Origin of the sequence: Streptomyces sp. AC512_CC834 (genome assembly GCF_019049325.1) — a bacterium.
Taxonomy (GTDB): domain Bacteria; phylum Actinomycetota; class Actinomycetes; order Streptomycetales; family Streptomycetaceae; genus Streptomyces.
In genome coordinates this window covers 64,930-118,830 of the sequence record NZ_JAGMUO010000051.1, presented here as the reverse complement: position 1 = coordinate 118,830, position 53,901 = coordinate 64,930, and the positions used below count along the sequence as shown (strand labels likewise).

The 53,901-nt window shown below is 71.3% G+C and carries 63 protein-coding genes; 36 read left to right on the top strand and 27 right to left on the bottom strand.

The genetic code is table 11. The features are described 5' to 3' along the window. Positions 1-68: 68 nt before the first annotated feature. The 9 genes from KUM40_RS19615 to KUM40_RS19570 all read right to left on the bottom strand — a co-directional run bounded on the left by KUM40_RS19615 (position 69) and on the right by KUM40_RS19570 (position 7,158). Complete coding sequence (locus KUM40_RS19615) at positions 69-701, bottom strand: Uma2 family endonuclease (protein WP_254395332.1); 633 nt, start codon at positions 699-701, stop codon at positions 69-71. Positions 702-875: 174 nt separating this feature from the next. After that, positions 876-1,115, bottom strand: coding sequence for a hypothetical protein (locus KUM40_RS19610; RefSeq protein WP_217167292.1), 240 nt, complete (start codon positions 1,113-1,115; stop codon positions 876-878). Further along, positions 1,112-1,408 carry a DUF6247 family protein gene (locus tag KUM40_RS19605; protein WP_217167291.1) on the bottom strand — a complete coding sequence of 99 codons (297 nt, stop codon included), beginning with the start codon at positions 1,406-1,408 and terminating at the stop codon, positions 1,112-1,114. The genes KUM40_RS19610 and KUM40_RS19605 overlap by 4 nt, the downstream gene beginning before the upstream one ends. Beyond that, positions 1,380-1,532 (bottom strand): hypothetical protein, encoded by a 153-nt coding sequence (locus tag KUM40_RS19600; protein WP_217167311.1) that lies wholly within the window; start codon positions 1,530-1,532, stop codon positions 1,380-1,382. Before KUM40_RS19600 ends, KUM40_RS19605 begins: the two co-directional genes overlap by 29 nt. A gap of 284 nt (positions 1,533-1,816) precedes the next feature. Beyond that, entirely contained in the window at positions 1,817-3,265 is a 1,449-nt protein-coding gene (locus KUM40_RS19590) for a cell wall metabolism sensor histidine kinase WalK (protein WP_217167290.1), read from the bottom strand. Beyond that, the gene (locus tag KUM40_RS19585; protein WP_217167289.1) at positions 3,262-4,002 is read right to left on the bottom strand and encodes a response regulator transcription factor; all 741 of its coding nucleotides are present in this window, start codon (positions 4,000-4,002) and stop codon (positions 3,262-3,264) included. Before KUM40_RS19585 ends, KUM40_RS19590 begins: the two co-directional genes overlap by 4 nt. Before the next feature lie 88 nt (positions 4,003-4,090). Beyond that, entirely contained in the window at positions 4,091-5,137 is a 1,047-nt protein-coding gene (locus KUM40_RS19580) for a S1C family serine protease (RefSeq protein ID WP_374227397.1), read from the bottom strand. A gap of 131 nt (positions 5,138-5,268) precedes the next feature. Beyond that, complete coding sequence (locus KUM40_RS19575; protein ID WP_217167287.1) at positions 5,269-6,291, bottom strand: LacI family DNA-binding transcriptional regulator; 1,023 nt, start codon at positions 6,289-6,291, stop codon at positions 5,269-5,271. A gap of 42 nt (positions 6,292-6,333) precedes the next feature. Continuing rightward, the gene (locus tag KUM40_RS19570) at positions 6,334-7,158 is read right to left on the bottom strand and encodes a response regulator transcription factor (RefSeq protein WP_254395331.1); all 825 of its coding nucleotides are present in this window, start codon (positions 7,156-7,158) and stop codon (positions 6,334-6,336) included. Positions 7,159-7,413: 255 nt separating this feature from the next. Between KUM40_RS19570 and KUM40_RS19565 the strand changes: the two genes are divergently transcribed. The 11 genes from KUM40_RS19565 (at position 7,414) to KUM40_RS19515 (ending at position 15,936) form a co-directional block, all read left to right on the top strand. Beyond that, entirely contained in the window at positions 7,414-8,262 is an 849-nt protein-coding gene (locus KUM40_RS19565) for an alpha/beta hydrolase (RefSeq protein WP_217167286.1), read from the top strand. Positions 8,263-8,324: 62 nt separating this feature from the next. Further along, positions 8,325-8,579 carry a MoaD/ThiS family protein gene (locus tag KUM40_RS19560; RefSeq protein WP_087808578.1) on the top strand — a complete coding sequence of 85 codons (255 nt, stop codon included), beginning with the start codon at positions 8,325-8,327 and terminating at the stop codon, positions 8,577-8,579. Between the two features lie 3 nt (positions 8,580-8,582). Then, a complete protein-coding gene (locus KUM40_RS19555; RefSeq protein WP_217167285.1) occupies positions 8,583-9,833 on the top strand; it encodes a hypothetical protein in 1,251 nt (416 codons plus the stop codon). A 143-nt stretch (positions 9,834-9,976) separates the two neighbouring features. Continuing rightward, a complete protein-coding gene (locus tag KUM40_RS19550) occupies positions 9,977-10,714 on the top strand; it encodes a DUF2993 domain-containing protein (RefSeq protein ID WP_217167284.1) in 738 nt (245 codons plus the stop codon). Between the two features lie 445 nt (positions 10,715-11,159). Continuing rightward, the gene (locus KUM40_RS19545) at positions 11,160-12,005 is read left to right on the top strand and encodes a sulfurtransferase (RefSeq protein ID WP_217167283.1); all 846 of its coding nucleotides are present in this window, start codon (positions 11,160-11,162) and stop codon (positions 12,003-12,005) included. Positions 12,006-12,045: 40 nt separating this feature from the next. Continuing rightward, positions 12,046-12,333, top strand: a complete 288-nt coding sequence (locus KUM40_RS19540; protein WP_217167282.1) for a DUF1416 domain-containing protein — start codon at positions 12,046-12,048, stop codon at positions 12,331-12,333. Positions 12,334-12,437: 104 nt separating this feature from the next. Next, entirely contained in the window at positions 12,438-12,698 is a 261-nt protein-coding gene (locus KUM40_RS19535) for a DUF3099 domain-containing protein (protein WP_217167281.1), read from the top strand. Between the two features lie 53 nt (positions 12,699-12,751). Continuing rightward, positions 12,752-13,138 (top strand): VOC family protein, encoded by a 387-nt coding sequence (locus tag KUM40_RS19530; RefSeq protein ID WP_217167280.1) that lies wholly within the window; start codon positions 12,752-12,754, stop codon positions 13,136-13,138. Between the two features lie 244 nt (positions 13,139-13,382). Next, on the top strand, positions 13,383-14,171 hold the full coding sequence (locus tag KUM40_RS19525; RefSeq protein WP_308401191.1) for a hypothetical protein: 789 nt from the start codon (positions 13,383-13,385) through the stop codon (positions 14,169-14,171). Beyond that, entirely contained in the window at positions 14,168-15,082 is a 915-nt protein-coding gene (locus KUM40_RS19520) for a hypothetical protein (RefSeq protein ID WP_308401190.1), read from the top strand. Before KUM40_RS19525 ends, KUM40_RS19520 begins: the two co-directional genes overlap by 4 nt. Further along, a complete protein-coding gene (locus KUM40_RS19515; RefSeq protein ID WP_217167278.1) occupies positions 15,079-15,936 on the top strand; it encodes a hypothetical protein in 858 nt (285 codons plus the stop codon). Before KUM40_RS19520 ends, KUM40_RS19515 begins: the two co-directional genes overlap by 4 nt. Positions 15,937-16,055: 119 nt before the next feature. On the opposite strand, the gene KUM40_RS19510 is transcribed toward KUM40_RS19515, so the two are convergent. From KUM40_RS19510 to KUM40_RS19500, 3 genes are read right to left on the bottom strand one after another with little or no spacing between them, the layout of a single operon-like run. Further along, positions 16,056-16,418, bottom strand: coding sequence for a DsrE family protein (locus tag KUM40_RS19510; RefSeq protein ID WP_217167277.1), 363 nt, complete (start codon positions 16,416-16,418; stop codon positions 16,056-16,058). 28 nt (positions 16,419-16,446) lie between these two features. Then, positions 16,447-16,698, bottom strand: coding sequence for a hypothetical protein (locus KUM40_RS19505; protein WP_217167276.1), 252 nt, complete (start codon positions 16,696-16,698; stop codon positions 16,447-16,449). After that, on the bottom strand, positions 16,695-17,096 hold the full coding sequence (locus tag KUM40_RS19500) for a hypothetical protein (protein WP_217167275.1): 402 nt from the start codon (positions 17,094-17,096) through the stop codon (positions 16,695-16,697). Before KUM40_RS19500 ends, KUM40_RS19505 begins: the two co-directional genes overlap by 4 nt. Before the next feature lie 174 nt (positions 17,097-17,270). Here KUM40_RS19500 and KUM40_RS19495 point away from each other — a divergent pair, with 174 nt between their 5' ends. From KUM40_RS19495 to KUM40_RS19485, 3 genes are all read left to right on the top strand, one after another. After that, a complete protein-coding gene (locus tag KUM40_RS19495) occupies positions 17,271-18,113 on the top strand; it encodes a helix-turn-helix transcriptional regulator (protein WP_217167274.1) in 843 nt (280 codons plus the stop codon). After that, entirely contained in the window at positions 18,095-18,388 is a 294-nt protein-coding gene (locus tag KUM40_RS19490) for a DUF397 domain-containing protein (RefSeq protein ID WP_217167273.1), read from the top strand. Before KUM40_RS19495 ends, KUM40_RS19490 begins: the two co-directional genes overlap by 19 nt. A 169-nt stretch (positions 18,389-18,557) precedes the next feature. Further along, complete coding sequence (locus KUM40_RS19485) at positions 18,558-19,133, top strand: FABP family protein (RefSeq protein WP_217167272.1); 576 nt, start codon at positions 18,558-18,560, stop codon at positions 19,131-19,133. Here KUM40_RS19485 and KUM40_RS19480 read toward each other — a convergent pair whose 3' ends face one another. Then, a complete protein-coding gene (locus KUM40_RS19480) occupies positions 19,134-19,397 on the bottom strand; it encodes a hypothetical protein (RefSeq protein ID WP_217167271.1) in 264 nt (87 codons plus the stop codon). It abuts the gene before it with no gap. Then, on the bottom strand, positions 19,394-19,744 hold the full coding sequence (locus KUM40_RS19475; protein WP_217167270.1) for a DUF6247 family protein: 351 nt from the start codon (positions 19,742-19,744) through the stop codon (positions 19,394-19,396). The genes KUM40_RS19480 and KUM40_RS19475 overlap by 4 nt, the downstream gene beginning before the upstream one ends. 116 nt (positions 19,745-19,860) lie before the next feature. Between KUM40_RS19475 and KUM40_RS19470 the strand changes: the two genes are divergently transcribed. Next, entirely contained in the window at positions 19,861-20,298 is a 438-nt protein-coding gene (locus KUM40_RS19470) for a Fur family transcriptional regulator (protein ID WP_217167269.1), read from the top strand. Positions 20,299-20,330: 32 nt separating this feature from the next. After that, complete coding sequence (locus KUM40_RS19465; protein ID WP_217167268.1) at positions 20,331-21,296, top strand: folate-binding protein YgfZ; 966 nt, start codon at positions 20,331-20,333, stop codon at positions 21,294-21,296. A 9-nt stretch (positions 21,297-21,305) separates the two neighbouring features. Here KUM40_RS19465 and dtd read toward each other — a convergent pair whose 3' ends face one another. Beyond that, complete coding sequence (dtd, locus tag KUM40_RS19460; protein ID WP_217167267.1) at positions 21,306-21,731, bottom strand: D-aminoacyl-tRNA deacylase; 426 nt, start codon at positions 21,729-21,731, stop codon at positions 21,306-21,308. A 180-nt stretch (positions 21,732-21,911) separates the two neighbouring features. Between dtd and KUM40_RS19455 the strand changes: the two genes are divergently transcribed. The 3 genes from KUM40_RS19455 to KUM40_RS19445 all read left to right on the top strand — a co-directional run bounded on the left by KUM40_RS19455 (position 21,912) and on the right by KUM40_RS19445 (position 25,094). Then, on the top strand, positions 21,912-22,565 hold the full coding sequence (locus KUM40_RS19455; protein ID WP_217167266.1) for an aerial mycelium formation protein: 654 nt from the start codon (positions 21,912-21,914) through the stop codon (positions 22,563-22,565). Between the two features lie 88 nt (positions 22,566-22,653). After that, positions 22,654-23,766, top strand: a complete 1,113-nt coding sequence (locus KUM40_RS19450) for an asparaginase (RefSeq protein WP_254395330.1) — start codon at positions 22,654-22,656, stop codon at positions 23,764-23,766. A gap of 71 nt (positions 23,767-23,837) precedes the next feature. After that, positions 23,838-25,094, top strand: a complete 1,257-nt coding sequence (locus KUM40_RS19445; RefSeq protein ID WP_217167265.1) for a GNAT family N-acetyltransferase — start codon at positions 23,838-23,840, stop codon at positions 25,092-25,094. Between the two features lie 171 nt (positions 25,095-25,265). Here KUM40_RS19445 and KUM40_RS19440 read toward each other — a convergent pair whose 3' ends face one another. Next, on the bottom strand, positions 25,266-25,451 hold the full coding sequence (locus KUM40_RS19440; RefSeq protein ID WP_217167264.1) for a hypothetical protein: 186 nt from the start codon (positions 25,449-25,451) through the stop codon (positions 25,266-25,268). A gap of 153 nt (positions 25,452-25,604) precedes the next feature. Here KUM40_RS19440 and KUM40_RS19435 point away from each other — a divergent pair, with 153 nt between their 5' ends. Beyond that, entirely contained in the window at positions 25,605-26,516 is a 912-nt protein-coding gene (locus tag KUM40_RS19435) for a GntR family transcriptional regulator (RefSeq protein WP_217167263.1), read from the top strand. 24 nt (positions 26,517-26,540) lie between these two features. Here KUM40_RS19435 and KUM40_RS19430 read toward each other — a convergent pair whose 3' ends face one another. Beyond that, positions 26,541-26,729, bottom strand: coding sequence for a hypothetical protein (locus KUM40_RS19430; RefSeq protein ID WP_052842940.1), 189 nt, complete (start codon positions 26,727-26,729; stop codon positions 26,541-26,543). 149 nt (positions 26,730-26,878) lie between these two features. Between KUM40_RS19430 and KUM40_RS19425 the strand changes: the two genes are divergently transcribed. The 5 genes from KUM40_RS19425 (at position 26,879) to KUM40_RS19405 (ending at position 31,484) form a co-directional block, all read left to right on the top strand. Further along, a complete protein-coding gene (locus tag KUM40_RS19425) occupies positions 26,879-27,754 on the top strand; it encodes a winged helix-turn-helix domain-containing protein (protein WP_254395329.1) in 876 nt (291 codons plus the stop codon). Next, positions 27,754-28,521, top strand: coding sequence for an HAD family hydrolase (locus KUM40_RS19420; RefSeq protein WP_308401189.1), 768 nt, complete (start codon positions 27,754-27,756; stop codon positions 28,519-28,521). Before KUM40_RS19425 ends, KUM40_RS19420 begins: the two co-directional genes overlap by 1 nt. Positions 28,522-28,712: 191 nt before the next feature. Next, entirely contained in the window at positions 28,713-29,717 is a 1,005-nt protein-coding gene (locus KUM40_RS19415; RefSeq protein WP_308401188.1) for a phosphotransferase, read from the top strand. Between the two features lie 48 nt (positions 29,718-29,765). Continuing rightward, on the top strand, positions 29,766-30,803 hold the full coding sequence (locus KUM40_RS19410; RefSeq protein ID WP_254395328.1) for an ATP/GTP-binding protein: 1,038 nt from the start codon (positions 29,766-29,768) through the stop codon (positions 30,801-30,803). A gap of 9 nt (positions 30,804-30,812) precedes the next feature. Next, positions 30,813-31,484 carry a TetR/AcrR family transcriptional regulator gene (locus KUM40_RS19405; protein WP_254395327.1) on the top strand — a complete coding sequence of 224 codons (672 nt, stop codon included), beginning with the start codon at positions 30,813-30,815 and terminating at the stop codon, positions 31,482-31,484. Positions 31,485-31,811: 327 nt separating this feature from the next. Here KUM40_RS19405 and KUM40_RS19400 read toward each other — a convergent pair whose 3' ends face one another. Beyond that, positions 31,812-32,861 carry an SDR family NAD(P)-dependent oxidoreductase gene (locus KUM40_RS19400; protein WP_217167260.1) on the bottom strand — a complete coding sequence of 350 codons (1,050 nt, stop codon included), beginning with the start codon at positions 32,859-32,861 and terminating at the stop codon, positions 31,812-31,814. Positions 32,862-32,934: 73 nt separating this feature from the next. Between KUM40_RS19400 and KUM40_RS19395 the strand changes: the two genes are divergently transcribed. Continuing rightward, positions 32,935-33,879 (top strand): AraC family transcriptional regulator, encoded by a 945-nt coding sequence (locus tag KUM40_RS19395; RefSeq protein WP_217167304.1) that lies wholly within the window; start codon positions 32,935-32,937, stop codon positions 33,877-33,879. Here KUM40_RS19395 and KUM40_RS19390 read toward each other — a convergent pair. Next, complete coding sequence (locus KUM40_RS19390) at positions 33,791-34,714, bottom strand: helix-turn-helix domain-containing protein (RefSeq protein WP_217167259.1); 924 nt, start codon at positions 34,712-34,714, stop codon at positions 33,791-33,793. The genes KUM40_RS19395 and KUM40_RS19390 overlap by 89 nt on opposite strands. Before the next feature lie 89 nt (positions 34,715-34,803). Between KUM40_RS19390 and KUM40_RS19385 the strand changes: the two genes are divergently transcribed. Further along, positions 34,804-35,781: an alpha/beta hydrolase gene (locus tag KUM40_RS19385; RefSeq protein WP_217167258.1), complete on the top strand. Its 978-nt coding sequence runs from the start codon at positions 34,804-34,806 to the stop codon at positions 35,779-35,781. Positions 35,782-35,843: 62 nt separating this feature from the next. Next, on the top strand, positions 35,844-37,976 hold the full coding sequence (locus KUM40_RS19380) for an AAA family ATPase (protein ID WP_217167257.1): 2,133 nt from the start codon (positions 35,844-35,846) through the stop codon (positions 37,974-37,976). Positions 37,977-38,003: 27 nt separating this feature from the next. Here KUM40_RS19380 and KUM40_RS19375 read toward each other — a convergent pair whose 3' ends face one another. After that, on the bottom strand, positions 38,004-38,669 hold the full coding sequence (locus tag KUM40_RS19375; protein ID WP_217167256.1) for a TetR/AcrR family transcriptional regulator: 666 nt from the start codon (positions 38,667-38,669) through the stop codon (positions 38,004-38,006). Positions 38,670-38,778: 109 nt separating this feature from the next. Between KUM40_RS19375 and KUM40_RS19370 the strand changes: the two genes are divergently transcribed. Further along, entirely contained in the window at positions 38,779-39,705 is a 927-nt protein-coding gene (locus KUM40_RS19370) for an SDR family NAD(P)-dependent oxidoreductase (protein WP_217167255.1), read from the top strand. Positions 39,706-39,837: 132 nt separating this feature from the next. Here KUM40_RS19370 and KUM40_RS19365 read toward each other — a convergent pair whose 3' ends face one another. Beyond that, the gene (locus tag KUM40_RS19365; RefSeq protein ID WP_217167254.1) at positions 39,838-40,491 is read right to left on the bottom strand and encodes a M15 family metallopeptidase; all 654 of its coding nucleotides are present in this window, start codon (positions 40,489-40,491) and stop codon (positions 39,838-39,840) included. A gap of 217 nt (positions 40,492-40,708) precedes the next feature. Between KUM40_RS19365 and KUM40_RS19360 the strand changes: the two genes are divergently transcribed. The 3 genes from KUM40_RS19360 (at position 40,709) to KUM40_RS19350 (ending at position 42,404) form a co-directional block, all read left to right on the top strand. Next, positions 40,709-41,191, top strand: coding sequence for a helix-turn-helix domain-containing protein (locus KUM40_RS19360; RefSeq protein ID WP_217167253.1), 483 nt, complete (start codon positions 40,709-40,711; stop codon positions 41,189-41,191). 96 nt (positions 41,192-41,287) lie between these two features. Continuing rightward, on the top strand, positions 41,288-41,944 hold the full coding sequence (locus KUM40_RS19355) for a hypothetical protein (RefSeq protein WP_217167252.1): 657 nt from the start codon (positions 41,288-41,290) through the stop codon (positions 41,942-41,944). A 124-nt stretch (positions 41,945-42,068) separates the two neighbouring features. Beyond that, a complete protein-coding gene (locus tag KUM40_RS19350; RefSeq protein WP_217167251.1) occupies positions 42,069-42,404 on the top strand; it encodes a DUF2516 family protein in 336 nt (111 codons plus the stop codon). A 24-nt stretch (positions 42,405-42,428) separates the two neighbouring features. Here the strand turns inward: KUM40_RS19350 and KUM40_RS19345 are convergent, their stop codons facing one another. From KUM40_RS19345 to KUM40_RS19335, 3 genes are all read right to left on the bottom strand, one after another. Then, the gene (locus KUM40_RS19345; RefSeq protein ID WP_217167250.1) at positions 42,429-43,880 is read right to left on the bottom strand and encodes a PP2C family protein-serine/threonine phosphatase; all 1,452 of its coding nucleotides are present in this window, start codon (positions 43,878-43,880) and stop codon (positions 42,429-42,431) included. 270 nt (positions 43,881-44,150) lie between these two features. Beyond that, a complete protein-coding gene (locus KUM40_RS19340; RefSeq protein ID WP_217167249.1) occupies positions 44,151-45,329 on the bottom strand; it encodes a C40 family peptidase in 1,179 nt (392 codons plus the stop codon). 174 nt (positions 45,330-45,503) lie between these two features. After that, the gene (locus KUM40_RS19335) at positions 45,504-46,394 is read right to left on the bottom strand and encodes a class I SAM-dependent methyltransferase (RefSeq protein WP_217167248.1); all 891 of its coding nucleotides are present in this window, start codon (positions 46,392-46,394) and stop codon (positions 45,504-45,506) included. A 419-nt stretch (positions 46,395-46,813) separates the two neighbouring features. Between KUM40_RS19335 and mshA the strand changes: the two genes are divergently transcribed. Continuing rightward, positions 46,814-48,187, top strand: a complete 1,374-nt coding sequence (mshA, locus tag KUM40_RS19330; RefSeq protein WP_217167247.1) for a D-inositol-3-phosphate glycosyltransferase — start codon at positions 46,814-46,816, stop codon at positions 48,185-48,187. Next, a complete protein-coding gene (locus tag KUM40_RS19325) occupies positions 48,180-48,692 on the top strand; it encodes a YbjN domain-containing protein (protein WP_217167246.1) in 513 nt (170 codons plus the stop codon). Before mshA ends, KUM40_RS19325 begins: the two co-directional genes overlap by 8 nt. Positions 48,693-48,698: 6 nt before the next feature. Here KUM40_RS19325 and KUM40_RS19320 read toward each other — a convergent pair whose 3' ends face one another. After that, the gene (locus tag KUM40_RS19320) at positions 48,699-49,520 is read right to left on the bottom strand and encodes an AraC family transcriptional regulator (RefSeq protein WP_217167245.1); all 822 of its coding nucleotides are present in this window, start codon (positions 49,518-49,520) and stop codon (positions 48,699-48,701) included. A gap of 49 nt (positions 49,521-49,569) precedes the next feature. Between KUM40_RS19320 and KUM40_RS19315 the strand changes: the two genes are divergently transcribed. Continuing rightward, positions 49,570-50,028: a DUF2000 domain-containing protein gene (locus KUM40_RS19315; RefSeq protein WP_217167244.1), complete on the top strand. Its 459-nt coding sequence runs from the start codon at positions 49,570-49,572 to the stop codon at positions 50,026-50,028. 21 nt (positions 50,029-50,049) lie between these two features. On the opposite strand, the gene KUM40_RS19310 is transcribed toward KUM40_RS19315, so the two are convergent. After that, complete coding sequence (locus KUM40_RS19310) at positions 50,050-51,342, bottom strand: MFS transporter (RefSeq protein ID WP_217167243.1); 1,293 nt, start codon at positions 51,340-51,342, stop codon at positions 50,050-50,052. A 173-nt stretch (positions 51,343-51,515) separates the two neighbouring features. On the opposite strand from KUM40_RS19310, the gene KUM40_RS19305 reads away from it, so the two are divergent. Then, positions 51,516-52,277 (top strand): phosphoglyceromutase, encoded by a 762-nt coding sequence (locus KUM40_RS19305; protein ID WP_217167242.1) that lies wholly within the window; start codon positions 51,516-51,518, stop codon positions 52,275-52,277. 78 nt (positions 52,278-52,355) lie between these two features. Here the strand turns inward: KUM40_RS19305 and KUM40_RS19300 are convergent, their stop codons facing one another. Next, the gene (locus KUM40_RS19300; protein ID WP_217167241.1) at positions 52,356-53,591 is read right to left on the bottom strand and encodes a tyrosine-type recombinase/integrase; all 1,236 of its coding nucleotides are present in this window, start codon (positions 53,589-53,591) and stop codon (positions 52,356-52,358) included. Positions 53,592-53,901 lie beyond the last annotated feature (310 nt).

Below are 53,901 nucleotides of genomic sequence, written 5' to 3'. Positions count from 1 at the left end.
GAAGGGGCCCGGTACCCGATAGGCCGTACGAGCCCTGTGGGTGCCGGCTCCTTCCTTCCTGCGCCGTTTCAGGTTCGCTTGGGGCCGGTGATCGTCTCTCCGATCACAAAGCCCGTGGCGGGGCCCTTCGGGATGTCGACATCGGTTCCGTAGGGGACCCGCACGACGCCCAGCCAGTCGGCCTTGTCGGGCCGAGGCTCGGTCAGGACGGTGACGGTGCCCTGCGCGTCGTAGTCGTCGATGATCACGTACACGGGAATGCCGGCGCGGGCGTATTCACGGCGCTTCCTGACCCGGTCGCGGTCCTCGTGGCGCTTTCCGGGCGAGACCACCTCGACCACCAGTCGCACCGCCGCCGCATCGACACCGAGCCCGTCCTCGTCCGCGTACGGTTCCAGGTCCTCCGGCGCGACGAAGACATCGGGGATCCATCCCCTGCGCCGGAAGATGACATTGGCGTCCTGGTACGCCGAGTACTCGCCCTCTCCCAGGAACCGCACCAGTGCGTTGCGCAGCCGGTTGGCGATCTGGGCATGGGACAGGCGGCCGGTGGGCGACACCTCGATGGCTCCCTCGATGATCTCGACGCGGTAGCCCTCCGGGAGTTCCACGGCCTTCCATGCCTGCCACACGACCTCGTCAAGGCCGGGCCCGTTCTCGGTACCCGTCTCCGGCCCGGTCGTGGTCCTGATCTCAGACATGGTCTCGGGCCTCTCGTGTGTAAGAGCGGTCATGGTGACGTCACCTCCTCAAGTGTGGGCTGAGCGTGCTCGGGGCACAAGCAATGTGATCACGGTAAGTACCGGGATATGTCTGACCTGGTGAAACAGCTCCTCCTCACTCGATCGTGTGAGGAGGGGAGAGGTGCGCCGATGTCAGAGGGCCACGAGGTCGATGACGTTGACGACGACGTGGCGACTGGACACGACGTAAGTGATGAAGCCGTTCCGGATCCCTGCCGACCGGTTATCGTCCCGGTTGCTGACCGCCGGTGGGCCGAACGGGTTGGCGATCAGCAGCTTCTCCAGATCGTCCAGTGACGTCCGCTGGGGCGCCGGTAACGCCGCCTTGCGCTCCGACGCCCGGTCCACGTACCGGATGACGTAGGAACTCACCGGCGCCTGCCCGCACCCGTGTCGAGGCGGCGGCCGTCCGCGTCGCGGAACACCAGGCCTTCGGTGTCGTCCTCCGTCATCCGCTTGACGGTCTGCTCGACCTCGTCGAGGTAGCCCGGCGTGGCGCAGGCGCAGGCGAAGGGGAACCACTTGTCGATCACGGCGTCCAGTGCCGAGTGGTCGAAGTCGGCGGCCGCGCTCAGCCACTCCTGTTCGAACGCCTGCAGCCAGTCGGGGCGCCGTTGCAGGGCCGCCCGAATCGCCTCACCGGCCACCCGCCTCGACCCGTGCACCGGCCTTCCGGTCGTCGAGCACGGCCCTGGCTCCGGCGAGCACCTGCTCACCCGAGTCCAACTGGGCTTCCTCGATGTCGTCGGCGAGCCGGGACAGAAGGCTGTCGTCGCTGTCGGTGCTCAAGAAGCAGGGTTTGCCTTCGGGGGTGGTCCAGGGGAGGAGGTGGGGGCGGGTGAACGGGTTCTGGCGTTCTCGTCGGTGGTCGTCGACGACCTGGACACGGCCGGGTCGGTCACCGTCGCCACCATGATCCGCGACGGATAGGGAGACGCGGCCACCTGCCACGCCCTGTACTGCGCGCTGCCACGCCTCGAGTTCACGGTTGTGCCCATTCTCCTCACGGACCGTGAGGACGCCTACCCGCCCGGCGTCGCCACCGTCGACATCGACGCCCCCGGCATGCTCGGCTACCACTGACCTCCGTCTGCCGTCGCCGTCTCCGGTGGCGGCACCGGCGCCCCCGGCAGCCGTATGGTCGCCGTTGTTCCGTCGCCACCGTCCCCGGCCGGAGTCAGGCTCACGGTGCCGCCCGCCTGCTGCACCGTCCGGGCCACGATCGACAGGCCGAGGCCCGAGCCGGGGAGGGCACGGGCGCCGGGGGAGCGCCAGAAGCGGTCGAAGACGTGGGGGAGTTCGTCGGCGGGGATGCCGGGGCCGTGGTCGCGGACGGTGAGGACGCCGTCGGTGAGGCGTACGTCGACGGTGCCGGAGTCGGGGCTGAACTTCACCGCGTTGTCCAGGATGTTGACCACCGCGCGTTCCAGGGACGCCGGTTCCGCCCGTACGTACCAGGGGTGGACGTCCGCGGTGATCGTCAGCTCGGGGCCGCGCAGGCGGGCGCGGCGCAGGGCGGACTCGACGACGTCGTGCCAGGCGAGGATGCGGGTGCGGCCCTCGTGCTGGCCGGTGTCGGGGCGGGAGAGTTCCTGGAGGTCGCCGATCAGGGCGGCAAGTTCCGTCATCTGGGCCTTGACCGAGGCGAGGAGCGCCTTGCGGTCGGCCTCCGGGATCGGGCGGCCGGTCTCCTCGCTGCGGGTGAGGAGTTCGATGTTGGTGCGCAGCGAGGTCAGGGGGGTGCGCAGTTCGTGGCCCGCGTCGGCGATGAGCTGCTGTTGCAGGTCGCGGGAGCTGGCCAGGGACGAGGTCATGCTGTTGAAGGAGCGGGAGAGGCGGGCGATCTCGTCGTCGCTGTCGTCCTCGACGGGGATGCGGACGGTGAGGTCCTCGGTGCGGGCCACGTGTTCGACGGCCTGGGTGAGTTCGTCGACGGGGCGCAGTGCCGTGCGGGCCACCCAGAGGCCGGCGGCCCCCGCGCCCACGACCCCGGCGCCCGCGACGAAGAGCAGCACCAGCGCGAGGTTGTTGAGTGAGCTGTTCACCTCGCTCAGCGGACGCGCGGCGGAGACCGCCACGCCCTGCAGGTCGGGCACGCTGTAGGTGAAGACGCGGTACTGGGTGCCGTCGGAGCCGGTGGCGTCGTGCAGCGCGTTCGCGGACGTGCCCTCGGCCACGGCGCGGTCGGCGTCCGTGAGCGGGATCTCCTCCGTGCCGATGATGAGGCAGTTCGAGTTCTGCCGGGCCACGAGCTGCACGGACGAGCCGTAGGGGTTCTGTTCGTGCGTGACGGGGTCGTGGACGCACAGGCCGGTGCGCAGGTTGACGTACTCGCTCACCTGCGCCCGGTCCATGCGGTTCGCCTTCAGGGCCTCGTCCAGGGAACTCACCAGCACGCTCTTCACCACGAACCAGCACGCCACCGCCGCCGCCGCCACCGCGAACGCCACCGCCGCCGCGACCAGCAGCGACAGCCGCGCCCGGATGGGCAGTGCCCGGACGCGGCGGGCGAGGCTGCTCACTCCGCGCCGCCCTGCCGCAGGACGTAGCCGACGCCGCGGACGGTGTGGACCAGGCGCGGTTCGCCGCCCGCCTCGGTCTTGCGGCGCAGGTACATGACGTACACGTCGAGGGAGTTCGACGACGGCTCGAAGTCGAAGCCCCAGACCGCCTTGAGGATCTGCTCCCGGGTGAGGACCTGGCGCGGGTGCGCCATGAACATCTCCAGGAGGGTGAACTCCGTGCGGGTCAGCTCCACCGGCCGCCCGCCCCGCCGGACCTCCCGCGTCGACAGGTCCATGGACAGGTCGGCGAAGGACAGTACGTCGTTGTCCTCGGCGGCGGCCAGGGCGGCCGGCGCGTAGGAGCTGCGGCGCAGCAGCGCGCGGATGCGGGCGAACAGCTCGTCCAGCTCGAAGGGCTTGACCAGGTAGTCGTCGGCGCCGGCGTCCAGGCCGGTCACCCGGTCGCCGACCGTGTCGCGGGCCGTCAGCATCAGGATCGGGGTCAGGTCGCCCGCGCCGCGGATGCGACGGGCGGCGGTGAGGCCGTCCATGCGGGGCATCTGGATGTCGAGGACCACGAGGTCGGGCCGGTACGCCGCCGCCTTCTCCAGCGCGTCGGCGCCGTCGACGGCGACCTCGGTGTCGTATCCCTCGAAGGCGAGGCTGCGCTGGAGGGCCTCGCGGACCGCCGGCTCGTCGTCGACGATCAGGATGCGCTGGACGTCACGGTCGCGGTCGCCGTCTGCGGGGCTCATGGGCTCGGGTCCTCGGGTGCGGTCGGGTACGGGCACAGGTGCGGGTACGGGTGTCAACGCTTTCAGCGTCGCACGTCTTCGCGCCCGCTCAGTTGCTCGCACCCGCTCGCAGGTCGGGAAGGTCCGCCTTCACGGTGTTGATCGGGATGGCGAAGCCGAGACCGACGCTGCCCGCACTCGCGGAGGACTCGGTCGACGAGTACATCGCGGAGTTGATGCCGACGATGTTGCCGTTCATGTCGATCAGCGCGCCGCCGGAGTTGCCCGGGTTGAGGGACGCGTCGGTCTGGATCGCCTTGTACGTCGTCGTGGACGAGCCGGTGTCGCCGTTGAACTCCTGGCCGCCGAACTCGAACGGCCACTGACCGCCCTGTCCCCGCTGCTGTTGCTGCTGCTGTCCCTCGTCCGTGGAGACGGTCACGTCGCGGTCGAGGGCCGAGACGATGCCGCTGGTCACGGTGCCGGTCAGGCCCTCGGGGGAGCCGATCGCGACGACCTGGTCGCCGACCCCGAGACCGTCGGAGTCGCCGAGGGTCGCGGCCTTCAGGCCGGAGGCGTCGTCCAGCTTGATCAGCGCGAGGTCCTTCTTGCTGTCGGTGCCGACGACCTGAGCCGTGTACTGCTTGCCGTCGTGGGTCGTCACCTTGATGGACGAGGCGCCGGACACGACGTGGTTGTTGGTGATGATCTCGCCGTCGTCGGTGATGATCACGCCGGAACCGGTGGAGGAGCCGGCGCTCGAGGTGGCGTTGATCTCGACGATGCTCGGGCTGACGGCCGCCGCGACCCCGGAGACCGTGCCCTTCTGGCTGGAGGGCACCACGTTCGTGCTGGTGGAGCCGGTGGCGACGGTGTCGCTGCCGGTCAGCTCCTGGATGCCGTACGCCGTGCCGCCGCCGACGGCCGCCGCGACGATCGCCACGGCCACGAGAAGGGCGGCGGGGCCGCGCCGTGCCGTGCGCTTCCGGTGCGGAGACTCCGGCTGCTCCGGCTGCTCGGGCTGCATGGGGGCCGCGGGGGGCTGCGCCGGCGGGGGCGGCCACTCCGGGTTGACGGGAGAGGAGGCGTGCTGGTGGGTTCCCTGGTACGGGTTCGCGTGCTCGTACTCGCCGCTGTGGCGGAGGCTCTCGGTCATGTCCATGAGCCTCCCCTCCTCGTATGAGAGCGGCCTGAGTGCTGCCTGAGAAGCCCGGCAGAACCTCGTATGCCCGATATAAAGGCGGGCCGTCAACGAGAGTCAGGAACGGGTTGAACGGGTTGAACGGGTTACGCGCAGCCGCAGGACTGCCGGAGCACCAACTGCGACGGGAACACCTTCAGCCGTTCGCGCCGTGAGCCCGCCACGCGCAGACCGTCGTCCAGGACCAGGTCCACGGCGGACCGCGCCATCGCCGACCGGTCGGAGGCGACCGTCGTCAGCGGCGGGTCGGCCAGCGCGGCCTCCTTGATGTCGTCGAAACCGGCCACCGCCAGCTCCCCGGGGACCTCGATGCGCAGCTCGCGCGCCGCGCGCAGCAGGCCGATCGCCTGGTCGTCGGTGGAGCAGAAGACCGCGGGCGGGCGACGCGGCCCGGCGAGGATCTCCAGGGCCACCTTGTACGCGTCGTAGCGGTTGTACGGTGCCTCGAAGAGCCGGCCCTCGGTCGGGAGCCCGGCCTCCTTCATCGCGCGCTTCCAGCCCTCGACGTGGTCGGAGACCGGGTCGCCGACGGACGGGGTCTGGGCGGTGCCGCCCATGCAGGCGACGTACTCGTACCCGTGCTCCAGCAGGTGCCGTACGGCGAGCTGGGCGCCGCCCAGGTCGTCGGTGACGACGGCGACGTCGTCGATGGCCTCGGGGCGCTCGTGCAGCAGCACGACCCGGGCGTCCCAGGCGTCGATCTCGGCGGCGGCGTTGTCGTTCAGCGCGTGGCTGACCAGGATGAGCCCGGAGACGCGCATGCCGAGGAAGGCGCGCAGATAGTGCACCTCGCGCTCGCCGACGTAGTCGGAGTTTCCGACGAGCACCATTTTTCCGCGCTCGGAGGCGGCCCACTCGACCGCGTGCGCCATCTCCGCGAAGAACGGCTGGCGGGCGTCCGGCACGATCAGGCCTATGAGGTCCGTGCGCCGCGACGCCATCGCCTGGGCGACCCGGTCCGGCCGGTACCCCAGTTCCTTGATCGCGGCGAGTACACGCTCGCGCGTGGCCGGGGCGACCGGCCGGGGTCCGTTGTTGATGACATAGCTGACGACGGCGGTCGAAGTCCCCGCCAGCCGCGCCACATCATCCCGAGTCACCTTGGCCACGCGCGGAGTCTACGCGGATGGACCCGCTCCGGGCAGGGCGTATCACACCTTGGATGACCTTGCGTGCACTGTGTCCGTCGCCGTTTCCGTCGCTGTGTGCGCCGCCGTGTCCGAGGGGGCCGGGGGCTCCGTCTTCCCCGGCTTCCCCGTCTCCCCCGGCTTCTCCGCCTTTTCCTTCTTTTCCGTCTTCTCGGGCTTCTCCGGCGTGACGAAGCGGTAGCCGACGTTGCGGACGGTGCCGATCAGTGACTCGTGCTCGGGCCCGAGCTTGGCGCGCAGCCGCCGTACGTGCACGTCGACCGTGCGGGTGCCGCCGAAGTAGTCGTAGCCCCACACCTCCTGGAGGAGCTGGGCGCGGGTGAACACGCGGCCCGGGTGCTGGGCCAGGTACTTCAGCAGCTCGAACTCCTTGAAGGTCAGGTCCAGGACCCGGCCCTTGAGTTTCGCGGAGTACGTCGCCTCGTCCACCGACAGGTCGCCGTTGCGGATCTCCATGGGGGAGTCGTCGCCGCCGATCTGCTGGCGGCCCATGGCCAGCCGCAGCCGCGCCTCAACCTCCGCCGGTCCCGCGGTGTCCAGCAGTACGTCGTCGATGCCCCAGTCGGCGGTGACGGCGGCGAGGCCGCCCTCGGTGACGACGAGGACGAGGGGACAGCCGAGCCCCGTGGAGCGCAGCAACTGGCACAGGCTGCGCACCTGCGGAAGGTCACGGCGGCCGTCGACGAGGATGACGTCGGCGCCCGGGGTGTCGACGAGGGCGGGGCCCTCGGCGGGGGCCACGCGTACGTTGTGCAGCAGCAGGCCGAGGGCGGGGAGCACCTCCGTCGACGGCTGGAGGGCGTTGGTCAGGAGCAGCAGAGAACTCATCGCGTCCCACCTGCCTGGGTCGTCCAATGGTCGTGCCCGGTTCGCTCGCCCATAACGTCTGGTTCCTCCTGGGTCCCTGCGAGGACGTTTACGGCACTGCTTCGTACGGTCGTACAGGTGGCGGATCCCGTGCCCGTGGGCTCCGCCGCACGTCCGGGAGGTGAATGCCCGGCGACTGCCCGGCATCGCTCCCGAAAGCACAAAAGGACCCGGGGGCTACGTTGCCCGAGTCCTCTGCCCAGCAGAATAGCCGACATGAGCAACCGACCGCCGGGTCATGTGGCGCGTTCCACCCATCGTCCGCATCCCGAGACGCCCCGCGCGGCGCCGCGTCGCACGCCCGCACGCACCTTCCTCCGTGCGGCCGACGGCGTCCGGATCGACGCCGTGTACGAGCCGGGTGCGACCGGTCGCGAGGCCTCTGACCTGGTGTTCGTCGTCGCGCACGGGTTCACGGGCGACGTGGACCGCCCGCACGTACGACGGATCGCGGCGGCGTTCGCGCGGCACGGTGCCGTGGTCACGTTCTCCTTCCGGGGCCACGGCGCGTCCGGCGGCCGGTCCACCGTCGGTGACCGCGAGGTGCTCGACCTGGCGGCGGCCGTCACCTGGGCCCGCGGCTTCGGGCACGCGCGCGTGGTGACCGTCGGCTTCTCCATGGGCGGTTCGGTGGTGCTGCGGCACGCCGCGCTGTACGCCGACGACGGCGCGGCGGGCACGGACGCCGTGGTATCGGTCAGCTCGCCCGCCCGCTGGTACTACCGGGGTACGGCACCCATGCGCCGGCTGCACTGGGTGGTGATGCGCCCCGCCGGGCGCCTGGTGGGCCGCTACGGCCTGCGCACCCGTATCCATCACCGGGACTGGGACCCGGTGCCGCTGTCGCCGGTACAGGCGGCCGGGCGGATCGCGCCGACGCCGCTGCTCGTCGTGCACGGCGACCGGGACGGCTACTTTCCCCTCGATCACCCCCGGATGCTGGCCGAGGCAGCCGGTGACCACGGCGAACTCTGGCTGGAGCCCGGCATGGGCCACGCCGAGCACGCCTCCAACGAGGCACTGCTGGACCGCATCGGCGACTGGGCCGTGGCGCGGGCGGGCTAGCCTGACGTTGTTCATTGCCGATCGGCACGGACGCCGATCGGCACCGGCGACGAAGGATCCAGATGGCAAAGGTCACGGTGCGCTACTGGGCCGCCGCGAAGGCCGCGGCGGGGGTGGCCGAGGAGCCGTACGACGCGGCCACGCTCGCCGACGCGCTCGGCGCGGTGCGCGAGCGGCACCCCGGCGAACTCACGCGCGTGCTGCTGCGCTGCTCGTTCCTCGTCGACGGCGACCCCGTGGGCACCCGCGGGCATGAGACGGTACGGCTGGCCGACGGCGGCACGGTCGAGGTGCTCCCGCCGTTCGCAGGAGGGTGAGCGATGACCAACCAGCCGCATCAGCCGCATCAGCCGTACGGGCAGAATCAGCCGTACGAGGGGTACGACGAGCACGCCGCGTATACGGCCCATGAGGGCCAGGCGTGGCCCCCCGGGCACCAGGAGCCCCAGCATCCCCAGGAGCACCAGGGGCAGCAGCCGTATCAGGGGTACGAGGACCCGAACGCCGCCGGGCAGTACACGCAGCAGTGGCAGGGCCAGACCTGGGAGACGCAGGTGCAGCCGCCGGTCTCCGCGGAACAGACGGCGTATCTGCCCCCGCATGCCCCGTACGCCCCGCCTGCCCCGCAGGGCTACCAGGAGCCGCAGGGGACGCAGGGGACGCAGGGGACGCCGTACGCATCGCACGCACCGCAGCAGCCGTACCCGTCGCAGGCGTACGCACCGCAGCCGCAGCCGCAGCCGCAGCCGTACGAGCCCTCCACCCCCGACTCCTCCGGCGGGCCGGGCTACGGTCCGGCGACCGTCGTCGGGAACACGCGGGTCACCGACGCGCAGCGGGCCCGGGCCGAAGGGCGTTCGCCGATCATCGACCCGGGGATGCAGCCGGCCGGTCTCACCGCGCTGCTCGGGCTGCTGCTGGCCGGCGCGGCGACGCTCGGCACGTACGCCCTCCTCGTGCCGCTCGTCGCCCTCCAGGCGGTCACCGCGGCGGGCTGGTTCCGTCTGAACGGCATGTGGCCCGCCCGGCAGGGCATCGCGCTGGGCTTCGCGGGCGCGCTCGCCGCCGACGCGGCGCTGCTGGTGTCGGACCGCTCCCCGGCGGCGATCCTCGGCACGCTCGGGGTGTGGGTGCTGCTCTCCCTCGTCCTGCAACTGCGCTCGCGCGCCGAACCCGACGAGCGGATGTACGGCCTGATGGCGGCCATCGCCGCGGCGGCCCTGGCCGTCGTCGCGGGCGGTTACCTCGCGGCCGACGCGGACGCGGTGACGGTGGGCGCGATCGCGGTGGCCGTGGCCGTCGTGGCCCGGGCGCTGCCGTTGCCGACGGCGGCGTCCGTGGTCGTCGCGCTGCTCGCGGCGGCCGGAGCGGGGATCGCGGTCGGCTCGATGACGGACTTCGGGACGTCGGGGGCACTGCTCGGCGCGGGCGCGGCGGTGTGCGCGCTGATCGGCCTGCGGGTGGCGGCCTACGACTACCCCTCCAGGTTCGTCCACTTCACGGCGGGCGTGGCGCTGCCCCTCGCGGCGGCGGCCCCGGCGGTCTACGTACTCGGCCGAGCCCTGGCCTGAGCTGCGCCGGGGGTTACCGCCGCCCCCTGTCACAGGTCTTCGACAAAACTCCGGTGGGGCTTCCGGGCCGCGTTACTCTCGCGCTGGACGGCCGCCGGTCGTCGGGTCCGTCGTCGTCGACCGTCCAGGGTTGGGAACACCGCATGCGCGCACTGCGAATACTGTTGATCGTCGTCGTGATCCTGGGCGGCCTCTTCGTGATCGCCGACCGTGTCGCCGTCAACTTCGCCGAGGACGAGGTGGCCGACAAGCTGCGCAGCACCGAGAACCTGGCCTCGACGCCGGACGTCTCCATCAACGGTTTCCCCTTCCTCACCCAGGTCGCCGGCGGTGAGCTGGACGACGTGGAGGTCGGCATCGACGACTACGAGGCGTCCACCGCCAACTCGGGCGAGAAGATCCGCATCGACCACCTGCGCGCGAACATGAAGGGCGTCGAGTTCTCCGGCGACTACAGCTCCGCCACCGCGGCCACCGCCACCGGTACCGCGACCGTCGGCTACGACGAGCTGATGAAGGCCGCCAAGTCCGAGCCCACGGAGATCTCGCCCGGCATCAACGCCAAGGTCATCGGCCTCTCCGACGGCGGCAACGGAAAGATCAAGGTGTCGCTCCAGGTCACGGTCCTCGGAGCCGAGGTGCCCGAGCCGGTCGAGGTGCTCAGCACCGTCACCGTCAAGAACAACGAGGTCGAGGTCGTCGCCGACGGTTTGCCGACCATCGGCGGCAAGCAGATCGCCGAGTCCCGGATCCGGGCCATCACCGACTTCCAGCAGACCATCGACGAACTGCCGGGCGGCATCAAGCTGGACAAGGTCGAGGCGGCGAAGGACGGCGTGGAGATCAAGGTGAAGGGTTCGAACGTCGAGCTGGCCGGGTAGGACGAGGGTCGGCCCGCCGTAGGGACCCGACCCGAGGCTGCGGCTGCGGCGTCCGACAGGCGAGACGCCGCCGTCCGTACCGCAGATGGGGAGACGGCCACCCCGTCCCGACGGCCCTCCGCGGCAGCCCGAACCCTGCGTCGATTCCACATCCCGGACGATCTCGTCTCACGATGCGACACGTCGGTGACATGGCCCGCCCTCAATCCCTACGATCGGGACTTATGAAGCGACAGGCGGACCTCACGAAGCGGCGGGCAGTGGACCTGTGCCGCGTTGCCGCCATGCTCTGTCGCACTTTCTGAGGCGGACGGCGACGTCGCCGTCCGTGTCCCCCTCACCCCTCGCCCGGGCCCAGCCCCGGGCATCCGCGCGCCGCCGCACGGCCCGAGCGCGCGCACCCTCTCACCGCACGCCCCGCCGCAACTGCCCCGGAGGAGAAAACATGAGCCGCAGCGACGTCCTGGTCGACGCCGACTGGGTGCAGGACCACCTGGACGACCCCAGCATCGCGCTCGTAGAGGTGGACGAGGACACGTCCGCCTACGAGAAGAACCACATCAAGAACGCGATCCGGATCGACTGGACCGAGGACCTCCAGGACCCGGTCCGCCGCGACTTCGTCGACCAGGAGGGCTTCGAGAAGCTCCTCTCCGCGAAGGGCATCGCCAACGACACGCTGGTGGTCCTCTACGGCGGCAACAACAACTGGTTCGCGTCGTACGCCTACTGGTACTTCAAGCTGTACGGCCACGACAACGTCAAGCTCCTCGACGGCGGCCGCAAGAAGTGGGAGCTGGACGCCCGCGAGCTGGTCGCCGGCGACGACGTGCCGCAGCGCGCCGCCACCGCCTACAAGGCCAAGCCGCAGAACACCGCGATCCGCGCCTTCCGCGACGACGTGGTCAAGGCGATCGGCGCGCAGAACCTGGTCGACGTCCGCTCGCCCGACGAGTTCTCCGGCAAGCTGCTCGCCCCGGCCCACCTCCCCCAGGAGCAGTCGCAGCGTCCGGGTCACGTCCCGTCCGCCCGCAACATCCCGTGGTCGAAGAACGCCAACGACGACGGCACCTTCAAGTCGGACGACGAGCTGAAGCAGCTCTACACCGACGAGCAGGTCGACCTGGCGAAGGACACCATCGCCTACTGCCGCATCGGTGAGCGCTCGGCCCTGACCTGGTTCGTCCTGCACGAGCTGCTGGGTGTGGAGAACGTCAGGAACTACGACGGCTCCTGGACCGAGTACGGCTCCCTCGTCGGCGTGCCGATCGAGCTCGGCGCCGCGAAGTAACCGTCCCGACCGACCTTTCCCAACCCCTCAGGAGTACGACATGTGCGGAGCGAAGGCCGGCGGCCCCGACGCCTCGACGATCAAGCCCGGTGAGACCACCATCCAGGGTCAGGTGACCCGCGACGGCGAGCCGGTGACGGGCTACGTCCGTCTGCTGGACGCCACCGGCGAGTTCACGGCGGAGGTCCCGACCTCCGCGACGGGCCAGTTCCGCTTCTACGCGGCCGAGGGCACCTGGACCGTACGCGCGCTCATCCCGGGCGGCACCGCCGACCGCACGGTCATCGCCCAGCAGGGCGGCCTGGCGGAGATCGCGATCGCCGTCTGACGGCACGCGACAGCGCACAACGGCGCTCAACGGCCGAGGGGCCGCACCCACGGGTTGGACACCTGGGAGCGGCCCCTTCGCCATGACGGGCCTACGCTGGAGACATGTACGCGCGGCGGCGGCACGTCTACTTCGCCATGATGGGCACCTGCATCGTGCTCTTCGTCCTGGCCTGGGGCGTCGTGCGCATCTGGTCCGTCCCGGCGGCCGTGGGCATGTGCGTGGTCGCCATGCTCATCCCGCCGGTTGCCGCGATGATCGCCAACCGGCGCGGCCCGGAGGACCGCTGGTGGGACGACCCGTCGGGCGACGCCGAGTCCGACGAGTGGTGGGACGAACTGGACGGCAAGAGGCGTCCGCACTAGGGCAGTTCCTTGGCCCGGGATCGGGATGCGTCGACGATGGGATGATGGCGGGCATGTCGCCGACGAAGCTGTCCACCGTCGTACTGGACGCGCACGACGCCGCCGAACTCGCCGGTTTCTACCTGCGGCTGCTGGGCTACGTGGTGCGCGCCGAGGAACCGGGCTGGGTGCTCATCGGCCCGCCGCCCGGCACCGGGGGCACGTCCCTGGCCTTCGAGACAGAACCCGCATACGTGCCGCCCGTCTGGCCGACCCGCCACCCGGGCGACCAGCAGATGATGCTGCACCTCGACATCGAGGTCGACGACCTCGCGGCGGAGACGGCGCGGGCCGTGGCCGAGGGCGCCCGGCTCGCCGAATACCAGCCCCAGGACGACGTACGCGTCCTGCTGGACCCCTCCGGGCATCCCTTCTGCCTGTGGACGCAGACCCCGCAGTAGCGCAGGGAGTAAGGGGGCTCAGTGGACGAGCGCCCGCGAACACCGCGGCCATGACCGAATCGTGATCAACGTCGCCGCAACCCCGGAGCCGGGCTGAGGGTCTCCTGTGCGCACGCATTGATCGAATGCGTCGTACACGTTTCCGTGGGGGGACGTCTTGGAAGAAGAACCAGCGAGACCCGCGGCACCGACGACACCGGAAGACCGCACGCCGCCCGAGAAGTCCGCGGTCGATGAGGACCGCGTGCCGTCGGACGGGCCCGTGGCGCCGGACGAATCCGCGCCGCTCGGTGACGCGTCCGCGCCCGCCGAGAGGGTCGTACGACCGCGGCGGCGCGGGCGTACGACCCTGCTCATCGGTGCCGCCGCCGTGTTGGGCCTGGTCGCCGGGGCCTGCGGCGGAGTCCTCGTGCAGGCGGGCCGGGAGCCGACGAAGCTGCCGCCCCTGTCGCAGACCGCGCTCGCGCGCAGCGGGGGTGAGGCGCCGAAGCCGCTGTCCGCCGGCCAGGACCGCCAGGTGCGCACCGAGGGCGACCTGCGCGACCTGCTGCTGAAGAAGCCGCGCGGGGCACAGGAGGCCGACTGGCTGGAGGGCTCCGACGGATGGATGGACCTGACGGGCTACGCCTCGACCTTCCAGGACCTGGAGAACGGGTTCGAGAACCTGCTCGACAATGAGTTCCGTCGGGCTGTCGTCACCGGCTGGGAGGTCGACGGCGCGTACACCGTGGAGATCCGGCTCATCCAGTACCGGCAGGAGGAAGTCCTCGCCGCCGCCCTGGCCAGCAGGGGCAGCCAGTACTACGCGGGTGGGGACGGCACCGAGGACTGGGCGATCCCGGGCACCGGGGAGGGCCGGGTGTTCGTCGACGAACAGCCCGTCCCCGGCCTCGAATCCGCGCCGTTCCCCTACCAGGCGGAAGCGCACGCCTCGCGGGGTGACATCGCCATGGAGATCTGGATGGGCGGAGCCAAGCGGGTCGACAAGAAGACGATCATCGACTTGGCCGAGCGGCAGATGGAGCGGCTGTGAACGGGAACGAGAACGAGAACGAGCTCGGGAACGACGCTGCCTCCACGGCGACGGCCACGGCCGCCTCTGTCACGGACGTCGTCCCTGTGGTGGACGTGGTGGACGTGCGGCCCACGGAAACCACGAGCACCGAGCCGCCGCCCTCCGCCCCCGGACGCCGAGGCCGCCGCCGGATCGCCGCTGTCACCGGAGCACTCCTGCTGACCGGCGCCGTCGTCGGAGCCGTCGCGTGCACCGCCGTCGCCGTCGCCGACGCCGACCGCGATCCGGGCGTCCCTTCCTGGGCGCGTCCCCAGCCCACCGAGGACCAGCCGGCGGTCACGGCCGAGCCGGGCAGTCTGGCCTGGACCCTCGTGCCGTACCGGCCCGACAACTGGCGGCGCGGCCCCGACCTGGGGGAGTTCGGCTCGGACGCCGTGCTGAACGGAGACCGGACGGCCGCCCTGTTGAAGGAGTCGCTGGCCGGACTGCCTCGAACCGAGCGCAAGGAGCTGGAGAAGGAGATCGACCGCCGGCCCATCAAGGAGATGGCGATGCGGAGCTACGCCTTCACCATGGGGGAGAACGCCAACCGCGTGGCGGGTGCCGCCACCATGACCCTCGTTCTGGCCCGCATGGAGGACCAGGCCGCCGCGCGTTCCGTGACGACGGGCCGGAACGCGCTCCTGGAGGCCCTTGACGTCTTCCGCGACGGCCCCGAGATCGAGGGCTACGAGGACGCCGCGTGCTTTCGCGCGCCTTCCGGTTCCGGCGACGACGAAGGTCTCGACGCGATGTTCTGCTCCGCCGCCACGGCGGACATCGCGGTCATCGCCACCGCCGAAGGAGTGCAGCCGTTCGACGCCGACGGCGTTGCCGCGCTGTTGAAGGACCAGTTGGACCGCATCGTCGAACCCGGGGAGTCCGTGTGACCGAGCAGATCGCCCCGTCGGAGCCCGTCACGCCTGCCCCGCCGCCCCCGCCGGACGCCCCGCCGCCCGGCGCCCCGGCTCCGTCGGGCAAGGACCGCCGGGTCCTGCGCGCCGTGCTGCGCTGGACCGCCGCCGTCGCCGTCTTCGCGGCGGTGGGGTCGGCCACGGCGTACGGCATCACGGGGATGGACCGGACGGACGTACCCGGGCTCGCGACCGCGTCGGACGGGCGCTGGGAGTACCCGACACTCACGGCTGCGCCGCTGCCGTCCGGCAGCCCGGGGCCGTTCGCCGAGGGGAACGCGGCCGGTGCCCACTACGCCGATCTGCGGGCCCTGGTCCTGCCGGCGCCCGAGGGGGCTACGGCGGACCGGGCGCTGCGCGGCACGGACGGCTGGCTGGAGACGGAGACCTTCCTCGCGGAATACGAGGAGGAGTCCGACCGTGACGAGCTGCGGCAGAAGGTCGTCGACGCGGGGCTGCGCCACATCGCCGCCCGCGGCTGGACCACCCCTGACGGGACGCACACGCGGATCTACCTGCTCCAGTTCGGCACGGCGGTCGTCGTGGACGGTCTGCACACCATGGAACTGGCGCCGTACGACAGGCCGGCCTACGCCGTGCGGGGCACGGAAACGGTGGAGCCCGACGAGGACTTCCCGGAGGCTGCCGAGTCCGACGACGTGCTCGCCTCCATCTATACCGAGTCCGAGCCTTACGGCGATGAACAGGTCCGCGAGGCCTACCTCGGCGCCGGCGACGTTCTGGCGGTGGTGCTGCAGAGCCGCGCGGGCGGGGCAGGGGGGGTGCCCTTCCAGCAGACCGTGGCTCTGCAGACCCGGCTGCTCCTCTGACCATCAGGACACGTCCACCCCGAAAGCGTGAGCATTTCGCCCTCTGCTGTCCTCGTGGCGCTCATTTGAGCGCCCTGGTGACATTTCTCTGTTATCTGCTCACGCTTTTTGGTGGGGACTCAGTAGACGAGGGCCTGCGTGTTGTCGGCCAGTGCCTCCTGCACGAAGACCTGGGCGCCCGCGATCCGCACGCCCTCGATGACGTCCTTCTCGGTCAGGTCGCGCCGGGCGGCGCACTGGGTGCACAGCGTCACCCGGCCGCCCGCCAGGAGCGAGTCCAGCAGGTCGGGCAGCGGCGCGGCGTGCGGCAGCTCGAACTCGGCCGCACGCCCCGGCACCGCGAACCACGCGGACTCACCGGTCAGCCACAGCGACACGTCGACCCCACTGGCCACGGCCACCGCCGCCACGGTGAACGCCTGTGAGCAGCGCTCCGGGGCATCGGCCCCCGCCGTCACCTTGATCACGAGCTTCTTCGCCATGCCGGAAGCGTAGCCCTCGCGGGCGGCGTCAGACCGCGAAGGTGATCGTCACCAGCAGCGTCGCGACGCACAGCACGGTGAGCAGACCGCTGACCGTGGCGCCGTCCAGCCTGACGTGCCGCCGGGGCCGGACCACGCGCCTCGGCACGCGCCCCGGCGGGTGGGCCGGATGGAACGGGGGCATCGCGAATCCGGGAGAGAGGGGAGCCCGGTCCTGTCGGGGCGTGAGCCGCTGCGCCCGCTTGCACTCCTCGTAGGGCAGTCCGCCGTCGTACGTCATGCCTTGTCCTCCTCGTGTTCCTTGCGCTGGTGCTGGCGCAGCAGGACGTTCGCGTCCGTCACCGCGCTGTGGTCGAACGCCGCCCGCGCGGCCTCCCGCCGATCGGCCAACCAGGCGCAGGCCTCGCAGTCAGGCACCGGCAGGGGCGGCCGCTCCAACTCGCCGGGGGCCCGGGGCGCGGCGAGGGTGCGGTCGTTCGCGGCACGCAGGCTCGCCCCGAGGCGCTCCCGGTCGGTAGCCGGTCGCAGCGCGGCCGGCTCCGCCTCCCACTCCCGCCCGCCGCCGAGGGGCCGGAGCATCACGCGCGCCCCGCTGCGGCCCCGGTACTCACCGACCTTGGCTGCGGCGGTGTCGTAGAGCACGGTGCCGGGCTCGTAGGCGGCCGGTTCTGTTCTCACGGGTCGTCCGCTCCCTTCGTCAACATCTATACGGAATGCGACAGTTGCCCTACTCTGCGTAGTGGTGGGCAGTAAGAGCATGACCCACGCCGGGGGTCGGCAAGCCCGGAACGGCCGCTAGTGCCACAACGGGCGCTCCAAATTCCACAAATTCCACAGCAGGGAGGGGTGGCGGTGCCGCAGCGGAGGGCGATCACGGGTCGCAGTCAGGAACCGAGGGCACGGTTCGCGGAGGAGCTGCGGCTGCTCCGGCACGGGCGGGGCGTGTCCCTGCGGGGCATGGCGGAGGCGGTGGGCTGGGACGCGTCCCAGTTCGGAAAGATGGAGAACGGCCACACGCTGGGCGGCCCGGAGATCGTGGAGGCGCTGGACCAGTACTACGGCACGGGCGGCATGCTGCTCACGCTGTGGGAGCTGGCGGTGGCCGATCCCACGCAGTTCAAGGAGCGATACCGCCGGTACATGGTCCTGGAGGCCGAGGCGGTGAGTATGTGGCAGTACTCGCCGAGCATCGTCCCCGGCCTGCTCCAGACGCCGGAGTACGCGGCGGAGCTGCTCAGCCAGGGCGGACAGGCGGGCGTAGAGCTGGACAAGCAGGTGGCGGCGCGCATGGGCCGCCGTGAGCGGCTGCTGGCCGAAGGAGGGCCGCAGTTCCGGGCGCTGCTCTCTGAGGCGGCGCTGCGCAGCCCAATGAACGGACGCGCTGAGTGGAGGGCGCAGTTGTGTCATCTCCTGGAGATGGACGGCCGCGCCAACATCATCATCCAGGTGCAGCAGTTGTCGGCCGGGCTGCACGGGCTCCCCAACACCGACGCCATGTTCCTGCGCGGCATCAGCGGCCGAACCGTGGCGTGGGTGGAGACGGGCTACTCAGGCGAACTGGTGCAGGAAACACAGGCCGTTGATCTGCTCCAGCTCCGATACGATCGAGTCCGCGATATGGCCCTGTCTCCGGGCGCGTCGCGGGAGTTCATCAGCCGGATGCTGGAGGAAGCGCCATGCGAGCCATCGACCTGAGCGCCATCACCTGGCGCAAGAGCAGCTACAGCAATCCGGATGGAGGCAACTGCCTCGAGGTCTCCGACGACCTCCTCCGCGCCGCCGACTGGCGCAAGAGCAGCTACAGCAACCAGGACGGCGGCGAGTGCGTCGAGGTCGCCCACAATCTCCCCTCCCTCGTGCCCGTCCGGGACAGCAAGGATCCCGCTCGGGGCGCGCTCCTGTTCGCCGCGCCCGCGTGGGCCGCGTTCGTGGACGGAGTCCGGCGAGAAGAGCCGAGGTGGGCCGCGTAAGCTGAGGGCGGCCCTGTCGTATGCCCCCCGCTCAAGGAGCACCCCGTGGAGATCTTCTTCGAAGCCCTGCTGGTCCTGGTCTGCGTCGGCGTTCTCGCCTTCGCCGGTCTGACCGTGAAGAAGTTGTACCAGGGCCAGCGCTGATCACCGACGCCAGGAAGTACCGCTCATGATCGAGATCCCGTCCGACCTGCACAAGGACCTCGTCCCCCTCGTCTTCCTGCTGGGTGACTGGGCCGGCGCGGGCGTGCACGACTTCCCCGGCGCCGAGAAGTGCAACTTCGGCCAGGAGGTCTCCTTCACCCACGACGGCCGCGACTTCCTGGAGTACCAGTCCCACACGTGGGTGCTGGACGAGGAGGGCAACAAGGTCCGCCCGCTGGAGTCCGAGCACGGCTTCTGGCGCATCGACGCGAACCGCCGGGTCGAGGTCACGATGACCCGCGACGACGGCGTCATCGAGATCTGGTACGGCGAGCTGGCCGACCAGAAGCCGCAGATCGACCTGACGACGGACGCGGTGGCCCGCACCGCGGCTTCCCGGCCCTACACCGGCGGCAAGCGGCTGTACGGCTACGTCAAGAGCGACCTGATGTGGGTCGGTGAGAAGCAGACTCCCGAGGTCGAGCTGCGCCCGTACATGTCGGCGCACCTGAAGAAGGTCGTCTCCCCCGAGGACGTCGAGCGCTGGGCCAAGGCCCTCCCGGACGACATGCCGGACGACGGGATCGCCTTCTTCAAGTAGTCACCCGTTCCAGACGATGGTGCAGACGTAGACACACTCGTGCCGGGGCACCGCCAGAAACTGGATGAAGCCGCGTCCGCCGAAGATGGGGAAGTTCCGTAACCCGCCGGGCTTCCCCTCCGGCCGGCTGCCCGCGACCTCGGCATCACGCCCGAGGGCGGCGATCTCGGTGGCGATGCGCTCCACCTCGGCCACGACGCCTACGGGCAGCCCCGCCGTGAGGTACTCCTCGCTCGGGTTGTAGTCCCACTTCCAGTCGCTCACAGGCCGGCCTCCGCCTCCGCCTCGGCGTGGATCTCCCGGATCTCGGCGATGGCGTCAGCCGGGTCCTCCGTACCTGCGCTCACCACCTCTTCCAGGTGCCGCAGGCGCGCGGCGAGGGACGGCCGGCGCTGGATCGCCACGAATACTCCCCAGGTGTGGACGAAAGTACGCAGAGGCGCGAGGGACTGCGCCTGTTGCGCGTTGGTGGTCGCCTCGACGAGATCTTCGACGAACGCGGGCACCCGGCTCGGCGTCAGCCTCTCGACCGCGGTACGGAGTGCCTCGGGAGTGAGGGCGGGCATGGGGACGAGGGGCTCAGTGAGTGGTTCCGGGTGGTGAGCGGTCATGAAGTCCTCCGGGGCGAAGGCCGATGTCGATGTCGACGGTACCGATCGTGGCGATGGGCCGGGGCGATTCCTGGGCGTCACCCGATGAAGCGGGCCGCCGGGCCTAGACTCGTGGTGTGGTGAGCACCGACTGGAAGAGTGACCTCAGGCAGCGCGGCTACCGGCTGACCCCGCAGCGGCAGCTCGTGCTCGAAGCCGTGGACACCCTCGAGCACGCGACCCCCGACGACATCCTCTGCCAGGTGCGGAAGACGGCGGCGGGGATCAACATCTCCACCGTGTACCGCACGCTGGAGCTGCTGGAGGAGCTGGGTCTGGTCAGCCACGCCCATCTCGGGCACGGTGCGCCGACCTACCATCTGGCCGACCGGCACCACCACATCCACCTGGTCTGCCGGGACTGCACCAACGTCATCGAGGCCGATCTGTCGGTGGCCGCCGACTTCACCGCCAAGCTGCGCGAGCAGTTCGGCTTCGACACCGACATGAAGCACTTCGCGATCTTCGGCCGGTGCCAGGACTGTTCCCTGAAGGGTGCAACTACCGAGTCGTAGGCGAGTTGTGGGTGAGTCGTAGGCTGGGGCGTATGAAGAGCCCTCTGCTGTCCCTGCCCGGCGCCGTTCCCGCCGAGGGCGTGGACGAAGGCGTCGCCGCCCACTACGGCGACCTGTTCCGCGAGCAGCGTGCCCTCGCCGACGGCACCGGCTTCGTCGACCTCTCCCACCGCGGTGTCGTCACCGTCACGGGCGACGACCGGCTGAGCTGGCTGCACCTGCTGCTCACCCAGCACCTCAGCGACCTGCCGACCGGCCAGGCCACCGAGGCGCTGATCCTCTCCGCGAACGGCCACATCGAACACGCCCTGTACCTCGTCGACGACGGCACGACCGTCTGGGCCCACGTCGAGCCCGGCAGCCAGGAGGCGCTGATCGCCTACCTGGAGTCGATGAAGTTCTTCTACCGGGTCGAGGTCGCCGACCGCACCGCCGACACCGCCGTCGTGCACCTGCCGGCCGGATCGATCGCCGCGGCCCCCGAGTCGGCCGCCGTCCGCGAGACGCCGTACGGCCGTGATCTCTTCCTGCCGAGGGAGGAGCTGGAGGCGTTCGCCGCCGACGCCGGTCCCGCGGCCGGGATCCTCGCCCACGAGGCGCTGCGCGTCGAGCAGCACCGCCCGCGCCTCGGTTTCGAGACCGACCACCGGACCATCCCGCACGAGCTGGGCTGGATCGGTACGGCCGTGCATCTCCAGAAGGGCTGCTACCGCGGGCAGGAGACCGTCGCCCGGGTGCAGAACCTCGGCAAACCGCCACGCCGGCTGGTCTTCCTGCACCTGGACGGCAGCGAGGTCCACCTGCCACCGGCCGGGGCGGAGATCAGGCTCGCGGACGACGGGCCCGACGGCCGGAAGATCGGCTTCGTCACCACGTCCGTACGCCACCACGAGCTGGGCCCGGTCGCCCTCGCCCTGATCAAGCGGAACGTGCCGGTGGACGCCCGGCTCATGGCCGAGGACACGGCTGCCGCGCAGGAGACGGTCGTCGAGCCGTAAGGGGCGGCCTCAGACCTCCACGAGGACCGTGAACGGGCCGTCGTTCGTCAGGGACACCCGCATCCGCGCGCCGAAACGTCCCGTCGTCACCGTCGCGCCCAGCGAGCGCAGTCGCGCGACGACCTCGTCGACCAGCGGTTCGGCGACGTCGCCGGGCGCGGCGGCGTTCCAGGTGGGGCGGCGGCCCTTGCGGGCGTCGCCATAAAGGGTGAACTGGCTGATCACCAGGAGCGGGGCGTCGATGTCGCTGCACGACTTCTCGTCGTGCAGGATCCGCACCGACCAGAGCTTGCGGGCCAGTTGCGCCGCCTTCTCCTTGGTGTCGTCGTGGGTGACGCCGACCAGGACGCACAGGCCCTCGCCGTCGATCGCGCCCACGGTCTCGCCGTCCACGACGACGCTCGCGCCGTCCACCCTCTGCACCACTGCACGCATCCCGTCATGATGCCGTGCGCCCCCAGGGTGCGGGCACGCGGGCCCGTACGGGGTTTTTTTCGCATCCTAACCCCCCATCTGGGGCCGATCGGGGCCGATCATGGGCACTCGGTCACATAGCGGCCACCGGGGGTGGCACGATTGCTCCCCAGGCGCCGGGCGAGGGGACGGTTGAGGCACATGAGCACACCGAGTACGAGGCAGTCGTTCGGGACTGCCGCGTTGACGGGTCCGGGGGGCCTGGACGGGCTGGAGGGACTGGAGGGCCTGGAGACACCCCGGGCACCCGTGCAGCGCACCGACAGTCCGGAACTGCCGGCGGATCCCGTGGAGCGGGACCTGGGCGCGCTGAGCCTGCCGGAGCTGCGCACCCTGCGCCGGGACGCGCAGCGCGAAGAGGCCGACCTCAGCTATGTACGGCGGCTGCTCCAGGGCCGTATCGACATCCTGCGCGCGGAGCTGGCGGGGCGCGGGCCGGCCTCGTCCTCCGTGGTGACCACCGCGGCGACGGGCTCCGTGGTCGAGCGGCTGTCGGAGATCCTCGCCGACGGACCGGCCCGGCAGCGTTCCTCCGCCCGGCATGTGACGCTGGGCACCCCGCGGAGCGAGGAGTGCCGGCGGCTGGCTGCGGAGATGCTGGGCGAGGTGGAGCTGTCCGACCTGACGGCCCGCACCGACGTCGAACTGACCGCCGGGATGGGGCGGCTCGTGCGCTACGAGCAGCAGGTCTCCCGGCGCAGGCAGCGGCTCCAGCGCACGGCGGACGGATGCAGCGCGGAGATCGCACGCCGGTACCGTGAGGGGGAAGCACAAGTCGACGACCTGCTCGTGTGACCGGGGGCGGGCATCAGCTCCCGCCCCCCGGGCCCGGTGATCCCGGGCCGTCGCCGCGGCGGGTCACCCGTTCGGAAGGCCACCGCCGATGTCCGCGCCCCAGCCGTCGCAACCGTCCTCTTCTTCGTCTTCTTCGTCCCAGGACCAGAACCAGGACCAGGACCAGGCCCAGGCCCAGGCCCGGTTCTCGCAACCGTCCCAGTCCTCGTCCCCGTCCCAGTCCTCGTCCCCGTCCGCGCCCACGTCGGCCCTCGCCGCCGTCGTGCCGCCCGTCCTCGCGGAGGTCGTGCGGTCGGGCTTCGTCGAGGGGCGGCACCGGGGCGCTCTGGTGGTCCTGGGCGCGGACGGGGCCGTGGAGCTGGCGCTCGGCGAGGTGACGGCGCCGGTCTTCCCGCGCTCCTCCAACAAGCCGATGCAGGCGGCCGGCGTCCTGCGCGCCGGCCTCGACCTCGCGGGGGAGCGGCTGGCGCTGGCCGCCGCGAGCCACTCCGGAGAACCGTTTCACCGAGACCTGGTCCGCAAGATGCTGGACGAGTACGGCCTGGACCCGGCCCTGCTCCAGTGCCCGCCCGACCTGCCGCTGGACCCCGTGGAGCGGGAGACCTACCTGGCGTCGGGCGCCGTGCCCGACCGCATCACCATGAACTGCTCCGGCAAGCACACCGCGATGCTCGCCGTCTGCGCGCGGCGGGGCTGGCCGGTGGAGACGTACCTCGACCCGGACCACCCGCTCCAGCGGACCATCCACAGGGTTGTGGAGGACGCGGCGGGCGAGCCGGTCGCCGCCGTGGGCAGGGACGGGTGCGGGGCGCCGCTGATGGCGATCAGCCTGGTCGGGCTGGCCCGTGCCTTCCGCTCCTTCGTCGGCGCCGAGCCCGGTTCGGCGGAGCGCCGGGTCGCCGACGCGATGCGCGCCCACCCCGAGTACGTCGCCGGTACCCGCCGCGCCGACACCTGGCTGATGCGCGAGGTGCCCGGCACCCTCTCCAAGATGGGCGCCGAGGCCGTCCAGGCGGTGGCCCTGCCGGACGGCCGCGCCCTCGCCTTCAAGATCGAGGACGGTGCGACCCGCGCCCTGGGCCCGGTCCTGGCCCGCGCCCTGACCCTGCTGGACGTGGCGGGCCCGGTCGTCGACCGCATCGGCCGCGCCCCGCTGCTGGGCGGTGGCGTAGAGGTCGGGGAGATCCGGGCGGCATTCTGAGTGGGGGTGGGGGCACCCCGGGCCGCGGTAATCCGCGCGACGGCGGGCGGGCGTCGGCCTACCGTGAGCGCATGAGCCGCCGCACCGAGATCGACGTACGCCCCATGACCGAGGCCGAGTTCCCCGACTGGAACCGCGCCATGAAGACGGGGTTCCTTCAGTCGCCCGCCGTGACCGCCGAGCAGTTGGAGGGGCATCGGCGGCAGTTCGTGCCCGGCCGGTCGCTGGGCGCCTTCGACGGGGAGCGCTGCGTGGCGACCTTCCGGTCCTTCGACCAGGAGGTCACCGCGGTCGGCGGCGCCCCAGTGCGGGCCGACGCGATCTCCAACGTCACCGTCACCTCGACCCACCGCCGCCGCGGCCTGCTCACCCGGATGATGGCGCAGGACCTGGCCGCGGCGAAGGACCGCGGGGACGTCGTCGCGACGCTGATCGCGGCCGAGTACCCGATCTACGGCCGGTACGGCTTCGGCCCCGCCACCACCATGACCGAGTGGACCGTCGACGTGCCCCGCGCCGGTCTCGACCCGCGCTGGGCGGCCCCGGAGGACGGCGGCCGGATCGACCTGGTGGAGGGTGAGGAGGTCCGCAAGCTCGGGCCCGAGCTGCACGAGCGGCTGCGCCGGGCCCAGCCGGGCGCGGTCAGCCGGTCCGAGCTGTGGTGGCAGGCCCGGACCGGGGTCGTGCAGATGAACGACACCCCCTGGGCCGAGCCCTACTACGCCGTGTACCGCACTGCGGACGGCGAGGTCGAGGGTATGGCCGCGTACCGGAGCGACGACCACTGGGGCGACGCCAAGCAGCCGCTGAACACGGCGACGGTCGACTGGCTGATCGCCGTGACACCGGGCGCCGAACGCGCACTGTGGCACTACCTGTGCTCGATCGACTGGATCACGACCGTCAAGAGCGGCTGGCGGGCCCCCGACGACCTGCTCCCGCAGCTCCTGCCCGACCCGCGCGCGGCCAGGATCACCACGCAGGCGGACTGGCTGTGGGTGCGGATCCTGGACGTCGCGGCGGCGCTGGAGGCGCGGACGTACGAGGGCCGGGGGTCGGTGGTGCTGGAGGTCGTGGACCGGGGAGGGCTCACCGGCGGGCGGTGGCGGCTGGAGGCGGGCGCGGACGGGGCGTCCTGCGTGCCGAGCACCGAGAGCGCCCATCTCGTGCTCGACGTGGGCGAGCTGGCGGCGCTGTGGCTGGGTGACGAGTCGGCGGTGCGGCTGGCGGCGCTCGGCCGGGTGCGGGAAGAACGAGCGGGCGCCGCCCGTGTGGCCGACGCCCTGCTGCGTACGTCCAGGCGGCCTTGGTGCCCGGACATGTTCTGAGGTGGGTGGCTCCCTGGCTCCCTTCGGCCGGTGACGGGTTGACTGCGCATCCGTAGCGCGTGCACTTCAACGTGCTCTTCAGTTGTGGTTGTGGTTGTTGTGCGTGGTGCTGACTGACGGTCGGGCTCCCGGCTCCCCTCCGGAAGGGGGCCCGGCCGGCAGTACGTCGGTTCAGCCGGACTGGGCGAGCAGCATCACGAGGATCACCGCACCCACACCGCCGATCATGGAGTTCTTCGCCTTGATCCCGATGGACAACGCGACGAACGCGATGATGCCCATCGGCCCGTACTTCCATTGCACGAGTTGCTCGAACCCGATGGCCAGAGCCGCGACGGCGATGGCGATGAGCGGCATGGTGGACCCCCTGTCACCGTGGTGGCCAACCCCCGAAAGACTCGACCACGTTGCTCAAGTTGGCTGCCAACTTCACTGTACTTATCTCCGCTTGGGAGCGTCTCATAACCACCTTCTCGCGAACTCCCGAAAGATGGCGAGAAGTTGTAGTGTTTGGTCGTGGAGCCGGAACATACCGCCGTCAACGGGCGGAAGAGACCGCAGCGGCCACAGACAACACATCGAGAGGTGGCCGACGAGCTGCGCGCCCGGATCAGGTCCGGTCGGCTGCGGCCGGGCCAGCGCATGCCCACCCAGGCCCAGTTGGCCGACGAGTTCGGCGTGGAGCGCGGCGCCGTCCGCCTGGCCCTGCGCATTCTCCAGTCGGAACGTCTGCTCACCAACGTGTCCAAGGGGAGCCCCGCGACCGTCGCGCCCGACCTCCACGGTCCCCCGGCCGGGCCCGGGGCGCAGCCGATGCCCACCACTGTCACCCTCGCGCCCCGGATCGCCGAGGCGTTCGCCGCCGAGCACGTCGAGATCGACGCGCTGTGCCTGACCGCCGTCTCGCTCACCCTCGCCATCGGCGAACCACTGCGCCAGATCCACGCGGGGCGACTGAAACCGGCCAAGATCGACGTCCGTGTCCTGCTGCCCAGCCGCGACATCGACCTCGCCTTTCCGGTGGCGGTGGCGGGCGGTGCGGCCGGCGGCCCGGTGCACGAGCGGTGGCTGGCGATGCGCAACGCCCAGGGTCAGGTGCTCCGGCACAACCTGCTGAGCCTGCGCGCCACGCACGGCATCGACGTGCGCGTCTCCTTCCGCGCGCTGCCCTTCACGCCGCCGGTGAAGCTGTACGTGCTCAACGGCTCGGAGGCGCTCTTCGCGTACTACACCCTCAGCCGGCGTGAGCAGGAGATCGACCACGAGCCGTTGGAGATGTACGACGCGGAGGGCATCCGCTCGACGCTGTTCGCCTTCGATCAGGGCGGTGACCTGCGCGACGGCGTGTTCGTGAAGCAGTCCCGGCTGTGGTTCGACGCGCTGTGGGGGACGATCAGCTCGGAGCTGGTGCTCACGAGCTGATGCCCACGAGCCGACCGGCCCCGGTCACAGCGCGGGACCCGCGACCAGGAGGGCCAGCAGTACCGCTCCGGCGGAGCTGACGGACGGGCTCTTGGCCTTGATGCCTATGGTGAGCAGGAGCAGACCGACGATGCCGGTGGCACCGTACTTCCACTGGACGATCTGCTCGAAGGCGATGACGAAGACCGTGGAGACCAGGGCGAGGACGGGCATGGTCTTTCCCCCCTTCGGGCGTTCGGGAAGGTAAACTTCCACCAACTGGGCTAAGTTGGTTACCAACTCTGCCTATGTTGTCCCCACTTGGCTACTACCTATAAACAAGTTTCAAACAACTCCCTATAGGTAGGTCGAAGTTGTAGCGTTTGGTCGTGACTCAGGAGAACGTGTCCGTGAACGGCAGCAGAAGGCTCTCGTCCCAGGAGATCGCCGACATCCTGCGGGAGCGGATCCGCGGGGGAGACCTCAAGGCGGGCGACCGCCTGCCCACCCAGGCCGAGCTGGCCGACGAGTTCGGCGTGGAGCGCGGCGCGGTCCGCCAGGCCCTGCGCGCGCTCCAGGAGGACGGCCTGCTCACCAACGTCAGCAAGGGCAGCCCGCCCCGCATCGCCGAGCCCGCCACGCCCCGGGGCGAGCCGCAGCCGACGATGGTGTCGCTCGGGCCGCGGCTGGCGGAGGCGTTCTCGGCCCCGCGCGTGCGGGTCGACGTCGTGTGCCACACCTCGGAGACGCTGATGCTGGCCCTCAGCGAGCCGCTCCGCCTGATCCACGAGGGCCGCATCCACCCGGAGGCGATCGACTTCCGCGTCCTGATGCCCTCGCGCGACATCGAACTCGCCTTCCCCGTCCTGGTCGAGGACGAGGAGGACGACCCGGTCCACCAGCGCTGGCTCCAGATGCGCAACGCCCAGGCCCGAGTCCTCCAGCACAACCTGCACGCCGTGCGCTCCACCCACCGCGTCGACGTGCGCATCGCCTTCCGCGCCCTGCCGTTCACCCCGCCGATGAAGCTCTACCTGCTGGGCGGCGAGGAGGCCCTCCTCGGCTACTACATCCCGACCCGGCGCGAGGAGGAGTACGAGAGCCGCACGCTGGAGATGTACGACGCGCTCGGCTCCCAGTCGCTGCTGTTCTCCTTCCTGAAGCGGACGGGTCACCGCGACGCGGTGTTCGTGGAGGAATCGCAGAAGTGGTTCGACGCCCTCTGGGAAACCATCACCACGGACATGACACTCTCCTAGTGACTTCTGAAGCGACGCGGACCGGAACGGTGGCGGACACCGAACAACTCGGGCGGCTGGTGAGCGACGCCCGCTTCGTGCTGTGGGACTTCGACGGGCCGATCTGCCGTCTGTTCGCCGGACACACGGCGGAAGGAGTCGCGGCGGACCTGGTCGACTGGCTCGGCAGCCGAGGACTGCGCGGCCTGCTCACCGAGACCGAACGCGAGTCGCCCGACCCCCACGCGGTGCTGCGCGCGGTCGACCGCCGCCATCCGCGCAGCGACCTGGTCGAGGAGTTGGAGGAACGCCTCACCCAGGAGGAACTGCGGGCCGCCGCCTCCGCCATGCCCACCGCGTACGCCGACCCGCTGATCCGCACCTGGACGGCGGTCGGGGTCCGGCTGGCCGTCGCCACCAACAACTCTCCGCGCGTCGTGCGCGCCTACCTGGCCGGCCGGGGCCTGCTGCCGTGCTTCACCCCGCACATCTACGGCCGCACCCAGGAGCTGCGGCTGCTCAAGCCGGACCCGCACACCCTGGTCCGCGCACTCAGCGCGATGGGCGCCGAACCGACGGCCTCGCTGTTCATCGGCGACTCCTCCTCCGACTGCGAGGCCGCCAGGCGCGCCCGGGTGCCGTTTCTCGGCTACGCCCGCAACGAACGCAAGAGCAAGCTCCTGCGGGAGGCCGGGGCGGACGCGGTCGTGGACTCCTTCGAGCCGTTGCTGCGCCTGCTGTGGAGCCTGCCGACCGATGGGGAGGCGACACAGTCGCCGTGTGAATGACGACCGCCGGGACAGGGAGTTCGAGCGCGTCGCGGTCGCGGGAGAGCTGCCCTCGCGGACACCGCTGTCCCCCGACACGCGTAACAGGCCGGAGGCGCTACTCTCCCGCAATGCACCGTCTGCCACATCGAGCGCGTACGGCGCTCGTGCGTCACCTCGTTGAGTCCGGGAGACTCCGTGGCAGGGGCGAGGTGCTGAGAGGGCACCACAACATCAACTACGTCCTGCGCTCGGGCCCGGTCCTGGCATTGCTGCTGGGAGCCGTCCCTTTCGCCCGTTTCAAGTACCGCGTTCCGCTGCGGACCGTGGAGGTGGTGCCGCGCATCTGGCCGCGCGAGGCGGAGGTGCTCCGCGTCGTCTGCCGGTATCTGCGCGAGGTGCCGCCGTGCCTCGCCGACCTCGGAGACGGCTCCGTGCACCGGTACCGGATGGGCCGGGTGCTCAGCGACGGCGGCCCGCTCGAGAACGTGGGCGACGCACTCATGCGCTCGTTCGCGTCCTTCTTCGTCCGGACCGCGCGCGTCCCTGTCGCGGAACTGCCGGCCCGCCCCGAGGACTGGCCCGAGGACGGCGACACGCAGGGATTCCTGGACTGGCTGGTCCGCTTCACGGAGGAGCGGGTGCACGGTCCGAACCGGGACCGATTCGGCGCGCTCTTCGACGCCGTCGGCGTTCCCAAGGACGCGATGGCACGTTTCGCGGCCCATCATCGCTGCCGAACGTCGCGTCCGTTCCGGCTTCTGCACACGGATGTCCATCGGGCCAACATCATCGTGCGGGGCGGGCGGCTCACGGTGATCGACTGGGAACTGGCGATATTCGGTGATCCGCTGCACGATCTCGCGACCCACCTCGTGCGTATGGCGTACGACAAGCAGGAGCAGGTCCGCATGACGGAGCTGTGGGCCGAGGCCATGGTGAAGGCCGGGTTCGCCCCGCTGACCGCCGGACTGCACGAAGACCTCCCTACCTACGTCGCGTTCGAGTACGCGCAGTCGGTCTTCACGGATGTCCTGCGTGCGGCGACCGACCTTCCCGAGGACGCGGACGGGGACGCGGACCACTTCCAGGCCGCCGCGGACCGGGTTCAGCGCGCGATACGGCGGGCCCGTGAGCCACTCAGGCTGGTCGACGTGCCGGGCCGGGAACAGATCGTGGAGGCGCTGCGCGCCTGGCACGGCAAGCGGGCCGAGTGACTCCTGCCCTCTTCCTGTCCACCCCGGCACCGGGCACCATGGGCCGGCTTGGCCGAACGCGCCAGCGGTTGGGGGGACTTGGTGGTGTCGGAGGGCGGATCCTCGCTGCGCGGCAGGATGGCGGCGCGCTGGAGTCGTGCCGAGACGACGGTGACCAAGGGCCTGCTCCTGGCCGTCTTCGTCGTCGGGCTGGTGGCCCAGTTCGTCAAACCGGTGGGCGACGCGCTGGAAGGCAAGACCTACATCGGCGGAGCGCTGCTCAGCATCGTGGGGTACGTGCTCTATGCCGAGGTGCTGCGGCTGAACACGGCGCACGACACCCAGCGGGAGGCGGCGGGGCATCTGCACGAGACCGTCCGGCGGCTGAGTGACGAGGTCCGGGACCTGACCACGCGGCTGCGCCCGCAGTCGGGCGAGGAGGCCACGGGGCAGCAGTTGATGGAGGAGTGCGCGCAGACCGTCCGGCAGGGCGGTGCCGTGGAGCTGTGGGGGATGTGCTTCACCGGGGAGACCTTCGTCGAACCGCTGAGGAGAGTGCTGGAGGAGCTGCCTCCCGATCCATCGAGGTCCGTGTCCGTCCGCATCCTGGTTCCGGACTTCACGCGGCCCGTCGAAGTCCCCGGCCTGGTGCGGGGCGCGGACGGGAAACTGGCGGACGCGCCCGGTTTCCGCCGGTACCTGGTCGAGAAGATCACGGGATACGAGCGCGGTCTCGAGACAATGCGGGGCAGGATGCTCCGCAAGGCGCAGGGCACGCTGTCCGTCGAGTTCCGGGCGGTGCACATGTCGCCCTTCCTCAAGCTGTACGTCATCGGCGACGAAGTGATCTTTGAGGGGATCTACGACAAGATCGACGTGAGACCGGACGAGTACCGCGCTCCCGTTTCGGCCCCGTCGCGATCGGAAGCCGACGACGACCAGTTGCTCGACCTCATCGGGCACGGTTCCCTGCTGACCCGCTGGAGCCGGTACGACGGTGAGCGGGGACGGGACGTCGTGGCACGCAGGCGCGCCTTCTTCGGCATCCTCTGGGACGCGGCCAGACCCGTGCGGTCGGAGTCCGTCGACGACGTCGCCGGTGCGTAGGCTCGCCCCATGAGCGCCCCCGGTCTGCGAGAACGCAAGAAGCAGCGGATGTTCCAGACGCTGTCGGACGTCGCGGTCGAACTCTTCCTGGAGAAGGGCTTCGACGCGGTGTCCGTCGCGGAGGTGGCCGCCGCGGCCGAGGTGTCCAAGCCGACGCTCTTCCGGTACTTCCCGGCGAAGGAGGACCTCGTCCTGCACCGCATCGCCGACCACGAGGACGAGGCGGCCCGGGTGGCGCGGGAGGGGCCGGCGCCGATCGAGGCGCTGCGGCGGCACTTCCTGGCCGGGCTGGAGCGGGGCGACCCGGTGACCGGGCTCAACGGGCATCCCGCGGTACTCGCCTTCCACCGGCTGCTCTACGGCACTCCCGCCCTGGTCGCCCGGATGCACACGCAGCTCGAGCGCTCCGAGGCCGCGCTCGCCGAGGCGCTCGGCGGCAACCTGGAGGCCAGACTGGCCGCCGGTCAGATCATCGCCGTACAGCGGATCCTGGCACTGGAGAACTGGCGACGGATCGCGGCCGGGGAGCGGGTCGAGGACGTGCGGGGGGACGCGGTGGCGGCGGCGGAGCGGGCGTTCGCGGGACTGGCGGCGGGACTGGGGGAGAGGCTGGCGGTGGGGTCGTCGGGACCGGTGGGGCCGTCGGGTCCGTCGGGGACGGCCGGGCCGTCGGCGGGGTGAGGCGACTCGGCGAAGAGTGGGCCGGTGACGTCCTCCCGTGTCGGTCACCCTCACCCACGAGGCGCGGTCGCTGAGCAGCCACGCGGCCACCTCGGCGCGTTCACAGGGCTCCGGTTCACGGCGGCGGTCTCGGTGAGGCCCACGCAGACCTTCCGGCACCCGGTCGTCGAGGAGGTCACCGTCGACTGCGACTCGCTCACCCTCGACGACCGCGACCAGCGCCTCGTGCTCTACTCCGCACTCCGCACTCCGCACCGTCAGGATCCCCGGACGCCGAGGCTCCGGCGCTTCCGGACGTACTGGGGAACCAGGCGGAGCGGCCGGGGCCTAGGCCGTGAGCAGCCGCTCGCTCAGCTCCCAGAGCCGCCGCGCCGATGCGGGGTCGATCGCGTGGGGCACGACGGTGGCCGGGGGATTCTGTTCGGTGGCGAAGTCGATGGGTTTCGGATCCTCGTCCAGGGGCGAGACGTCGTTGTCCTTGAGGTAGACGCCGCCGATCTCGGCGAGCGCGGGGCTGGTCGCCGCGAAGACGCTGGTGGCGGCTCCCTGTCGCAGCGTCTTCTTCTCGCGGCCGGGGTCGATGACGGGCCGGCCGGACCGGTCGATCAGTCCCAGGTCCCGCAGCGCCTCGTCGCTCATCCAGGGCCCCCGCGCGTCTCCCTCGGCGCGCCAGGGCCCGAGGTTCGTACCGACGACGATGCCCGGGTGCACGGCGTAGCCGCGGATGCCCTCCGCGGCCAGGCGGCGGTCCAGCTCGACGGCGAACAGGACGTTGGCCGTCTTGGACTGGCCGTATCCCAGCATGCCCATGGCGTCGTAGCCGGTGGTGAAGTGCGGGTCGTCCCAGCGGATGTCGGAGAGCCGGTGGCCGCCGGACGTCAGGTTGACGACCCGGGCGCCGCCGCCGCCGACGCCGCCGGCGGCGCGCAGGGCGGGCAACAGGCCCAGGGTGAGCTGGAAGTGGCCCAGGTGATTGGTGGCGAACTGCGACTCGTAGCCGCGCGCGTCCCGGACCAGCGGGCCACCCATGAGACCGGCGTTGTTGAGGAGGACGTGCAGCGGACGGCCGGAGTCGAGGTACCGGGTGGCGAAGGCGTCGATCGACTTCGGGTCGAGGAGGTCGAGGCGGCCGGTTTCCACCCGTTCGATCCCGGCGAGCTTCGCCGCGGCGCGGTCGGGGTTGCGCGAGGCGACCGTGACGGACGCGCCGGCCCCGGCGAGTGCGCGGGTGGTCTCCAGGCCGAGGCCGTTGTGGCCGCCGGTGACGACGACATTGGTGCCCGAGAGGTCGATGCCCGCCAGGACCTCGTCGGTCGTGGACGCGGCCGTGAAGCCGGATCCGATCGGGTGCTGCCTGTGTGCGGTGGGGTGCGTCATGTCTCTACTCTGCGATCGGTCCCTCGGACTGTGAATGCTTGCCGATCCGTGTTTCTTGCGCGACAGTACGAGGGTGGTCGGCGATCAACTGTCCGAGGTGCTCGACCTCGTCGAGGTCCGCGGCGTGGTGTCGGGCGGGTTCGCCGTGCGGGGCCCCTGGGTGTCCCGCGCGGCGGTGGAAGGGCTGAAGTTCACCGCGATGGCGAGCGGCCGGGCCCTGCTGACCACCGAGGGCGTGCCGGAGCCGATCGCGCTCGAACCGGGCGACGTCGCCGTCCTGAACAACCGGTCGTGGCTGCGGCTGGAGGGCGGCACCGGCGACGGGCCACGCCGCGAGATCGTGCCCGAGGCCGACTTCACCTCCGCCCGCCTGATCGGCGGCGCCCCCGACACCGACGTCGTCGTCGGCGGCCATGTCGACCTCAACCCGGCCGGCCGGGCGCTGCTGCTGCAGGCGCTTCCGCCGGTGGCGCACGTCCGCGGGTCGGCCGCCGCCGCGACCAATCTGCGCGGCAGTCTCCACCGGCTGTTCGGCGAGGTGACCGGGGACCGCATGGGGTCCGCCTTCGCGATCCGCCAGCACGGCCAGCTCCTGCTGCTCGAGGTGCTGCGCGCCTACGTCGACCAGGCCGAGCTGCCTCCGGGCTGGCTGCGGCTGCTGACCGAGGAGAGGCTGCGGCCGGCGCTCGACCTCATCCACGCCGATCCCGGCAGGCCCTGGGGGCTGCGGGAACTGGCCCGCGCCGTGGCGATGTCGAGGACCTCGTTCGCGGAGTCCTTCCGCACCGTGGCGGGTGTCCCGCCGCTGACCTATCTCAGCCGCTGGCGGATGCTGCTGGCCCGGCGGGCCCTGCGCGACGACGACGTACCGGTCGCCTCCTTGGCGGCCGAGCTGGGGTATGCCTCGGCGAGCGCGTTCAGCAACGCGTTCAAACGGGAGGTCGGTCAGTCGCCGCTGCGCTACCGCTACAGCTACCGGGAGCGCCGGGAGCGTCAGGAACGGTCCGTTCGGATGTGACGGCGTCCAGGCGGCGCATGCGGCCCAGGAGCCGCAGGCGGCGCAGGCCGTCGTGGGAGGCGGTGCCGGGCGCGGCGGTCAGGGCGACGAGCTGCTGGTCCGGGTCGGCCGTGTCGGTGAGTGTGGACCAGTCGAGCGTGAGTTCGCCCGCCGTCGGGTGGCGCAGCGCCTTGGTGCCCGCGGTCCGTACGGCCACGCGGTGGTCGGCCCACCAGGTCCGGAAGTCCGGGTCCCGCACGGACAGCTCTTCCACCAGCGTCGTCAGCCGCGGATCCGCCGGGTCCCGAGCCGCCTCCATCCGCAGTTGCGCCACGCAGGCCCGCGCCATGTGGGGCCAGTCGGTGTACAGGGCCCGTACCACGGGATGGCAGAACACCAGGCGTACGAAGTTGCGTTCGTCCCGCGGAAGGAGCGCGAAGTCGGTGAACAGTGCGGCAGCCGGAGGGTTCCACGCCAGGATGTCGGTGCGTCGGCCGAGGACGAGGGCCGGGGTGTGGGTGAGATCGTCGAGCAGGCGCCGCAACGGGGGCCGGACCCGCTGGGCGGGCCGCCGGAGCGGTCGGCCGGCGTCCTTGCCCGACAGCTCGAAGAGGTAGGCACGCTCGTCCTCGCTGAGCCGCAGCGCGCGGGCGAGGGCGTCCAGCACCGGCTCGGAGGCCCGGCGCCGCCCCTGTTCCAGGCGGGTGTAGTAACCGGAGCTGATCGACGCCAACAGGGCGACCTCCTCGCGGCGCAGGCCCGGGACCCGGCGCCGTCCGTCGTCGGTGAGCCCGGCCGTCGCGGGGCTCAGCTCCTTGCGCCGGGCCTTGAGGAAGTCACCCAGTTCGCTGCTCATGCGGTCGAGTCTCGCACCGCGGGCCCGACCGGTGAGGGGGCCGGCATTGGCCCCTTATCCCGGCGCGCGGCACCTGCCAGGGTCGGGGCATGAAGACGGACGTCACGTTCCTTAGCAGCCATCTCGCACTCGCCGGGATCCTCTTCCTGCCCGACGCGCCCGACGCGCCCGACGCGCCCGACGCGCCCGACGGTGACCGGCTCCCGGCCGTCGTCGTCGGCCATCCCGGCGGCGGTGTCAAGGAGCAGACCGCGAGCGTCTACGCGGAGCGCCTGGCCCGCGAAGGCTTCGCCGTACTGGTCTTCGACGCCGCCCACCAGGGCGAGAGCGAGGGCGAACCACGCGGCCTGGAGAACCCCTTCCAGCGCGCGGAGGACATCAAGTCGGCCGTGAGCTTCCTGACCACCCGCGACGAGATCGACCCGGACCGTATCGGAGCCCTGGGCATCTGCGCCTCCGGCGGCTACGTCCCCTACGCCGCCCAGACCGACCTGCGTGTCAAGGCCGTCGCCACGGTCAGCGCGGTGGACCTGGGAGCGGTGATGCGCGACGGACTCGGCTCCGCCCAGGACCCACGGGCCCTGCGCGCCATGCTCGAACTCGCGGGTGCCGCACGCACCGCGGAGGCTCGCGGTGAGGGCGTTCCCCGGCAGGAGTGGATCACGGAGGCCGTGGACGCCGAGACCTACGAGTACTACCGCACCCCGCGCGGTCACCACCCCCGGGCGGTCCTGCCCTGGCCCGTCCGCAGCCTCGACCAGATCGTCCAGTACGACTCCTACGCCCTGGTCCACCTCATCTCGCCCCGCCCCCTGCTGATGATCGTCGGTTCCGAGGCCGACACGGCACACTTCAGCCGCGAAGCCGTCGAGAGGGCGGCCGAGCCCAAGGAACTCTTCGTCGTCGACGGCGGCACCCACGTCTCCCTCTACGACCGCGACGAGCACGTCACCCCGGCCGTCGCCAGACTCATCGCCTTCTTCGCCGGCCACCTCGCCGCCGCCCCCCGCCATCGGTTACGCGATCGGGCAGCCGGACGGTGTTCAACGAGGACCACGAAACGATGACACGAGATGATGACCGAGTAAGAAATTTAACCAGGTAACACAATGTCGGTAGGCTTGCTGGAATGACGTCTCCCGACCCCGCCCTCCAGCGCGCCCTCGACCGCGAGCGCGCCCACCACGAACACTGCCGCGCCGTCCTCACCGCCATGGTCGAGGGCGCCCAGGAACACGTCGTCACCGGCGAGGACGTCTCCGCCTCCGGAGCCGACGCCGAGGTCCTCGGGTACCGGCTGCGCAGCCGGGCCAAGGCGATGCGCGAACTGCCCGAGGGGCCGCTGTTCTTCGGCCGGCTGGACTTCGCGGAGACCGGGACGGAGGCCGGGATGGAGACCGGGATGGAGACCGGGGCGGAGACCGGGATGCAGGCCGGGATGCAGGCCGGGGCGGAGACCGGGACGGAGAACGCGCTGCACATCGGGCGGCTGCGGATCACCGAGCACCCCGCCGCCCCGCCCCTCGTCGTCGACTGGCGCGCCCCCGTCTCCCGCGCCTTCTACCAGGCCACCGCAGGCGACCCGCGCGGCGTCGCCGTCCGCCGCCGCTTCGGGTGGGCGCCCGGCAGCCACGGGCACTCGGCCGACCTCACCGGCCTCGAGGACGAGCACCTCGGCCGGGGCGAGTCCCGGGCCAGTGCCATCGTCGCCCGGGAGATCGAACGGCCCCGCGTCGGGCCCATGCGGGACATCGCCGCCACCATCCAGCCCGAGCAGGACGACCTCGTCCGCGCCGGCCTCACCGCCACCGTCTGCGTCCAGGGCGCCCCGGGCACCGGCAAGACCGCCGTCGGGCTGCACCGGGCCGCGTACCTCCTCTACACCCACCCGCAGCGCATCCAACGCGCCGGCCTGCTGATCCTCGGCCCCAACCCGACCTTCCTCTCCTACATCGCCGAAGTCCTCCCCGCCCTCGGCGAGACCGGCGTACGGCAGTCCACGCTGCCGCAGGAGATCGCCCGGCACCCGGTCACCGGCACCGACGGCGAACGGGCCGCCGCCGTCAAGCACGACGCCCGGACGGCCGAGGTACTGCGCCGCGCCCTGTACGCGCGCGTGGACCCCGACGCCGCCGGGCCCCTCGCCGTACCGGACGGCTCGTACCGCTGGCGCGTCCCCGCCGAGACGCTGGCCGGGATCGTCGCGGACGTCCGCGCGGAGCAACCGCCGTACACCGTCGGGCGCGAGCGGGTGCGGGCGCGGATCGTGCGGTACGTCCAGGAACGGGCCGAACGGCGCGCCGGACCGCAGAGCAACGCCTGGCTGCGCCGCGTCGAACGCGCCCGGCCGGTCGGCGCGTACCTCGACGCGGCCTGGCCCCGGGTGCGCCCGGAAGAGGTCGTCGCCCAACTGCTCGGCGACCCCGGATCGCTGGCGCGGGCCGCCGACGGGCTGCTGGACGACGACGAGCAGAAGGCGCTGCTGTGGACGGGCCGGGTGCCGCGCTCGTGGAAGTCGGCGCGCTGGTCCGCCGCCGACCTGGTCCTCCTCGACGAGGTCGCCGGACTCCTCGAACACCCTGAGGGCTACGGCCACATCGTCGTCGACGAGGCCCAGGACATCTCCCCGATGGAGTGCCGGGCCATCGCCCGCCGGTCCGCCTTCGGTTCGCTCACCGTCCTCGGCGATCTCGCCCAGGGGACCACACCGTGGGCCGCGCGGTCCTGGCGGACCGTCCTCGCGCACCTGGGCCGGCCGGACGCGGCCGTGGTGCCGCTGACCATCGGGTTCCGGGTGCCGAAGGAGGTCGTGGGCCTCACCAACCGGCTGCTGGCGCGCCTCGACGTGGACGTACCGGAGGCCCGTTCCCTGCGCGGCGACGGCGAGCTGAGACTGCGCGAGACCACGCCCGGCGCCCTGCCGGAGACGGTCGTGGACGCCGTACGGCACGCGCTCACCCGGGAGGGCTCGGTGGGTGTCGTCGCCGCCGACCCGGACGTACCCCGGCTGCGGGCGGCGCTCGACGCGGCCGGCATCGCGGCGTCGGGGGCCGAGACGCCGGGTGCCCGGGTGGCCGTCGTCCCGGCGAGCGTCGTCAAGGGCCTGGAGTACGACCACGTCGTCGCCGTCGAACCGGCGGCGATCGCGGCGGCCGAGGGCCCCTGGAATTCGCCGGGGCGGGGCCTGCACCGCCTGTACGTGGTGCTCACCCGCGCGGTGTCCCGGCTGGACGTGGTGCACACGCGGCCCCTGCCGTTCTGACGCGGCTGCCGCGGTGCGCGATGCAGGTCAGCGGCGGGGCAGTACGCCCAGGAGGGTCGCGGTCAGGGCCAGCTCCAAGTAGTCCTTCAGCTCCAGGTGGAAGCGGGCCAGGTCGGGCTCGGCCTGGTACGCCGCCCGCAGGCTGGGCGGGGGCGTGCTGTACGCCGACAGCGCGCCCGCCATGACCATGGTCTGCAAACTGAACAGCGTTGCGTTCTCGCCCAGCTCCGGCAGGTACTTCTGGATCAGGTCGGTCATGGTCGTCAGGCGGTCCAGGGAGGCACGTTTGTAGCGTGCTACGACCTCGACGGAGACGTTGTGCTCCAGGACGCTGCCCTGCGCGCCGAAGAGGTCGCACAGCACCACTCGGCCGGAGAGCGAGCTGCTGAGAATCCTGGCCACCGCTGCCGCTCGCTCGGCCATGGGCAGATTCTCGTCGACGTCGGCGGTCAACTCGCCTGCCAGTTCCGACAGCCACTCCAGCAGGAAGCGGTCCAGCAGTTCCAGCAGCACCGCCTCGCGGGACTCGAAGTAGCGCAGCACGTTCGGCTTCGCCAGGCCCACCCGGCGGCTGAGCTCGTTCAGGGTGACCGAGGCCACAGGCATCTCGTCGAGCATCGCCGACGCCGCGTCGAGGATCGCCCGCCGGCGGATCTCCCGCTGCTCTTCGGTCCGCGCCCGCTGGAAAGTCACGATCGCCAGCCTAGCTTAGGTACCTGCGGTACGTTGACAACGTACCGAAAGTACTTTAACGTCGCCGACACAAGATACCTTCGGTACGTTACTTGATCGGGAGCCTGACATGGGCGAGAAGTGGACGACGGCGAACATTCCGGACCAGCGCGGGCGGGTGGCCGTGGTGACCGGGGCCAACACCGGACTGGGGTACGAGACCGCCAAGGCGCTCGCCGAGCGCGGGGCGTCCGTGGTCCTCGCCGTGCGCAACGTCGAGAAGGGCGAGCAGGCCGCGGCCCGCATGACCGGCGACGTGACCGTGCAGGCGCTGGACCTGACCTCGCTCGACTCCGTCCGGACCGCGGCGGCGGCGCTGCGGTCCCGGCTCGGCCGGCTCGACCTGCTGATCAACAACGCCGGTGTGATGTACACCCCGAAGCAGACCACCCGCGACGGCTTCGAGACGCAGTTCGGCACCAACCACCTCGGCCACTTCGCGCTCACCGGGCTGCTGCTGGACCTGATGCTGCCGGTGCCCGGCTCGCGCGTGGTGACGGTCAGCAGCACCGGCCACCGCATCCGGGCCGCGATCCACTTCGACGACCTGCAGTGGGAACGGTCGTACGGCCGGGCCGCCGCCTATGGTCAGTCCAAGCTGGCCAACCTGATGTTCACGTACGAACTCCAGCGCCGGCTCGCCCAGCACGGCACCACCGTCGCGGTGGCCGCGCACCCCGGCATGTCCAGCACCGAACTCGCCCGCAACACCCCCGCGGCCCTCCGGCTTCCGCTCACCTGGCTCGCGCCGCTGATCACCCAGACACCGGCGATGGGCGCGCTGCCGACCCTGCGCGCCGCCACCGACCCGGCCGTGCTCGGCGGCCAGTACTACGGCCCCGGCGGACGCAACGAGATCAAGGGCCACCCCCGGCTGGTCACGTCCAGCCCACAGTCGTACGAGGCAGCCGTCCAGCAGCGGCTGTGGGCCGCCTCCGAGGACCTCACCGGGGTGAGGTTCCCGGTTGGTCCGGTCTCAGGGAAGGTGAACCACTGAGAGGGGTCGCCTCCGGCGCCGCCGTCTCCACCAGCCCACGTAGTCCCGTGAAAGCCGCGCTGTGCGGATGCAGCAGGTCTACGCAGTTGGATCGGGACGAGACCACTCACGTGAGTGACAGCCTCCGCAGTCTCAGCCAAGCTCCCGTGGCCCGTAGACGGCGTGGCCCGTGCCGGTAGCAAGTGCCCAGTAACGATCGCCGTAGGACCAGTGCCACCACTCGGTCGGATAGTTGACCAGGCCCACCCCAGTCAGGGCCTCAGTGAGGATCTGCCGGTTGCCACGTGCCTCCGAACCGATGTTGCGGGCGGCGGTGTAGCAGGCACCCTCACTCACCTCCGGGCTGGCATCCACCGGCGTTCCCATGTCGAGTTCCTTGCCATCGGCGGCGACGAGAGTCAGGTCGACGGCAGCGCCGGCGCTGTGCGGGGCGATTTGCGGGGGAGACACGAACCGGCTTGCGGCAGCACGGACCTGTTCCGAGGACCAGCCGGGGTTGTCGCTCCGGAGACTTTCGGCGTATCGCTCGAAGTAGAAACGTTGCAGCGCAGGCGGTCGGTACCCCTCGATGAACAGCAAGCGGATGCCGTCTGGCAGAAGTTTCCGGGCATCGACAAGGCGGCTGAGGACCCCCTGGCGCAGGTGTGCGAAGGCCCCGGAATCGTCCTGCTCGCGAGTGTCGACGGGGAAGGGATCGTGACGTCGGACATCAAGGAGCGGTTCGTCGCAGTCCTTCACCGGTATGGCTGCGATCTTCGGATCTGACATCAAGACGATCTCGGTCATGGACTGATCATCGCGTACCGACCTCGACGGCATCCGCTCATCCGCCTGATCAGAATCGCTGGGACTCGGCGCCTCGGCCCGCACGTCTGATGGGACTCGGACTCCGTATCTTCACTGGGACGGGATTGACCCGGCACTGGATGCGGCGGTCGCCGGTGGGCGCACTATTGCAAGCAAGGTGCTTGCAATAGTTAGCGAGGTGTTGCATGGTGGAGGCATGGCAACGCTCAACGTCGGCAATCTGGGTGAGTACCTGCGCGAGCAGCGGCGCAACGCGCAGCTTTCGCTGCGCCAGCTCGCCGATGCCGCGGGCGTGTCCAACCCGTACCTGAGCCAGATCGAGCGCGGGCTGCGCAAGCCGAGCGCGGAGGTGCTCCAGCAGGTCGCCAAGGCGCTGCGCATCTCCGCCGAGACGCTGTATGTCCGCGCCGGGATTCTCGACGCCGAGCGGGACCGGGACGACGTGGAGACGCGTGCGGTCATCCTCGCCGACCCCTCGCTGAACGAGGGGCAGAAGCAGGTGCTGCTCCAGGTCTACGAATCCTTCCGCAAGGAGAACGGGTTCGGGGCCGACGGGGAGGCGGGAGCGGACACGGGCGCGGACAGCCGCGCGGCTGCGGACGGCGGGGCCTCCATACCGGGCACCGGCCCCCGTACGACCGGCGGCAGTGACGCCGGCCCGCGACAGACGGCCGGATGACCTGAGCGGCGGGCGGCAGACGGCAGTCGGCCGGGCGGACGCGAGACCACTATAAAACCCTCAGACGAACGAACGTAATTCCGGAGGACCATCACCATGGCCATCACCGACGACCTGCGCAAGACCTTCAGCGACCCCACCCCGCTCTACTTCGCCGCCGGCACCGCCGACCTTGCCTTCCAGCAGGCCAAGAAGGTGCCGGTGCTGGTGGAGCAGTTGCGGGCCGAGGCCCCGGCGCGTATCGACGCCGTGCGCAACACCGACCCGAAGGCCGTCCAGGAGAAGGCGACGGCCCGCGTCAAGGAGACCCAGGGGAGCCTCCAGACCAAGGCCAACGAGCTCTTCGGCTCCCTCGACGCCGACTTCAAGAAGCTCGGCGAGAGTGCCCAGGACCTCGCGCTGCGCTCGGTCGGCGTCGCCGCCGAGTACGCCGTCAAGGCCCGGGAGACCTACGAGAAGGTCGCCGAGCGCGGCGAGCACGCGGTGCGCACCTGGCGCGGCCAGGCCGCCGACGGCATCGAGGATCTCGCCGAGGACGTGGAGGACTTCGCCGTGGCCGTCGAGCCGGCGAAGCCCGCGCAGGCCAAGTCCGAGGCCGCCAAGCCCGCGCCGGTCAGGCCCGCGCCTGCCAAGCCCGGGCCGGTCGAGGTCACGGAGGGCAAGCCCGCCGCGGCGAAGAAGACCCCCGCCCCGCGCAAGGCCCCGGCCAAGAAGAGCACCACCGCCAAGAAGACGACGCCGCCCGCCAAGTAGGGGCCGGGGCACGACGAGTGAGGGAACGGAACGGGCCGGGCACCCTTGGGGTGTCCGGCCCGTTGTACGGGTACGGTGACCGCGTAATGATGACGAGCCGATTCTGGTGGTGGACGTTGTGCTGATGCAGGGGTTCGCAGGCTTCATGTGGCTGCTGAGCATCGCCCTGATCCTTTTCAGCGGCTTCGCTTTGATCGACGCCGCCACGCGCCGCGAGGACGCCTACCGCGCGGCCGACAAGAAGACCAAGCCGTTCTGGCTGATCATCCTCGGGATCGCCTTCGTGGTGAACCTGATCTTCAACATCCTGTCGTTCCTGCCGATCATCGGTCTCATCGCGACGATCGTGTACATGGTCGACGTACGGCCCGCACTGCGCGGCCTGCCGGGCGGCGGCCGCAGCAGCCGCCGCGGCTCCAGCAGCGACGGCCCGTACGGCCCGTACAACGGCGGACGCTGAGGATGTGAGACGGACCCGGGCGGCTCAGGCCGTCCGGTCCAGCAGGACCACCGCCAGGTCGTCCGCCAGTTCGCCGCCGTTGAGCTCGCGGACCTCGTTGACCGTCGCCCGCAGCAGCTCCTCGCCCTGGAGGCCCCCGGCGAGCTGGCGGCGGACCATCTCCACCATGCCGTCCTGGCCGAGCCGCTCGCGGCCCTCGCCGACGTGGCCCTCGATCAGGCCGTCGGTGTAGAGCATCAGGCTCCACTCGGTGCCCAGCTCCACCTGCATCCGCGGCCAGCGGGCGCCGGGCAGCAGCCCCAGCGCCGGGCCGTTGTTGTCGTAGGGCAGCAGGCGGGCCGGCGTGCCCGGGCCGGCGATCAGCGGGGACGGGTGCCCGGCCAGGCACAGGCCGGCGCTGCGGCCGTCCGGAGCTATGTCCACGGCGCACAGGGTCGCGAAGATCTCGTCGTCCGAGCGCTCGTGCTCCAGCACCTGCTGGAGCGTGCCGAGCAGCTCGTCGCCGCACAGCCCCGCCAGGGTCAGCGCCCGCCAGGCGATCCGCAGCTCCACACCGAGGGCCGCCTCGTCCGGACCGTGCCCGCAGACGTCGCCGATCATGGCGTGCACGGTGCCGTCCGGGGTGCGGACGACGTCGTAGAAGTCGCCGCCGAGCAGGGCACGCGAGCGGCCCGGCCGGTAGCGGGCGGCGAAGCGCAGCGGAGAGCCGGCCAGCAGCGGGGTCGGCAGCAGGCCGCGTTCCAGACGGCGGTTCTCCTGCGCCCGCATCCGGCCCTCGGCCAGGCGCCGCTCCGCCGAGTCGGACCGCTTGCGCTCGACGGCGTAGCGGATCGCCCGGCTCAGCAGCCGGCCGTCCAGCTCGTCGCGGAACAGGTAGTCCTGCGCGCCGACCGCCACGGCCTCGGCGCCGCGCTCGGCGTCGCTGGAGGAGGTGAGCGCGAGCACGGCGTGCCGGGGTGCCAGCTCCAGTACGTCCCTGAGTACCGCCAGCTCGTCCGCGCCCTCGGCGTCACTGTTGCCGGCGGGGGCCGACAGGGCGAGGTCCAGCAGGATGCAGTGGACGTCGTCGGTCAGCAGCCGCTCGGCCTCGGTGAGGTTGCGTGCGGTGCGGACGCGGATCGGCTTGCCGGCCTGGTCGATCAGGTCGGGCACGATGGGCGAGCCGGCCGGATCGTCCTCGATCAGCAGTACTGTCAGGTTTGTGGGGGTGCTGCTCTCGCGGCGGTCTGTGCGCGGGACGGCCGTGTGTGGGGCCGTGCTCTTGTCCGGGGTGCGGTCCGGGGTCCGGTCCGTGCTGGTGTCCGTGGGCTTCTCGCGCTTCTCCGTGGGGTTCTCTCGCTGACTGGTGGGGTTCTCGGCCGGGTTCGTCCCGGGCGGGGCCTGTTCCTTGGAAGGGCCGCTGTCCGGGGACGCGGCGGGCGCCTGACCACACTCCGCGGCCGGGATCGCCCTCTGCCGCGGTACGGGTACGGGCATTGTCTTGGTTCCTTCCCTCCCCCCGAGGGCATAGCGGGGCGAGGGACCTCGACCCACCGACGGGGACCATAGCGGGTGACCCGGCCGCTGCGGAATGGTCCAGAACACGTCGGGCGGCCAACGGCCACTGTCATATGCCGCGTTATCCCCCGCAGTTGGACACGTCGGCCGGGGGCCGGGAATGACGAACGTCACGCGGGGCGGGGCGCCGGGCGTGGACTGGGTCACGTGGCCCGTTTCACGTGCGTGGCGCGTGGCGCGTGGCCCGCGTCACTCCTCCGGTGCCGATGTCGATGCCGATGCCGGGTCCTGGTCCTGGTCCTGGCCGGGGTCTGCGTCCGGGGCCTGCGTCGTGTCCGGCCGGACCACGCCGAGGATGGGCATCGTGCCCGCCCCCGTGATGGTGATCGAGCGCCCGGGACGCGGGGCGTGCACGACGGAGCCGTCGCCCACGTACATGCCGACGTGGCTGGCGTCGTCGAAGTAGATGATCAGGTCGCCGGGGCGCATGTCCTCGACGTCGACGCGCTTGAGCTGCTTCCACTGCTCCTGCGAGGTGCGCGGGATCGTCTGCCCGGCCGCCACCCATGCCTGGGAGGTCAGGCCGGAGCAGTCGTAGGACTTCGGGCCCTCGGCGCCCCACTGGTACGGCTTGCCGATCTGGGCGGTGGCGTACTCGACCGCCTTGCGTCCCCGCTCGGTCGCCCTGGCGTCGAGGTCCTTGAGGATGCCGGAGTCGAGCCATGCGGTCTGGGCCTTGGCCTGGGCCTCCCGCTCCAGCTTGGCGAGGCGCTCCTTCTCCTCCTTGGCCAGCTCGGACTCCAGCTTCTCGGCCGCCGCGATCTGCTTCTCGATCTTCTTCTGGGCGGTGGCCTTGGCCTTGCGGTTCGCCTCCAGCTCCTTGAAGTGGGCGGAGGCGTCCGCCGCGTAGGTCTTGAGGTCCTCCTGGGCGCGGGTCAGCTCGCCGAGCAGACCCTTGGTGGCGCGCTGCCCCTGGATCACCCGGCCGGTGCCGTCGAGGAAGTCCTCGGGGTCGTCGCTCAGGATCAGCTTGGCCCCGTCGGGCAGGCCGCCGGTGCGGTACTGGGCGCGGGCCGCGGCTCCGGCACGGTCCTTGAGCCCGTCCAGCTTCTCTTGGCCCTTGACGATCTTCTTGGCCAGTTCGACGATCTCGGCGTTCTGCTTCTCGGCCTTCTCCTCGGCGGCGTTGTACTCGTCCGTGGCAGAGGCCGCCGCGCGGTAGAGCTTGTCGAGCTTCTTGCGTACGGCTTCCAGGTCCTTGCCGGGTGTGGTGGCGGCCGGGGTGGCGGAGGCGCTGGGGGTGCCGGGCGCGCTCGATGACGGTGTGGGTCCGGGATCCGCGAACGCCGTGCCGGGTGCCGCCAGCACGGTGACCGCGCAGACCACGGTCACGGCAGCGGTCGTCAAGCCATGCTTCCCCGTGCGCATACCTCGCCCCCAAACTGATTAACCGTCAGTAACATAGCCCGCTCGGGGGATCGTGCCATGCCGGCGCGGAAAGCGACAGAGGCCGTGCTTCCCTCCTGCTTCCCCCCGCTGTGTGACGAACGCCGCACCGAGATCGTTCCCGCCGGGCACGGGGCGGGGCGTGCGTCCGCCGTTTCACGCGCGGGGCGCCAACGCCTCCCACCGCACCGTCACTTCGCCCTGACGCCATCGCGCCGGCCCGTCCGTCACCGGCCAGTCGGCCGTCAGGTCCCGCACGGCGCGCATCCAGCGCTGGCGGGCGCCGTAGGAGGCGTAGGGCGCGGCGGCGGCCCACGCGCGGTCGAAGTCGCGCAGGAAGGCGTGCACGGGCTCGCCGGGGACATTGCGGTGGATGAGCGCCTTCGGCAGGCGCTCCGCCAGGTCGGAGGGGTGGTCCAGGGAGCCGAGACGGGTCGCGAAGGTGACCGTGCGCGCCCCCTCGGGACCGAGCGCCACCCACACGTGCCGGCGCCCGATCTCGTCACAGGTGCCCTCGACGAGAAGCCCGCCCCGCGAGTGCTCCGACGCCGGCGCGAGCCGCGCGCACAGCCGCTGCCAGACGGCGGCGACCTCGCCCTCGTCGTACTGGCGCAGCACGTTCGCCGCGCGGATCAGCAGCGGGGGCCGGGAGACGGGGACCTCGAAGCCGCCGTGCCGGAAGACGAGCCCCTCGCGCGCGTACGGCTGGGCCGCCGCCACCCGGGCCGGGTCGATCTCGACGCCCACCACGCGCGCGTGCGGCGCGACCGTGCGCAGGCGCCGCAGCAGCTCCACGGCCGTCCAGGGGGCCGCGCCGTAGCCGAGGTCGACGGCGACGGGATTGACGGCGGCGGGATTGGCAGCGGCGGGATCGGCGGCGAGGGAATCGGTGGCGGCAAGATCGGTGGTGGCGGGACGGGCGGCGCGGCGCAGTTCGGCGCCGTGCGTGGCCGCGATCCAGCGGTCCATGCGACGCAGCCGGTTCGGATTCGTCGTCCCGCGCGTGACCGTGCCCACGGGGCGGGTGGCGGTGGCGCGGGGTGGCATGCCTACGAGGGTATGCGGCCGCCGAGCCGGGGGTGGCCGCGTACGCGGGAGGGCGGGCCCGTGCCGACGGGGCGGCGCCGTACGCGACGGGGGTGGCGTCGTGTGCGGCAGGCACGGCCGCGTACGCGGGAGGGCGGGCCCGTGCCGACGGGGCGGCGCCGTACGCGACGGGGGTGGCGTCGTGTGCGGCAGGCACGGCCGCGTACGCGGGAGGGCGGGCCCGTGCCGACGGGGGCGGCGCTGTACGCGACGGGGGCGGCGCCGTACGCGGCAAGGCCTCGAACGGTTGAGCGATCGGCGGTAATGATTCGGCAAAGGTCGGAAAATCGGAATGGAGCACCGCCCATCCGGTGTTCCCACCCCTTGGAGGGCGACGCGTGTCCTCCGCCCGGCATGCCCGCAGCGAGGAGGAGTGGCTCGTGAGCCAGTACGTCAGCAGGCTCGGGCGTCGCTCACCGGCGGCTTCGCCGCGGCTCAGGCTGCTGCGCAGGCCCCGCCGTGTCGCCATGCTCTCCGTGCACACCTCGCCGCTCCATCAGCCCGGCACCGGCGACGCCGGCGGCATGAACGTCTACATCGTGGAACTCGCGCAGCGCCTCGCCGAGATCAACATCGAGGTCGAGATCTTCACGCGCGCGACCACCGCCGTCGTGCCGCCCGCCGTCGAACTGGCCCCCGGCGTCCTCGTCCGGCACGTCGATGCGGGCCCGTACGAGGGACTGGCCAAGGAGGACCTGCCCGCCCAGCTCTGCGCCTTCACCCACGGCGTCATGCAGGCCTGGGCAGGCCACCGCCCCGGCCACTACGACCTCGTGCACTCCCACTACTGGCTCTCCGGCCACGTCGGCTGGCTCGCCGCCCAGCGCTGGGGCGCCCCCCTCGTGCACGCCATGCACACCATGGCCAAGGTCAAGAACGCCAACCTGGCCGACGGCGACACCCCCGAACCGGCCGCCCGCGTCATCGGCGAGACCCAGATCGTCGCCGCCTCCGACCGGCTCATCGCCAACACCGCCGAGGAGGCCGACGAACTGGTCCGGCACTACGCCGCGGACCCCTCCAGGGTCGCCGTCGTCCACCCCGGCGTGAACCTCGACCGGTTCCGCCCCTTCCCCAGGGGCGTCGTTCCAGGACCGGGACAGCATGGGAACGCCCGCGCCGCCGCCCGCGCCCGCCTCGGCCTGCCCCAGGACGCGCTGATCCCGCTCTTCGCCGGCCGCATACAGCCCCTCAAGGCCCCGGACATCCTGCTGCGCGCCGTCGCCGTACTCCTCGACGAGTGTCCCGAGCTGCGCTCCCGCATCGTCGTCCCCGTCGTCGGCGGCCCCAGCGGCAGCGGCCTCGCCAAGCCGGAGGGCCTGCAGAAACTCGCCGCGCGGCTCGGCATCGCCGACGTCGTACGCTTCCGCCCGCCCGTCGGGCAGGAGCAGCTCGCCGACTGGTTCCGGGCCGCGTCCGTGCTGGTCATGCCGTCCTACAGCGAGTCCTTCGGCCTGGTCGCCATAGAGGCCCAGGCGGCCGGTACGCCGGTCCTCGCCGCCTCGGTCGGCGGGCTCCCGGTCGCCGTGCGCGACGGACACACCGGCCGCCTCGTCGACGGCCACGATCCCGCCGCGTACGCGCGCGTGCTGCGCGATTTCGCCGACAACCCCGAGCTGACGCCCCGCATGGGCGACGCCGCCGCCCGGCACGCCCAGTCCTTCGGCTGGGACAGCGCCGCCGCGACCACGGCCGACGTCTACACGGCCGCGATCCAGGCCCACCGCCGTCGCGTACGCTCGCACCATGGCTGAGGCACCACAGAAGGCGGCACAGGTCCTCGAGAGCGCCCTCAAGGACGCCGAACTGGAGTGGGAGAGCCCCGAGCCGGGCAACTACGTCGTCAAGCTCCCCGGCACCCGCAAGCTGTCCACGACGGTCTCCCTCCTCCTCGGCCGGCACTCCCTCTCCCTCAACGCCTTCGTCGTCCGCCACCCCGACGAGAACGAACCGGCCGTCCACCGCTGGCTGCTGGAGCGCAACCTCAGGCTCTACGGCGTCGGTTACGCCGTCGACCGCCTCGGCGACATCTACGTCACCGCGAAACTCCCCCTGGCCACCGTCACTCCCGACGAGATCGACCGCCTCCTCGGCCAGGTCCTCGAGGCAGCCGACGGCGCCTTCAACACCCTGCTGGAGCTGGGCTTCGCGTCCGCCATCCGCAAGGAGTACGAGTGGCGGACCGCGCGCGGCGAGTCGACGCGGAACCTTCAGGCGTTCCAGCACCTGATCGAACGCACGGAGAACGCCCGGGACTGAGAGCCCTCAGGATCCGGTGCCGCCGCTGGTGCGGTAACGCCCCGGCGTGACCCCCACCAACCGCTTGAAGTGCCGGTTCAGATGGGCCTGGTCGTAGAAACCGGTCGCGCCGGCCACGTCCGCCGGGGCGTGTCCGGCGAGCAGCAGCCGCCGCGCCCGGTCGACCCGCCGCGACATCAGGTACTGGTGCGGTGCGATGCCGTAGGCGCCGCTGAACGCCCGTACCAGATGGGCCGGATGGGCGGGCACGAGCGCGGCCGCCTCCTCCAGTCCGATCCCGGCGACGACCCGCTCGTCGAGCAGCTCCCGCAGCCGCCGCGCGAGCACGGGATCCCGGCGCACGCCGTTCGGGTCGTCGTCCCCGGGCCGCAGATGCTCGTGCAGCCGCTCACCGATCAGCGTCAGCCGGCTCTCCGCCTCCAGCTCGTCACCGGGCAGCGCGAGCGCGGCGTGAAGCTGCCCGACCCGCCGCCGCAGCACCGGATCACGCAGGTCGGGGGCGTCGACGGCCGGCCCGATCAGCTCGTCGCCCAGCCGCGAGGCGTCCAGGTACAGGACGCGCTTGCGGAAGCCGTCCGGGGTCGCGGGCGAGCCGTTGTGCGGCACGTGCGGCGGCAGCAGCGACACCGTGTCGTGCGGCGTACCGTGCTCGTGCCGGTCCAGGTCGTACCGCACGGCCCCGTCGTCGACGATGAGCAGCGTCCACGCGTCATGGACGTGCATCGGATAGGCGTACTGCGTGTAGTGGGCGTGGAAGACCTCGACGACGCCCGGGACGCGGGGTCGCCAGGCGGACACGCTCCGCTGGTCCCTCCGCCGGCCGGCCATGCAAAAAACGTACAAGACGCGGCGGGGTGCGGGTCGGCAGTCTCACTGTATGAGCACGCACGAAGCAGCCCCCGAGGCTCCCGAGACCGAGGCCCCCATCCGCTTCGACACCAAGATCGCCGTACTGCTGCGCGAGGACCTGGAGACCTGGCAGCGCCTCAACGTCACGGCCTTCCTGGTCAGCGGCCTGGGCAAGGAGTTCCCCGAGGTGATCGGGGAGCCGTACGAGGACGCGGACGCCGTCGGCTACCTGCCGATGTTCCGGCAGCCGGTGCTGGTCTTCGAGGGCACGAAGGAGACGCTGACGACCGCCCACGCGCGCGTACTGTCCCGCGCCCTGCCCCGCGCCCTCTTCACCTCCGACCTCTTCGCCACGGGCAACGACCGCGACAACCGGGCGGCCGTACGGGCGGTGCCCACGGCGGAGCTGGACCTGGTGGGCCTCGCGGTGTACGGCCCGAAGAACGCGGTGGACAAGGTGCTGAAGGGCGCGCGGATGCACCCGTGAGCCGAGGCCGGAGGCGGCAGGTCAGGCGGCGCTGACCTTGGACTTCGCGGGCGCGGGCGTCCCGGAGGCGCCCGAGGCCACCTCATCCTCGTCCTCCGCCTCGTCCGTCGGCAGCCCCCGCATGAGCCCCCAGTACCCTGCCGCCGCCACCGTGCCGACGACCGCGCAGATGCCCCACAACCACTCGGCGCCCCAGCGGTCGATGACGAAACCGGACATCAGCGGGGCGACGAGGGAGGCGACCGCCCAGGACATCGTGTACATGCCCTGGTAGCGCCCGCGCCCGCGCACGGGGGAGAGGCGGACGACGATCCCGGTCTGGGTCGGCGCGTTGACGATCTCGGCGAGCGTCCACACGCACACGGTCAGCGCGAACACCGCGACCGACCCGGCGAAGGCGGTGAGCCCGAAGCCGTACCCGGCCAGCAGCGCCGAGCCGACGAGCAGCAGCCGCGGATCGCGGTGCTCGATGAACCGCGTGACGGGAATCTGGAGCACGACGATCAGCACACCGTTGACGGCGATCGCCATGCCGAAGTCGGCGGGCGTGAACCCGGCCTCGCCCATGGCCACCGGCAGCCCCACGTAGGCCTGCTGAAAGATCAGCGCGATGAGGAAGGACAGCCCGACGACACCCATGTACCGCCCGTCGCGCAGCACGGTCCCGAGCGAGACGGGCGTCGCGTCCCCGGCGCCGGACCCGCCGGAGGCGTCCTCGTCCGGCCGGGACTCGGGCAGCTTCACGAAGACGAGGACGGCGCAGATCAGCGTCATCCCGGCCTCGATCATGAACCCGGCGAGATAACTGAACTCGGCGATGAACCCGGCCCCCATGGAGGAGATCGCGAAGCCGAGGTTGATCGCCCAGTAGTTGAGCGAGAACGCCCGGATACGGTCCTCGGGCCGCACGATATCCGCCATCATCGCCTGCACCGCCGGCCGGGAGGCGTTGCTCGCCATGCCGACCAGGAACGCGACGGCGGCGATGGCCACTGGGTCCCGCATGAAGCCGAGCAGCGCGACCGACAGCGCGGTGGAGGTCTGCGCGACGAGCAGCGTGGGCCGCCGCCCGAGCCGGTCGGTCATCACCCCGGCGCCCAGCGAGGACACGACCCCGCCGAGCCCGTGCAGGGCGGCGACCAGACCGGCGTACGAGGCGGAGTAGCCGCGGTCGATGGTCAGGTACAGCGCCATGAAGGTGGCGACGAAGGCACCGAGCCGGTTGACCAGGGTGCTGGTCCACAGCCACCAGAACTCGCGGGGGAGCCCGGAGACGGTCTCCCGTCCGGCACGTCTCAGACCGGCGACTGACATGGGACCCCCGTTGAGCAGACGTACATATGTAAGCGGCGAATGCGGCAGACACAACTTACGAAGGCGGGCCCCGTCTCGGCCACTCGATTAACACTTCTCGTCAACCGTCCGCCCACCGTCCGCCCACCGGGCGCCCGCGCGGGGGATCGCGGGCTTGGATTACGCTCGGAGCCATGGCCGACGCACCGTACAAGCTGATCCTCCTCCGCCACGGCGAGAGCGAGTGGAACGAGAAGAACCTGTTCACCGGCTGGGTGGACGTCAACCTCACTCCGAAGGGCGAGAAGGAGGCGACGCGCGGCGGCGAGCTGCTCAAGGACGCCGGCCTGCTGCCCGACGTGCTCCACACGTCCGTCCAGAAGCGCGCGATCCGCACGGCCCAGCTAGCGCTGGAGGCCGCCGACCGCCACTGGATCCCGGTCCACCGCCACTGGCGCCTGAACGAACGCCACTACGGCGCCCTCCAGGGCAAGGACAAGGCGCAGACCCTCGCGGAGTTCGGCGAGGAGCAGTTCATGCTGTGGCGCCGCTCCTACGACACCCCGCCGCCCGCGCTGGACCGCGACGCCGAGTACTCGCAGTTCTCCGACCCGCGTTACGCGACCCTCCCGCCGGAGCTGCGCCCGCAGACGGAGTGCCTCAAGGACGTCGTCGTCCGGATGCTCCCGTACTGGTTCGACGCCATCGTCCCCGACCTCCTCACCGGCCGCACGGTCCTCGTCGCCGCCCACGGCAACTCGCTGCGCGCCCTCGTCAAGCACCTCGACGGCGTCTCCGACGCCGACATCGCGGGCCTCAACATCCCGACCGGCATCCCGCTGTCCTACGAACTCGACGCCGAGTTCAAGCCGGTGAACCCCGGCGGGACGTACCTGGACCCGGACGCGGCCGCGGCTGCGATCGAGGCCGTGAAGAACCAGGGCAAGAAGAAGTAGAGAACGTGATCATGCCCCTGAGCTGCGCATACGGCGCGACTCAGGGGCATTTTCATGGTCTGGAACCTCCCTGGAACCTCAGCCCTTGTGTCCTTGAGGCCGGAGAGCCTGCCCGAGAGCCTTCCGGGCCCGCTCCCGGCTGCTCGGCATGAGGTGCGCGTACACCTTCAGCGTTAGCCCCGGGTCCGAGTGTCCGAGATACTCAGCGAGCGCCTTGATGCTCTCTCCGGCGTCCAGGAGCACGGACGCGTAGAAGTGCCGTAGCGCGTGCATGCCGTGCTCGCGGGCGGCGGCGTGCTCGCGGCTCTTGGCCTTCGGGATGACACCCGCCTTGGCGAGAGCGGGCTTCCAGTGGTCTTCGTTCAGCGACGTACGCCATACGTGCCCGCCGTTGGGGCCCGTGAAGATGAGCCGCCGCGTCACCGGCCGGCCGTTCGCTCGCATCCACGGGAGCTTGATCTCCACAGGCGGGAACCGCGTGATGTGCTCCTGCAGAGCCTCTGCCACGGGGTCGGGCAGCGGCACGTCACGGAGCTTTCCGCCCTTCGGGGGCGCGAACACTGCCTTGCTCAGGCTCAGCTTGAGTTGCTGCACCACGTGCAGGGTCCCGCTGTCGAAGTCGATGTCGTCGACAGAGAGTCCAAGGATCTCCCCTTGCCGCAGGCCGCATCCTGCGCCCACGTCGACCATCGGTCGGAAGCGGTCGACCATGGCGGCGTGCATGGCGAAGACGCGCTCAGGCTCCCAGGGGACGACGCGTCGCGCACCGATGGCCGGCGGGGTCACTGTGTGCGAGTTGCAGGGGTTCCGGCGTAGGCATCCGTCCTCTACGGCGGCCGACAGCACGGCACGGACGTTGGAGAAGATGACGCGCGCGTACGCGCCGGACATGCCGGACGCTTCGAGTTGCGTCACGAACTCCCGGATGTGGCTCGGCTGGAACGATCCGAGCTGACGTGCCCCAATGCGGGGGAAGGCGTGCAGCTTGAGCTGAGACTCCATCGACGCGCGTGTGTTGGGATCGCCGCTCTGGCTCGTGAGCCACTTCTCCGCGAACTCCTGGAACGTCGTACGGGACGCGTTGGGGTCGATGAAGTCGCCGCGGGCCACGTCCGCTTGCATGGCGCTCAGCCACTGCTCGGCGAGGCGCTTCTGTCCGTCGGGGAAGGACTTGTTCCTTCGCTTGCCATCGGGCGTGAGGTAGCGGGCTTGGTAGCGCATCCCCGTGCCGTAACGGTCGGTCTTGACGCGGGCGGTCTTGCCGTCGGCGTCGGTGGTGGTCTTGATCCAGCGGTCGAAGATGTGGCCAGCCATGAGGGCTGTCTCCTTCGGTTGGTAGCAGGGAGCGGGAGGGCCAAGGCGCGGCGCTCCGGCCGGATTTGGCGCGTGTTGGGCCTGGCCCGCTACTTGCTACGGGCCTGTTCACTGGGGGTGTGGGTTGCTAGCGGGGTTGCTACCGGTAGCGGGTGCGGGTGCTACCGGTAGCAGCCCTCCGGCGGGTCTCAGGGAGGCGGGGACAGGGGGTGTCGGGTGGCTTCCTGAGGGGGGTTTCGGGGGTGCCGGGGGTGTGCCTCCCTGCCTCCCTGAGGGGGTGTCTGTGCTGGTCAGGTGGAGGGAGCCGAGG

What these genes read in the sequence shown, in the direction of transcription:
- KUM40_RS19570 (WP_254395331.1), bottom strand. Translation starts at nt 7,158, where the DNA reads ATGAGTTCTCTGCTGCTCCTGACCAACGCCCTCCAGCCGTCGACGGAG.
- KUM40_RS19340 (WP_217167249.1), bottom strand. Translation starts at nt 45,329, where the DNA reads ATGCGCACGGGGAAGCATGGCTTGACGACCGCTGCCGTGACCGTGGTC.
- KUM40_RS19465 (WP_217167268.1), top strand. Translation starts at nt 20,331, where the DNA reads ATGAAGAGCCCTCTGCTGTCCCTGCCCGGCGCCGTTCCCGCCGAGGGC.
- KUM40_RS19315 (WP_217167244.1), top strand. Translation starts at nt 49,570, where the DNA reads ATGAGCACGCACGAAGCAGCCCCCGAGGCTCCCGAGACCGAGGCCCCC.
- KUM40_RS19555 (WP_217167285.1), top strand. Translation starts at nt 8,583, where the DNA reads ATGACCAACCAGCCGCATCAGCCGCATCAGCCGTACGGGCAGAATCAG.
- KUM40_RS19350 (WP_217167251.1), top strand. Translation starts at nt 42,069, where the DNA reads ATGCAGGGGTTCGCAGGCTTCATGTGGCTGCTGAGCATCGCCCTGATC.
- KUM40_RS19455 (WP_217167266.1), top strand. Translation starts at nt 21,912, where the DNA reads ATGAGCACACCGAGTACGAGGCAGTCGTTCGGGACTGCCGCGTTGACG.
- KUM40_RS19550 (WP_217167284.1), top strand. Translation starts at nt 9,977, where the DNA reads ATGCGCGCACTGCGAATACTGTTGATCGTCGTCGTGATCCTGGGCGGC.
- KUM40_RS19445 (WP_217167265.1), top strand. Translation starts at nt 23,838, where the DNA reads ATGAGCCGCCGCACCGAGATCGACGTACGCCCCATGACCGAGGCCGAG.
- KUM40_RS19510 (WP_217167277.1), bottom strand. Translation starts at nt 16,418, where the DNA reads ATGGCGAAGAAGCTCGTGATCAAGGTGACGGCGGGGGCCGATGCCCCG.
- KUM40_RS19615 (WP_254395332.1), bottom strand. Translation starts at nt 701, where the DNA reads ATGTCTGAGATCAGGACCACGACCGGGCCGGAGACGGGTACCGAGAAC.
- KUM40_RS19345 (WP_217167250.1), bottom strand. Translation starts at nt 43,880, where the DNA reads ATGCCCGTACCCGTACCGCGGCAGAGGGCGATCCCGGCCGCGGAGTGT.
- KUM40_RS19385 (WP_217167258.1), top strand. Translation starts at nt 34,804, where the DNA reads ATGAAGACGGACGTCACGTTCCTTAGCAGCCATCTCGCACTCGCCGGG.
- KUM40_RS19505 (WP_217167276.1), bottom strand. Translation starts at nt 16,698, where the DNA reads ATGACGTACGACGGCGGACTGCCCTACGAGGAGTGCAAGCGGGCGCAG.
- KUM40_RS19325 (WP_217167246.1), top strand. Translation starts at nt 48,180, where the DNA reads ATGGCTGAGGCACCACAGAAGGCGGCACAGGTCCTCGAGAGCGCCCTC.
- KUM40_RS19380 (WP_217167257.1), top strand. Translation starts at nt 35,844, where the DNA reads ATGACGTCTCCCGACCCCGCCCTCCAGCGCGCCCTCGACCGCGAGCGC.
- KUM40_RS19300 (WP_217167241.1), bottom strand. Translation starts at nt 53,591, where the DNA reads ATGGCTGGCCACATCTTCGACCGCTGGATCAAGACCACCACCGACGCC.
- KUM40_RS19535 (WP_217167281.1), top strand. Translation starts at nt 12,438, where the DNA reads ATGTACGCGCGGCGGCGGCACGTCTACTTCGCCATGATGGGCACCTGC.
- KUM40_RS19560 (WP_087808578.1), top strand. Translation starts at nt 8,325, where the DNA reads ATGGCAAAGGTCACGGTGCGCTACTGGGCCGCCGCGAAGGCCGCGGCG.
- KUM40_RS19585 (WP_217167289.1), bottom strand. Translation starts at nt 4,002, where the DNA reads ATGAGCCCCGCAGACGGCGACCGCGACCGTGACGTCCAGCGCATCCTG.
- KUM40_RS19430 (WP_052842940.1), bottom strand. Translation starts at nt 26,729, where the DNA reads ATGCCCGTCCTCGCCCTGGTCTCCACGGTCTTCGTCATCGCCTTCGAG.
- KUM40_RS19335 (WP_217167248.1), bottom strand. Translation starts at nt 46,394, where the DNA reads ATGCCACCCCGCGCCACCGCCACCCGCCCCGTGGGCACGGTCACGCGC.
- KUM40_RS19540 (WP_217167282.1), top strand. Translation starts at nt 12,046, where the DNA reads ATGTGCGGAGCGAAGGCCGGCGGCCCCGACGCCTCGACGATCAAGCCC.
- KUM40_RS19565 (WP_217167286.1), top strand. Translation starts at nt 7,414, where the DNA reads ATGAGCAACCGACCGCCGGGTCATGTGGCGCGTTCCACCCATCGTCCG.
- KUM40_RS19360 (WP_217167253.1), top strand. Translation starts at nt 40,709, where the DNA reads ATGGCAACGCTCAACGTCGGCAATCTGGGTGAGTACCTGCGCGAGCAG.
- KUM40_RS19475 (WP_217167270.1), bottom strand. Translation starts at nt 19,744, where the DNA reads ATGACCGCTCACCACCCGGAACCACTCACTGAGCCCCTCGTCCCCATG.
- KUM40_RS19485 (WP_217167272.1), top strand. Translation starts at nt 18,558, where the DNA reads ATGATCGAGATCCCGTCCGACCTGCACAAGGACCTCGTCCCCCTCGTC.
- KUM40_RS19310 (WP_217167243.1), bottom strand. Translation starts at nt 51,342, where the DNA reads ATGTCAGTCGCCGGTCTGAGACGTGCCGGACGGGAGACCGTCTCCGGG.
- KUM40_RS19355 (WP_217167252.1), top strand. Translation starts at nt 41,288, where the DNA reads ATGGCCATCACCGACGACCTGCGCAAGACCTTCAGCGACCCCACCCCG.
- KUM40_RS19365 (WP_217167254.1), bottom strand. Translation starts at nt 40,491, where the DNA reads ATGACCGAGATCGTCTTGATGTCAGATCCGAAGATCGCAGCCATACCG.
- KUM40_RS19320 (WP_217167245.1), bottom strand. Translation starts at nt 49,520, where the DNA reads ATGGCCGGCCGGCGGAGGGACCAGCGGAGCGTGTCCGCCTGGCGACCC.
- KUM40_RS19545 (WP_217167283.1), top strand. Translation starts at nt 11,160, where the DNA reads ATGAGCCGCAGCGACGTCCTGGTCGACGCCGACTGGGTGCAGGACCAC.
- KUM40_RS19405 (WP_254395327.1), top strand. Translation starts at nt 30,813, where the DNA reads ATGAGCGCCCCCGGTCTGCGAGAACGCAAGAAGCAGCGGATGTTCCAG.
- KUM40_RS19580 (WP_374227397.1), bottom strand. Translation starts at nt 5,137, where the DNA reads ATGACCGAGAGCCTCCGCCACAGCGGCGAGTACGAGCACGCGAACCCG.
- KUM40_RS19440 (WP_217167264.1), bottom strand. Translation starts at nt 25,451, where the DNA reads ATGCCGCTCATCGCCATCGCCGTCGCGGCTCTGGCCATCGGGTTCGAG.
- KUM40_RS19490 (WP_217167273.1), top strand. Translation starts at nt 18,095, where the DNA reads ATGCGAGCCATCGACCTGAGCGCCATCACCTGGCGCAAGAGCAGCTAC.
- KUM40_RS19530 (WP_217167280.1), top strand. Translation starts at nt 12,752, where the DNA reads ATGTCGCCGACGAAGCTGTCCACCGTCGTACTGGACGCGCACGACGCC.
- KUM40_RS19400 (WP_217167260.1), bottom strand. Translation starts at nt 32,861, where the DNA reads ATGACGCACCCCACCGCACACAGGCAGCACCCGATCGGATCCGGCTTC.
- KUM40_RS19390 (WP_217167259.1), bottom strand. Translation starts at nt 34,714, where the DNA reads ATGAGCAGCGAACTGGGTGACTTCCTCAAGGCCCGGCGCAAGGAGCTG.
- dtd (WP_217167267.1), bottom strand. Translation starts at nt 21,731, where the DNA reads ATGCGTGCAGTGGTGCAGAGGGTGGACGGCGCGAGCGTCGTCGTGGAC.
- KUM40_RS19305 (WP_217167242.1), top strand. Translation starts at nt 51,516, where the DNA reads ATGGCCGACGCACCGTACAAGCTGATCCTCCTCCGCCACGGCGAGAGC.
- KUM40_RS19370 (WP_217167255.1), top strand. Translation starts at nt 38,779, where the DNA reads ATGGGCGAGAAGTGGACGACGGCGAACATTCCGGACCAGCGCGGGCGG.
- KUM40_RS19450 (WP_254395330.1), top strand. Translation starts at nt 22,654, where the DNA reads ATGTCCGCGCCCCAGCCGTCGCAACCGTCCTCTTCTTCGTCTTCTTCG.